This is a genomic window from Nocardia sp. NPDC058480 (assembly GCF_042720495.1).
Classification (GTDB): domain Bacteria; phylum Actinomycetota; class Actinomycetes; order Mycobacteriales; family Mycobacteriaceae; genus Nocardia.
The window spans coordinates 55,093-111,671 of record NZ_JBHXMN010000005.1 but is presented as its reverse complement, the minus strand read 5'-3'; the positions used below and the strand labels follow the sequence as shown (position 1 = coordinate 111,671).

Annotated in this window: 53 protein-coding genes and 3 pseudogenes (2 of these 56 only partly in view); 23 read left to right on the top strand and 33 right to left on the bottom strand. The window is 67.4% G+C overall.

Annotation, left to right across the window (positions count from 1 at the left end; genetic code table 11):
- The 6 genes and pseudogenes from ACFWO8_RS14735 to ACFWO8_RS14710 form a co-directional block, all read left to right on the top strand.
- Window positions 1–550, top strand: the end of a protein-coding gene (locus tag ACFWO8_RS14735) for an acyl-CoA dehydrogenase family protein (RefSeq protein ID WP_378950026.1). It extends 599 nt beyond the left edge of the window; 550 of the gene's 1,149 nt are visible here — the last part of the coding sequence; its start codon lies beyond the left edge, outside the window; the stop codon is at window positions 548–550.
- Window positions 547–2,346, top strand: a complete 1,800-nt coding sequence (locus ACFWO8_RS14730) for an acyclic terpene utilization AtuA family protein (protein WP_378950024.1) — start codon at window positions 547–549, stop codon at window positions 2,344–2,346. The genes ACFWO8_RS14735 and ACFWO8_RS14730 overlap by 4 nt, the downstream gene beginning before the upstream one ends.
- Window positions 2,343–3,494, top strand: coding sequence for an acyl-CoA dehydrogenase family protein (locus ACFWO8_RS14725; protein ID WP_378950022.1), 1,152 nt, complete (start codon window positions 2,343–2,345; stop codon window positions 3,492–3,494). The genes ACFWO8_RS14730 and ACFWO8_RS14725 overlap by 4 nt, the downstream gene beginning before the upstream one ends.
- A 23-nt stretch (window positions 3,495–3,517) precedes the next feature.
- Entirely contained in the window at window positions 3,518–4,357 is an 840-nt protein-coding gene (locus ACFWO8_RS14720) for an SDR family oxidoreductase (protein ID WP_378950020.1), read from the top strand.
- Entirely contained in the window at window positions 4,354–5,538 is a 1,185-nt protein-coding gene (locus ACFWO8_RS14715; RefSeq protein WP_378950018.1) for an acyl-CoA dehydrogenase family protein, read from the top strand. Before ACFWO8_RS14720 ends, ACFWO8_RS14715 begins: the two co-directional genes overlap by 4 nt.
- Window positions 5,539–5,564: 26 nt before the next feature.
- Window positions 5,565–6,608 (top strand): annotated as a pseudogene (locus tag ACFWO8_RS14710) (AMP-binding protein); the annotation flags it as partial.
- Window positions 6,609–6,750: 142 nt separating this feature from the next.
- Here ACFWO8_RS14710 and ACFWO8_RS14705 read toward each other — a convergent pair.
- A complete protein-coding gene (locus ACFWO8_RS14705) occupies window positions 6,751–7,197 on the bottom strand; it encodes an NUDIX domain-containing protein (RefSeq protein WP_378950901.1) in 447 nt (148 codons plus the stop codon).
- Window positions 7,198–7,450: 253 nt separating this feature from the next.
- On the opposite strand from ACFWO8_RS14705, the gene ACFWO8_RS14700 reads away from it, so the two are divergent.
- The 6 genes and pseudogenes from ACFWO8_RS14700 to ACFWO8_RS14675 form a co-directional block, all read left to right on the top strand.
- Window positions 7,451–9,142, top strand: a complete 1,692-nt coding sequence (locus ACFWO8_RS14700) for a HEAT repeat domain-containing protein (RefSeq protein ID WP_378950016.1) — start codon at window positions 7,451–7,453, stop codon at window positions 9,140–9,142.
- A 240-nt stretch (window positions 9,143–9,382) separates the two neighbouring features.
- Complete coding sequence (locus ACFWO8_RS14695) at window positions 9,383–10,597, top strand: amidase (RefSeq protein ID WP_378950014.1); 1,215 nt, start codon at window positions 9,383–9,385, stop codon at window positions 10,595–10,597.
- 69 nt (window positions 10,598–10,666) lie between these two features.
- Window positions 10,667–11,113, top strand: a complete 447-nt coding sequence (locus tag ACFWO8_RS14690) for an RNA-guided endonuclease InsQ/TnpB family protein (protein ID WP_378950012.1) — start codon at window positions 10,667–10,669, stop codon at window positions 11,111–11,113.
- Window positions 11,091–11,837, top strand: a complete 747-nt coding sequence (locus tag ACFWO8_RS14685; protein ID WP_378950010.1) for an RNA-guided endonuclease InsQ/TnpB family protein — start codon at window positions 11,091–11,093, stop codon at window positions 11,835–11,837. The genes ACFWO8_RS14690 and ACFWO8_RS14685 overlap by 23 nt, the downstream gene beginning before the upstream one ends.
- Before the next feature lie 137 nt (window positions 11,838–11,974).
- Window positions 11,975–12,148 (top strand): annotated as a pseudogene (locus ACFWO8_RS14680) (HEAT repeat domain-containing protein); the annotation flags it as partial.
- 5 nt (window positions 12,149–12,153) lie between these two features.
- A pseudogene (locus tag ACFWO8_RS14675) lies at window positions 12,154–12,342 on the top strand (HEAT repeat domain-containing protein); the annotation flags it as partial.
- Between the two features lie 213 nt (window positions 12,343–12,555).
- On the opposite strand, the gene ACFWO8_RS14670 reads toward ACFWO8_RS14675, so the two are convergent.
- Entirely contained in the window at window positions 12,556–13,347 is a 792-nt protein-coding gene (locus ACFWO8_RS14670) for a hypothetical protein (RefSeq protein ID WP_378950008.1), read from the bottom strand.
- A gap of 520 nt (window positions 13,348–13,867) precedes the next feature.
- Here ACFWO8_RS14670 and ACFWO8_RS14665 point away from each other — a divergent pair.
- Window positions 13,868–15,241: an FAD-dependent oxidoreductase gene (locus tag ACFWO8_RS14665; protein WP_378950006.1), complete on the top strand. Its 1,374-nt coding sequence runs from the start codon at window positions 13,868–13,870 to the stop codon at window positions 15,239–15,241.
- A gap of 12 nt (window positions 15,242–15,253) precedes the next feature.
- Here ACFWO8_RS14665 and ACFWO8_RS14660 read toward each other — a convergent pair whose 3' ends face one another.
- From ACFWO8_RS14660 to ACFWO8_RS14640, 5 genes are read right to left on the bottom strand one after another with little or no spacing between them, the layout of a single operon-like run.
- Complete coding sequence (locus ACFWO8_RS14660) at window positions 15,254–16,624, bottom strand: hypothetical protein (RefSeq protein ID WP_378950003.1); 1,371 nt, start codon at window positions 16,622–16,624, stop codon at window positions 15,254–15,256.
- Between the two features lie 9 nt (window positions 16,625–16,633).
- Window positions 16,634–17,470, bottom strand: a complete 837-nt coding sequence (locus ACFWO8_RS14655; protein WP_378950001.1) for an ABC transporter permease — start codon at window positions 17,468–17,470, stop codon at window positions 16,634–16,636.
- Window positions 17,471–17,490: 20 nt separating this feature from the next.
- On the bottom strand, window positions 17,491–18,438 hold the full coding sequence (locus ACFWO8_RS14650) for an ATP-binding cassette domain-containing protein (protein ID WP_378949998.1): 948 nt from the start codon (window positions 18,436–18,438) through the stop codon (window positions 17,491–17,493).
- A complete protein-coding gene (locus ACFWO8_RS14645; protein WP_378949995.1) occupies window positions 18,435–19,796 on the bottom strand; it encodes a glycosyltransferase in 1,362 nt (453 codons plus the stop codon). The genes ACFWO8_RS14650 and ACFWO8_RS14645 overlap by 4 nt, the downstream gene beginning before the upstream one ends.
- 4 nt (window positions 19,797–19,800) lie before the next feature.
- Window positions 19,801–21,297 carry a condensation domain-containing protein gene (locus tag ACFWO8_RS14640; RefSeq protein WP_378949993.1) on the bottom strand — a complete coding sequence of 499 codons (1,497 nt, stop codon included), beginning with the start codon at window positions 21,295–21,297 and terminating at the stop codon, window positions 19,801–19,803.
- Between the two features lie 785 nt (window positions 21,298–22,082).
- Between ACFWO8_RS14640 and ACFWO8_RS14635 the strand changes: the two genes are divergently transcribed.
- Window positions 22,083–22,658 (top strand): hypothetical protein, encoded by a 576-nt coding sequence (locus ACFWO8_RS14635; RefSeq protein WP_378949991.1) that lies wholly within the window; start codon window positions 22,083–22,085, stop codon window positions 22,656–22,658.
- Window positions 22,659–22,735: 77 nt separating this feature from the next.
- Complete coding sequence (locus tag ACFWO8_RS14630) at window positions 22,736–23,137, top strand: YybH family protein (RefSeq protein ID WP_378949989.1); 402 nt, start codon at window positions 22,736–22,738, stop codon at window positions 23,135–23,137.
- On the opposite strand, the gene ACFWO8_RS14625 is transcribed toward ACFWO8_RS14630, so the two are convergent.
- Together ACFWO8_RS14625 and ACFWO8_RS14620 are read right to left on the bottom strand one after the other, a co-directional pair.
- Complete coding sequence (locus tag ACFWO8_RS14625) at window positions 23,138–23,479, bottom strand: hypothetical protein (RefSeq protein WP_378949987.1); 342 nt, start codon at window positions 23,477–23,479, stop codon at window positions 23,138–23,140.
- Between the two features lie 5 nt (window positions 23,480–23,484).
- Window positions 23,485–23,667 carry a hypothetical protein gene (locus ACFWO8_RS14620; protein ID WP_378949985.1) on the bottom strand — a complete coding sequence of 61 codons (183 nt, stop codon included), beginning with the start codon at window positions 23,665–23,667 and terminating at the stop codon, window positions 23,485–23,487.
- Between ACFWO8_RS14620 and ACFWO8_RS14615 the strand changes: the two genes are divergently transcribed.
- The gene (locus ACFWO8_RS14615; protein ID WP_378949983.1) at window positions 23,666–24,385 is read left to right on the top strand and encodes a 2'-5' RNA ligase family protein; all 720 of its coding nucleotides are present in this window, start codon (window positions 23,666–23,668) and stop codon (window positions 24,383–24,385) included. The genes ACFWO8_RS14620 and ACFWO8_RS14615 overlap by 2 nt on opposite strands.
- Here ACFWO8_RS14615 and ACFWO8_RS14610 read toward each other — a convergent pair.
- The 14 genes from ACFWO8_RS14610 to ACFWO8_RS14545 form a co-directional block, all read right to left on the bottom strand.
- On the bottom strand, window positions 24,375–24,782 hold the full coding sequence (locus ACFWO8_RS14610) for a 4Fe-4S ferredoxin (protein ID WP_378950898.1): 408 nt from the start codon (window positions 24,780–24,782) through the stop codon (window positions 24,375–24,377). The two genes, ACFWO8_RS14615 and ACFWO8_RS14610, sit on opposite strands and share 11 nt — an antisense overlap.
- Window positions 24,783–25,004: 222 nt before the next feature.
- On the bottom strand, window positions 25,005–25,940 hold the full coding sequence (locus ACFWO8_RS14605; RefSeq protein WP_378949981.1) for a TauD/TfdA dioxygenase family protein: 936 nt from the start codon (window positions 25,938–25,940) through the stop codon (window positions 25,005–25,007).
- A 108-nt stretch (window positions 25,941–26,048) separates the two neighbouring features.
- Window positions 26,049–27,389: an LLM class flavin-dependent oxidoreductase gene (locus ACFWO8_RS14600; RefSeq protein ID WP_378949979.1), complete on the bottom strand. Its 1,341-nt coding sequence runs from the start codon at window positions 27,387–27,389 to the stop codon at window positions 26,049–26,051.
- A 13-nt stretch (window positions 27,390–27,402) separates the two neighbouring features.
- Complete coding sequence (locus ACFWO8_RS14595; protein WP_378949977.1) at window positions 27,403–28,290, bottom strand: ABC transporter permease; 888 nt, start codon at window positions 28,288–28,290, stop codon at window positions 27,403–27,405.
- Window positions 28,283–29,146 carry an ABC transporter ATP-binding protein gene (locus ACFWO8_RS14590; protein WP_378949975.1) on the bottom strand — a complete coding sequence of 288 codons (864 nt, stop codon included), beginning with the start codon at window positions 29,144–29,146 and terminating at the stop codon, window positions 28,283–28,285. Before ACFWO8_RS14590 ends, ACFWO8_RS14595 begins: the two co-directional genes overlap by 8 nt.
- The gene (locus ACFWO8_RS14585; protein ID WP_378949972.1) at window positions 29,143–30,225 is read right to left on the bottom strand and encodes an ABC transporter substrate-binding protein; all 1,083 of its coding nucleotides are present in this window, start codon (window positions 30,223–30,225) and stop codon (window positions 29,143–29,145) included. The genes ACFWO8_RS14590 and ACFWO8_RS14585 overlap by 4 nt, the downstream gene beginning before the upstream one ends.
- A gap of 319 nt (window positions 30,226–30,544) precedes the next feature.
- Complete coding sequence (locus tag ACFWO8_RS14580; protein WP_378949970.1) at window positions 30,545–31,273, bottom strand: IclR family transcriptional regulator; 729 nt, start codon at window positions 31,271–31,273, stop codon at window positions 30,545–30,547.
- A gap of 100 nt (window positions 31,274–31,373) precedes the next feature.
- Window positions 31,374–31,529, bottom strand: coding sequence for a hypothetical protein (locus ACFWO8_RS14575; protein WP_378950968.1), 156 nt, complete (start codon window positions 31,527–31,529; stop codon window positions 31,374–31,376).
- A 45-nt stretch (window positions 31,530–31,574) separates the two neighbouring features.
- A complete protein-coding gene (locus ACFWO8_RS14570; RefSeq protein ID WP_378949967.1) occupies window positions 31,575–32,750 on the bottom strand; it encodes a peptide synthetase in 1,176 nt (391 codons plus the stop codon).
- 114 nt (window positions 32,751–32,864) lie between these two features.
- Window positions 32,865–33,908, bottom strand: a complete 1,044-nt coding sequence (locus ACFWO8_RS14565) for an NAD-dependent epimerase/dehydratase family protein (RefSeq protein ID WP_378949965.1) — start codon at window positions 33,906–33,908, stop codon at window positions 32,865–32,867.
- Window positions 33,905–35,563 carry a fatty acid CoA ligase family protein gene (locus ACFWO8_RS14560; RefSeq protein WP_378949963.1) on the bottom strand — a complete coding sequence of 553 codons (1,659 nt, stop codon included), beginning with the start codon at window positions 35,561–35,563 and terminating at the stop codon, window positions 33,905–33,907. The genes ACFWO8_RS14565 and ACFWO8_RS14560 overlap by 4 nt, the downstream gene beginning before the upstream one ends.
- On the bottom strand, window positions 35,560–36,459 hold the full coding sequence (locus ACFWO8_RS14555) for a hypothetical protein (protein ID WP_378949961.1): 900 nt from the start codon (window positions 36,457–36,459) through the stop codon (window positions 35,560–35,562). The genes ACFWO8_RS14560 and ACFWO8_RS14555 overlap by 4 nt, the downstream gene beginning before the upstream one ends.
- Before the next feature lie 66 nt (window positions 36,460–36,525).
- Entirely contained in the window at window positions 36,526–37,575 is a 1,050-nt protein-coding gene (locus ACFWO8_RS14550) for a 3-oxoacyl-ACP synthase III family protein (RefSeq protein WP_378949959.1), read from the bottom strand.
- A gap of 379 nt (window positions 37,576–37,954) precedes the next feature.
- Window positions 37,955–38,950 (bottom strand): MsnO8 family LLM class oxidoreductase, encoded by a 996-nt coding sequence (locus tag ACFWO8_RS14545; RefSeq protein WP_378949957.1) that lies wholly within the window; start codon window positions 38,948–38,950, stop codon window positions 37,955–37,957.
- A 149-nt stretch (window positions 38,951–39,099) separates the two neighbouring features.
- On the opposite strand from ACFWO8_RS14545, the gene ACFWO8_RS14540 reads away from it, so the two are divergent.
- Entirely contained in the window at window positions 39,100–39,498 is a 399-nt protein-coding gene (locus tag ACFWO8_RS14540) for a DUF779 domain-containing protein (RefSeq protein WP_378949955.1), read from the top strand.
- A 4-nt stretch (window positions 39,499–39,502) separates the two neighbouring features.
- On the opposite strand, the gene ACFWO8_RS14535 is transcribed toward ACFWO8_RS14540, so the two are convergent.
- From ACFWO8_RS14535 to ACFWO8_RS14505, 7 genes are all read right to left on the bottom strand, one after another.
- The gene (locus tag ACFWO8_RS14535) at window positions 39,503–40,879 is read right to left on the bottom strand and encodes a hypothetical protein (protein WP_378949953.1); all 1,377 of its coding nucleotides are present in this window, start codon (window positions 40,877–40,879) and stop codon (window positions 39,503–39,505) included.
- Window positions 40,880–40,889: 10 nt separating this feature from the next.
- Complete coding sequence (locus ACFWO8_RS14530; protein WP_378949951.1) at window positions 40,890–41,705, bottom strand: ABC transporter permease; 816 nt, start codon at window positions 41,703–41,705, stop codon at window positions 40,890–40,892.
- Window positions 41,706–41,734: 29 nt separating this feature from the next.
- Window positions 41,735–42,688, bottom strand: coding sequence for an ATP-binding cassette domain-containing protein (locus tag ACFWO8_RS14525; protein WP_378949948.1), 954 nt, complete (start codon window positions 42,686–42,688; stop codon window positions 41,735–41,737).
- Window positions 42,685–43,941, bottom strand: coding sequence for a glycosyltransferase (locus ACFWO8_RS14520; protein WP_378949946.1), 1,257 nt, complete (start codon window positions 43,939–43,941; stop codon window positions 42,685–42,687). Before ACFWO8_RS14520 ends, ACFWO8_RS14525 begins: the two co-directional genes overlap by 4 nt.
- A 2-nt stretch (window positions 43,942–43,943) precedes the next feature.
- Complete coding sequence (locus ACFWO8_RS14515) at window positions 43,944–45,362, bottom strand: condensation domain-containing protein (RefSeq protein WP_378949944.1); 1,419 nt, start codon at window positions 45,360–45,362, stop codon at window positions 43,944–43,946.
- Window positions 45,363–45,616: 254 nt separating this feature from the next.
- Window positions 45,617–46,552 carry a hypothetical protein gene (locus ACFWO8_RS14510; RefSeq protein ID WP_378949942.1) on the bottom strand — a complete coding sequence of 312 codons (936 nt, stop codon included), beginning with the start codon at window positions 46,550–46,552 and terminating at the stop codon, window positions 45,617–45,619.
- A 53-nt stretch (window positions 46,553–46,605) separates the two neighbouring features.
- Complete coding sequence (locus ACFWO8_RS14505; RefSeq protein WP_378949940.1) at window positions 46,606–47,280, bottom strand: TVP38/TMEM64 family protein; 675 nt, start codon at window positions 47,278–47,280, stop codon at window positions 46,606–46,608.
- A gap of 173 nt (window positions 47,281–47,453) precedes the next feature.
- Between ACFWO8_RS14505 and ACFWO8_RS14500 the strand changes: the two genes are divergently transcribed.
- The 4 genes from ACFWO8_RS14500 (at window position 47,454) to ACFWO8_RS14485 (ending at window position 53,281) form a co-directional block, all read left to right on the top strand.
- On the top strand, window positions 47,454–49,325 hold the full coding sequence (locus ACFWO8_RS14500) for a methylmalonyl-CoA mutase family protein (RefSeq protein ID WP_378949938.1): 1,872 nt from the start codon (window positions 47,454–47,456) through the stop codon (window positions 49,323–49,325).
- On the top strand, window positions 49,325–51,589 hold the full coding sequence (gene scpA, locus ACFWO8_RS14495) for a methylmalonyl-CoA mutase (RefSeq protein WP_378949936.1): 2,265 nt from the start codon (window positions 49,325–49,327) through the stop codon (window positions 51,587–51,589). The genes ACFWO8_RS14500 and scpA overlap by 1 nt, the downstream gene beginning before the upstream one ends.
- Before the next feature lie 71 nt (window positions 51,590–51,660).
- Window positions 51,661–52,758, top strand: a complete 1,098-nt coding sequence (meaB, locus tag ACFWO8_RS14490; protein WP_378949934.1) for a methylmalonyl Co-A mutase-associated GTPase MeaB — start codon at window positions 51,661–51,663, stop codon at window positions 52,756–52,758.
- Window positions 52,759–52,957: 199 nt separating this feature from the next.
- Entirely contained in the window at window positions 52,958–53,281 is a 324-nt protein-coding gene (locus ACFWO8_RS14485; RefSeq protein WP_378949932.1) for a hypothetical protein, read from the top strand.
- A 13-nt stretch (window positions 53,282–53,294) separates the two neighbouring features.
- Here ACFWO8_RS14485 and ACFWO8_RS14480 read toward each other — a convergent pair whose 3' ends face one another.
- Window positions 53,295–54,422 carry a magnesium and cobalt transport protein CorA gene (locus ACFWO8_RS14480; protein WP_378949930.1) on the bottom strand — a complete coding sequence of 376 codons (1,128 nt, stop codon included), beginning with the start codon at window positions 54,420–54,422 and terminating at the stop codon, window positions 53,295–53,297.
- 110 nt (window positions 54,423–54,532) lie between these two features.
- On the opposite strand from ACFWO8_RS14480, the gene ACFWO8_RS14475 reads away from it, so the two are divergent.
- Window positions 54,533–54,898, top strand: a complete 366-nt coding sequence (locus ACFWO8_RS14475; protein ID WP_378949928.1) for an ArsR/SmtB family transcription factor — start codon at window positions 54,533–54,535, stop codon at window positions 54,896–54,898.
- The gene (locus ACFWO8_RS14470) at window positions 54,895–55,368 is read left to right on the top strand and encodes an SRPBCC domain-containing protein (protein WP_378949926.1); all 474 of its coding nucleotides are present in this window, start codon (window positions 54,895–54,897) and stop codon (window positions 55,366–55,368) included. Before ACFWO8_RS14475 ends, ACFWO8_RS14470 begins: the two co-directional genes overlap by 4 nt.
- Before the next feature lie 38 nt (window positions 55,369–55,406).
- Here ACFWO8_RS14470 and ACFWO8_RS14465 read toward each other — a convergent pair whose 3' ends face one another.
- Both ACFWO8_RS14465 and ACFWO8_RS14460 read right to left on the bottom strand, forming a co-directional pair.
- Complete coding sequence (locus tag ACFWO8_RS14465; protein WP_378949924.1) at window positions 55,407–56,213, bottom strand: FAD-binding domain-containing protein; 807 nt, start codon at window positions 56,211–56,213, stop codon at window positions 55,407–55,409.
- A 31-nt stretch (window positions 56,214–56,244) separates the two neighbouring features.
- Window positions 56,245–56,579 carry the 3' end of a TIGR01777 family oxidoreductase gene (locus tag ACFWO8_RS14460; RefSeq protein WP_378949922.1) on the bottom strand. It continues 1,027 nt past the right edge of the window, so only the last 335 of its 1,362 coding nucleotides appear in the window; the start codon falls outside the window, past its right edge; it ends in the stop codon at window positions 56,245–56,247.

Sequence of the window (56,579 nt, the reverse complement as noted above, 5' to 3'; positions counted from 1 at the left end):
GGACAAGATGGGCTGGCTGTGTTCGGACACCGCCGAGCTCGTCTTCGCCGATTGCCGGGTGCCCGTGGCGAACTTGGTCGGCCGCGAGGGCGACGGTTTCGCTCTGCTGATGCACCAACTCGGCTCCGAGCGGCTGATGCTCGCGATCCAAGCGTGCGCGATCGCGCAGCGCAGCCTGGATCTGACTGTGACGCAGGTACGCAACAGGTCGACCTTCGGCAGGACCCTGATCAGCAGGCAGGTCGTCCAGCACCAGCTGGTCGAGATGCACCAGCGCATCGAGGTGGCCAGAACCTATGCGCGCGCGATCGCCGCCCGGTACGCCGAGGGCGAGCAACTGGTCGCGCAGACCTGTATGGCGAAGATCGCCGCGGCGGAAACGTGCTCGTTCGTCGTCGATCAGGCCGCGCAACTGCACGGAAGCACGGGGTTCATGCGGGAGACCGAGATCGAACGTCATTACCGGGATGCCCGGGTGTTCCGCATCGGTGGTGGCGCGAGCGAGCCACTGACGGATTGGGCAGCGAAGATTTTGGGGTACACCGAATGAAGACTGTGACCATCGGCGGCGCCGCGGGTATGTGGGGCGATTCGTATCTCGCGACGCCACAGCTGCTCGCGGACGGACGCTGCGAATATCTCATCTACGAGTCCCTCGCCGAGATCACGATGGCGGTGCTGACGAAGGCGCGCATGAAGGCCCCCGACCAGGGTTACGCGCGCGACGTCATCCGGATCATCGGCGAGAACGTGACCGCCTTCCTCGACGGCGGAGTCAAGGTGATCACCAACGCGGGCGGCATCAACCCGCACGCCGCCGCCGCGGCGTTGCGCAAGGCGGCCGCTGCTGCCGGACGGACCGTGTCGATCGCGACCGTCACCGGTGACGACGTGTTGCCGCTGCTCGACTCGCTGCGCGAGTCGGGATTGCGCGAGACCACGCGCGGCACCGAGTTGCCTGCGCGGCCGATCAGTATGAACGCCTACCTCGGCGCCCGGCCGATCGCCGCGGCGCTGGCCGCGGGCGCCGACATCGTCGTGACCGGCCGGTGCGCGGACAGTGCGCTGGTCCTCGGTCCGCTGATGCACGAGTTCGGCTGGGCTGCAGACGATTTCGACCAGCTGTCGCAAGGAAGTCTGGCCGGTCATCTGCTGGAATGCGGTCCGCAGTCCACCGGTGGTCTGCTCACCGACTGGCAGGCCACCGACAGTTGGGCACACAGCGGCTACCCGATCGCCGAGGTGCGCGCGGACGGGTCCTTCGTCGTCACCACCGCATCCGGCACCGACGCGCTGGTCGACCGGCGCACCGTCGGCGAGCAACTCGTCTACGAGATCGGTGATCCCGCGGCCTATCTGCTGCCCGACGTCGTCTGCGACTGGACCCAGGTTCGACTGGCCGAGCTCGGCCCGAACCGGGTGGAGGTGAGCGGCGCTCGCGGCATCGCGCCGACGCCGACGCTGAAGGCCTGCGCGCAGGTGCTCGACGGCGCCCGCGCGCAGATCATGTTCTTCCTCGGCGGGCACGACGCGGTGGCCAAAGGCAGACGAGCCGCCGCCGACATGGTGGCGCGCTTCGGAACCCTGTTGACGTACAAGGGATTCCCGGAACTACATGAGGTCCAGGTCGATATCCTCGGCGCCGAGGACACCTACGGTCCGCATGCGCGGGGTGGCGCGGCCCGCGAAGTCTGGGTGCGCATCGCGTTGCGGCACGACGACCCGGCGGCACTGTCGGCCGTGATCCGCGAATTCCCCTCGATGGGACTGTCGGGACCGCCGGGAATCGGCGGTGGTGGTGCGTTGCCGACACCGTCGCCGGTGCTGCGGCTCGACAGCTTCCTCGTGCCGCGCGAGCTCCTGCCCGCCCGGGTGGAGGTCGACGGTCGCGCCGTCGAGTTCTCGGATGTGCCACCGGAACTCTGTGAAACCGTCGACAGCCCACGCGGAGTCGACCCCGTCGTGGATTCGGTACCCGACTCCGAGACCGTAGTGGTGCCGCTGCGTGCGATCGCGCACGGCAGATCCGGTGACAAGGGTGCCGACGTGAACATCGGTGTCATCGCACGCCGTCCCGAGTTCGAGCCGATCCTGCACGCGCAGGTGACGGCGAAGGCGATCGGAGAGTACCTGGCCCACCTCGGCTCGACCTCCGTCCAGCGCTACGGCCTGCCGGGGCTGCACGCGGTGAACTTCCTGCTGCGCGATGGACTCGGCGCGGGCGGCACCGCGTCCCTACGCGTCGACCCGCAAGGCAAAGCCGTCGCCCAACAGCTACTCGAGATGCCCGTCCGGGTCCCCGCAGCACTGCGATCCCTGATTTCCGACGAGGAGTTCCCTTCATGACCGTGTTTTCACCGGAGCACGAGCAGTTCCGCGATTCGGTGCGCCGATTCGTCGACGAGCGCATCAACCCGAATATCGACAAGTGGGAAGCCGCGGGCATGATCCCGCTGCACGACATCGTCACGCAGATGGCCGAACTCGGCTTCGTCGGCCTCGACTACGACCCGGCCTACGGCGGCCAGGGTGCCGACCATCTGTTCACGCTCGTGCTGGCCGAGGAGATGGGCCGGGTCGATCACGGCTCGTTCCCGATGGCGTTCGGCGTGCACAACTCGATGGCGACACCGTCGTTGCACAAGTACGGCACACATGAACTGAAAGAACAGTTCCTCGCGCCCGCCATGCGCGGCGAGATGATCGCCGCGGTCGCGGTCGCGATCACCGAACCGGACGCCGGCTCGGACGTGGCGGGGCTGAAGACCCGGGCTCGCCGTGACGGCGACGACTGGATCATCAACGGCTCGAAGATGTTCATCACCAACGCGCTGCAGGCCGACTGGCTCTGCGTGCTCGCCCGCACCTCCGACGAGGGCGGCTTCAAGGGGATGAGCCAGATCATCGTGCCCACCGACACCCCCGGATTCTCGGTGGCGAAGAAGCTCGACAAACTCGGTATGCGCGCGTCCGACACCGGCATGCTGTCCTTCGACGACGTCCGTGTGCCTGTGTCGAACACGATCGGCACCATCGGCCGCGGTTTCCAGCAGCAGATGGAACAGTTCGTAATGGAACGCATGTGGGGCTGCTATTCGGTGCCGTCCGGGATGGAGGTCGCCCTCGGTCGCACCCGCGATTACGCCAAGCAGCGCAAGGTATTCGGACAGCCGTTGTCGTCGCAGCAGTACCTGGCCTACACCTACGCGGAACTGGCCGCCGAAGTCGACCTGCTGAAGGTCTACAACCGCGATATCGCGCAGGCGTATATGCGCGGGGAAAACGTCACCCGCAGTGCCACCATCGCGAAACTGACGGCGGGCCGGCTGGTTCGCCACGTCGCCGACTGGTGTCTGCAGGTGCACGGCGGTGTCGGATACATGGAGGAGACGTGGACCGCGCGCTTCTTCCGCGACAACCGGTTGCTGGCGATCGGTGGTGGCGCCGATGAGGTGATGATGCGGGTCCTGTCCTCGATGGACGGCTTCGTGTGATGGCCTCGGCAGAGAATTCCCGGGTGTTGGCACCCGATGTGCTGAAGGGCCGGATCTGTGTGGTCTCCGGCGCGGGGACCGGTCTGGGTCGCGCGGCCGCGGTGGAACTCGCGCGCGGCGGCGCGACCGTCATCGGGTGTGCGCGCCGCGCCGAGCCGCTGGCCGAGACCGTGGCGCTGATCGAATCCCTCGGCGGCACAGCCGAATCGCACACCCTCGACATCCGTGACGAGCACGCGGTCGACGAGTTCATCGCGCACGTCGTGGACCGGCACGGCCGGATCGACACTCTGGTCAACAACGCGGGCGGACAGTTCGCCCTGCCCGCGGAGATGATCACACCCAATGGTTTTCGCAAGGTGGTCGAGCTGAACATCCTCGGCACCTGGCTGATGACCCACGCGGCCGCGACGAAGGCGATGATCCCGCAGGGCGACGGCAAGATCCTCAACGTCACGCTCTCCCCGCACGACGGTTTCCCCGGTTTGGTGCATTCCTCGGCCGCCCGCGCCGCGGTGGAGAACATGACGAAGACCCTGTCGATCGAGTGGGCCAGGTTCGGCATCCGGCTCAACGCGTTGGCGGCAGGCCATTTCGACACCGACGCCTTGAACACGCGGTATGTCCCCGGGGTGAAGGAGGACGCGCTCACTCGCGTACCGGCGGGCCGATTCGGCACCGACGAGGAATGGGGTTGGCTCGTCGCGTTCCTCGCCTCGCCGGCGGGGGATTACTTCTCGGGTTCGGTGCTGACCTTGGACGGTGCCCGTGATGTCGTCGGCGCGGGAAGCTATCCGCCGCCGGGGTTTCTGGAAGCCATTGCCGTGGCACGAGCCGCCGCCGCTGGAAAGGACAGCAAATGACGTCTGATGCCATCGCCGCACCTGTTCTTCGGCTCATGCCGAGTGAAGAGGAGTTGGCCATTCGCGACTCCGTCCGCCGAATCTGCGCCAAGTATCCCGAAGACCACATGCGGCAGGCGGCGGAGCGCGGCGAGTCCCTGCATGATGTGTGGTCCGACCTCGCCGCGGGCGGCTTCGTGGGACTCAATATTCCCGAGGAGTGGGGCGGCGGTGGGATGGGGATGAGCGGCCTGATCGCGGTGGCTGAAGAGACCTCCCGCTGCGCCAAGGGCACTGTGATGCTGGTGGTTTCGTCGGCGATCGCGGGTTCGGTCCTGGCTCGCCACGGCACGACCGAGCAGAAGGAGCGCTGGCTGCGCGGCATCGCCGCCGGCACGACCAAGCTGGCGTTCGCCATCACCGAGCCGGACGCGGGCAGCAACGCGCACAACCTGCGCTCCGAACTGCGCCGCGACGGCGACGGCTATGTGTTGAACGGGCAGAAGACGTTCATCTCCGGCGCCGAGTCCGCGGATGCGATCCTCGTAGTCGCGCGGCTGCGCGACGCGAACGGGCAACTGGCGCAGCCGGTTCTGGCCGTCGTCGACGCGACCGCGCCCGGGGTGACCCGGCAGCGCATCGAGATGCCGTTCATCGGTGCCGACGAGCAGTCGCAGCTGTTCTTCGACAAGGTGGCGGTCGACGCCGACCGGCTGATCGGTGGCGAAACCGGCGGAATGACAGCGGTATTCGACGGGCTCAACCCGGAGCGCGTCATCATCGCGGCCCTGATGACCGGAAACGGTCTGCGGGCACTGGACAAGGCATCGGCCTACGCGCGAGAGCGCACGGTGTGGAAGACCCCGATCGGCGCGCATCAAGGTGTCGCGCACCCGCTCGCGGAGGCGAAGATCGAACTCGAACTGGCCCGGTTGATGACCCAGAAGGCGGCCGCGCTGGTCGACGCCGGTCTCGCCGAGGCGGGTGAGGCCGCGAACATGGCGAAGTTCGCCGCGGCCGAAGCCGCGATCAAGTGTGTCGACCGGTCCATCCAGGCGCACGGCGGCAACGGTTTCACCATCGAGTACGGCATCTCGGATCTGTGGTGGTTCGCCCGGCTCATGCGCACTGCCCCGGTGAGCCGGGAAATGATCCTCAACTACGTGGCACAACATTCGCTGAATCTCCCCCGGTCGTATTGAGCAGTAGGCGCGGAAGGCAATTCACCATGGCAACAAAGACATTCGGCACACTTGTCGAGGCTTTTCAGCACTCGGCGTCGATCTCGCCGGACGCGGTCGCGGTGCGAACACCCGGGCACAGCGCGGTCTTGACCTGGCGTGAATACGCCACACAGGTGCGGCAGGTGGCCGCGGGCTTGGCCGCCCTCGGCGTCGGACACGGCGACACTGTCGCGTTGATGATGTCGAACCGGATCGATTTCTACCCGCTCGAGGTAGGAGCCCAGCATCTGGGTGCCACATCGTTCTCGGTGTACAACACACTCTCTCCCGAGCAGATCGCGTACGTCCTGGGCAATGCGGGTGCCCGGGTGATCATCTGCGAATCCCAGCACGTGGAGCGCATCAGAGCCAGCGCGGTGGAACTCGACCACATCGTGTGTGTCGACGACGGCCCGGCGGGCACCCGCTCGGTGCGGGAGTTGATCACGGGCGGCGCGGCGGATTTCGACTTCGACGCGGCGTGGCGGGCGGTGCGGCCCGAAGACGTGGCGACGCTGATCTACACCTCCGGCACGACCGGAAATCCGAAAGGCGTGGAAACCACCCACGCGAACTTGATGTTTCAGGTCTACGGGGTCCGTGAAGTCCTCGGCGTGGAGTTCGGCGACCGGATCACGTCGTATCTTCCGTCAGCTCACATCGCGGACCGGCTCACCTCGCTCTACCTGCAGGAGGCGTTCGGAACCGAGATCATTGTCGTCGGAGATCCCCGGAAGATCGCCGCGGCGCTGCCCGATGCGCGTCCGACGATCTGGGGTGGAGTGCCCCGGGTGTGGGAGAAGCTCAAGGCGGGCATCGAAATGGCGGTCGAGGCCGAGGCGGACGAGGCGCGCAGTCAAGCTCTGCGGTGGGCGCTTTCGGTGGGAGCCGAGCGGGGTTCGTATCAGATCGCCGGGGAACCGGTGCCGGATCGCGTCGCGGCGGAATGGGCCCGAGCGGACGAACTCGTGCTTGCCCCGCTGCGCGCGAAGATCGGATTCGACGAGCTGAAGTGGGCGATCGCCGGTGGGTCTCCGGTGCCCCCGGAAAGACGCTGCGAAAAAGCGCATGTCGCCGCAGCGACTCGAGGAACTGATCGCCTTACTCGGACAGTGGGACCTGATCTGAGCGAGGCAGGGGAACGGTGGGGTCGCCGAGACAGCCGTGAGAGGCGGCGCCCCACCGTGACCACTACCAGCCGTACACCGACATGGTCTCCCCGGAAGCGATGCGATCCAACGCTTCTCGGCAGTAAGGGATCATCTCGGTCGGCAACGAGTCGACGGCGAACCACTCCAACGCGTCGCACTTGTCCGGCCCACGGTTGTTCGGCGCTCCCTGCCAGCGAGCCACGCGGAAGAAGAACGCCACCCGCCCGCCGGACGAGGAGTTGTGCATGACGTGCACGAACTCCACATCGCCCGGTGCGATCTCGATGCCGATCTCCTCGGCCGCTTCACGCACGAGTGCATCAACCACAGACTCATCGGCTTCGAGATGTCCCGAAGGCGGGTGGTAGGCGCCATCGGCGTACCCCGTGTTCGCGCGCCGACCGAATAGGACCCGTCCCTGGTCGTCAGTGAGTAGTAAGTGCACGTCACCGATCAGTTTGTGCCGCTCAACGCTGGCCACAGCCATCACCAACCCCGCCTCTCTCGATACGCCCGACCTGAGCGCCAGCCGACCGTAGGCCAACCGCCCCTCAATGACTATGCGTCCGACGTATATCGCATCCCGGAGGTCTCATGACGACCCAACCCAAGGTCCACCGCCGCGGCAACCAGCTGGACATTTCTCGCCGCTGTTCCCAGGAGAGTCTCCTGGCGGTGATCTCATTCGGTCACGCAGCCAGACTCGGCCGCCTCGCAGCACGTCGACCTCCGCGAACAGTGTGTTCTCCGGACAGGTCTGCGGTGTCGCGGCGCAATGCCTGCGGTCCGGTACCGACGTCGAGCGATACACCGCGAAGGCGCGTGACTATCTGCGCCGCCAGCCCGACAACCTGGCGCTGCAGAAGCTGCGTTCGGGCAAGTCGTTGACACCGGTCGATCTGAAATCACTCGAGGAACTGCTGGCCCGCAGTGGGGCAGGCGAACCCGAGGCTATGGAACGCGCCGTTGCCAATGCCCACGGACTGTTCATCCGCTCCCTCGTCGGCCTCGATCAGCAGGCCGTGCAGGAAGCGTTCGCGGAGTTCCTCGGCGAACGCACCGCCACCGCCAGCCAGATCGACTTCGTCAACCTCGTCATCGGCCACCTCACCCGGCACGGCGAGATGGACCCGAAGCTGCTGTTCGAAGCGCCGTTCACCGACGCGGCGCCGCAGGGCCCGACGCAACTGTTCGACCCCGAGCAGTCGAAACGGCTCGTCGGTGTCATCCGGTCGATCAGCGATTCGGTGGTCGCGACCGCCTGGCCCTGGCCAGTGCCTCAACGCGGTATGGGCCGGGTGGCGAGCACACCAGTTCCAGGAGGCTTGGACGGCAAAGGTCGATGTCAAAGCCGGCATCGGCTTGGCACTCGTTGGAATCGTGCGGGTCGCGATCGTTGCTGGCCAACAAGGACGGAGTGCTCACTACCCTCACCGGGTGGCGCGATGTCGCCGTCGGGCTCCCGCGGGAACGATCGCGGTGTTGGTACAGGCCGCTTGGGCTATTTCGTTTTCGGTCCTCGCCGTAGCGGTGTCCATCTACTTCTATCGGTAACCGACCGGAGCGTGGCGGCCCTCGTGACCTGCGGTGTGTCGAGTATCCCGTGGCGCGCCAGGTACCGTTGGGCGGTGAACCCAGCTGATGCGCGACTCCTGAAAGACGGCGATCTCGAGACCCGCGAAGACAATCTCCGGGTGCTCATCGCGCGGGCTGAGGACGGCGACACGGCCGCGAAGGAAACACTGCGCGCGCTGGTGCGCGACTATCCCGATTACCACCGGTCGCTCTACAGTCGGGCGTTGAACCGGGCCGCGGTCTTCGGTGATGACAGCCTGCGGGAGCCACTGCTCGCGGCACTGGCCGACACCCACTACAACTGCGAGGCGTGGGCTGCGATGGGCTGTGCGGACCTCGGCTTTCGCGATGCGGTCCCCGGCCTGGTCGAGATGCTTGATCACCCACAGGACATCGCCCGAGACCAAGCGGTGGTTGCCTTGGGCATTCTCGGTGACGAATCGGTCGTCCCGGCCCTGGCGCCCTTGCTCCAGGACTCGATCAGCGGCATGCGCGAACGCGCCGCCGAAGCACTGGGCATGATCGGCGGCGACGCGGCCCTGGCCGCACTCTGGGACGAATTCGAGAATCGCCGCTTTTACCGCATCGGCTACATCGCCAGCGCGTTGTCCCAGTTCGTCCCGGACATCATCCCGAGACTGTGCGAGGCGGCGACTGGCGACGACCCGGACCAGCGGTACTGGGCCGCAGTCGCGCTAGGCTCGACCGGCGACGACCGTGCCGTGCCGACCCTGGAACTGTTGATGGCCACCGACCGCGGTTCGACCGTCTTCGACGGCATGGTGAGTGTCGCCGCGAAGAAGGGTCTGCGCACACTACGCCGTATCCAAGCCGCGATTGCCGCCCGCGAATCCTGAAGCGCGGCAGAGACTGTCGGCACCGGCATTGATCAGCTCTGCTTGCGACGATGTCGATCATCGAAAACCTCTGCGCAGGTAGGGCTTCCGGGTAGCGTCGGAGTTCGTGATCGGTTCGACAGCGGTTGAGATCGCGGCGGCGGTCGGGGCGGGCGACGTTTCGCCGGTCGAAGTGGTGGAGGCGGCGCTGGCACGCATCGACGCCGATACGTCGGTCAACGCGTCTGTGCGGTGCGCCGAGTGGAGGTGCGCGCGGAAGCAGCGGCGTTGGCCCGACGAACCGACCTGGCGCTGCTGCCGTTGGCGGGGGTCCCGGTGGGGATCAAGGACCACGTCGATGTCGCAGGGTGCCCGACCCGACACGGGACTGCCGCAACATCCGACGCATCGGCCGGTACGGATGACGAACTCGTCCGCAGGCTGCGCGCGGCAGGTGCGCTGGTGGTCGGCAAGACCACCGTGCCGGAGCTGTGTCAGGGTCCGTTCACCGAGAGCGCGGCGTTCGGGATCACTCGCAATCCGTGGCATCCGGGGTACACGTCCGGCGGGTCGAGCGGCGGTTCCGCGGCCGCCGTTGCGGCCGGGATGGTGCCACTGGCGCTGGCGTCCGGCGGCGGGTCGATCCGTATTCCGGCCTCGTGCTGCGGCGTAGTCGGTCTGAAGCCAGGGCCCGGACTGGTACCGCACAGGGGGCAGGGCTGGCGGGGGATGTCGGAGCTGGGCCCGATCGCGACTACGGTCGCTGACGCAGCTCTGATGCTCGACGTGCTCGCCGCCACCGACTGTTACCGGAATTCTGTGCCCGATCGGGATCGGGCGCTTCGCATCGGTGTGACCGCCGTCCCGCCGATACCCGGAGTGCGAGTCGATCCGCAGGTTCGCGCGGCACTCGACGCCGCGGTGAAGGCTCTGCGGGATGCCGGTCACGTCGTGGACACCGTAGCCCCGCCCTGGCGAGTTCGGGACCACCCGCGATACATCGCTCGCTATTTCGCCGGATCCGCCGACGACGCAGACGGGTTCTCCCTTCGGGCATTGGAGCGGCGCACCGGTGCGATAGTGCGAACCGGACGACTGCTGCGGCGGTTTCCCCTCGGCCGCGACGAGATCCCGGCCGAGACCGCGACACGTTTCGCAGCGTGGTTCGCCGACTACGACGTGCTCATGACGCCGACATTGGCTGCGCTGCCACCGCGTGCGGGTGGCTGGGCGAACGCCGGAATGATTCGTACCCATCTCGCCGCGAGCAGGCTCATTCCATTCCTGCTGCCGTTCAACCTCGCCCGGCTTCCGGTGGTGACGGTGCCCGCTGGGCGGTCCATCGAAGGCCTGCCGATCGGTGTACAGATTGCGGCCGCGTCCGGCGGTGAAGGATTGCTGCTTTCCGCCGCGGCTCAACTCGAGCAGCTGCGTCCGTGGCCGTGGCGAACCTCGGACGCGGATTGGTCAGTGTGAACGTGACATTCGCACGCCTTGTCGGACTCGGACCGTCCTTGGGTCGTGAACTAGCGGTAGTGTCGCGTTGTGCAGCTTCGCTACAACTTCCGGGTGTATCCCACTGTGGGGCAGCAGCGGTCGTTGGCGCAGGCGTTCGGGTGCGCGCGTGTGGTTTACAACGACGCGCTGGCAGCGAGGCGGGAAGCGTTCGAGGCCGGGCGCAAGATCAGCGATAGTGAACTATCGAAACGGCTCACCGAGGCCAAACAGTCCCCGGAACGGGCGTGGCTGGCAGAGGTGTCGGCGGTGGTGTTGCAGCAGGCACTCGCCGACCTGAGCACCGCCTACCGCAACTTCTTTGCCTCTATCACTGGCAAACGCAAGGGCGGCAAAGTCGGACCACCGCGTTTCCGGTCCCGCAAGGACAATCGGCAGTCGATCCGGTTCACGAAAAACGCCCGATTCACGGTCACGGCCGAACGCCCGATTCACGGTCACGGCCGGGCGAAAGTTGCGGTTGCCGAAGATCGGTGACGTCGCGGTCCGCTGGTCGCGGGAGCTGCCGTCGGATCCGTCGAGTGTGACCCTCGTGAAGGACGCCGCGGGCCGGTATTTCGCGTCGTTCGTGGTGCAGTCCGACGACGAGTCGTTGCCTGTGTCGGATTCCGAGGTCGGTATCGACCTGGGTTTGACGACGTTCGCGGTGCTATCCAACGGTAAGACGATCGACAATCCGAGGTTTCTGCGCCGCGCGGAGCGCAAGCTCCGTAAGGCGCAACAAATGTTGTCCCGCAAGGTCAAAGGTGGCAAGAACCGGGCCAAAGCGCGTGTCAAGGTCGCCAGGGCGCACGCCACGGTGGCTGATACGCGCCGGGATTGGGCGCATAAACAGTCCACGATGATCATCCGTGACAACCAAGCGGTGTTCGTCGAGGATTTGTGCGTGAAAGGTCTCGCTCGCACTAGGTTGGCGAAGTCGGTCCATGATGCCGGGTGGGGCATGTTCACGCGCATGTTGGAGGAGAAAGCGGCCCGGTACGGGCGAGCTTTCTTGAAGGTGGACCGGTTTTTCCCGTCGTCTCAGTTGTGTTCGGTGTGTGGGTTGGTGGACGGCAAGAAGGCGTTGGGTGTGCGTGAGTGGACGTGCGTGTGTGGCACTGTCCATGACCGGGATCTCAACGCCGCGATGAATATTCACGCCGCAGGACGTGCGGAGTGGTTAAACGCTTGCGGAGGGACGGTAAGTCCTGCCGCGTAGCGGGAGGAAGTCCCTGTGAAACAGGAACCCACCGAGAGTGCCCGTCAGAGCGCTGGTAGGAATCCTCGGACTTCAGCCGGGGAGGAAGTTAAAACTGTCAGGCGTGGGCTGCGTGTGCGGCCCTCGGCTTGGTCGCGATGCTGGACCACCCGCAGGACATCGCCAGGGACCAAGCGGTGATCGCCCTGGGCATACTCGGCGATGAATCGGTCGTTGCGGCCCTGACGCCCCTGCTGGGGGACTCGAGCAGTGGAATACGCGCACGCGCCGCCGAAGCGCTTGGCATGATCGGTGGCGGCGCGGCGCTGGCCGCACTCTGGGACGAATTCGGAACCGTCGCTACTACCGGATCGGCTGTATCGCCAGCGCTCTGGCCGAATTCGCCCCGGACATCATCCCGAGGCTGTGCGAAGCGGCGGCCGGCGACGATCCGGACAAGCGGTACTGGGCCGCCGTCGCACTGGGTTCGACCGGCGAGGACCGTGCCGTCCCGACACTGGAACGGTTGATGGCCAATGACCGGGGACAGACAAGTCTTCGATGGCATGGTGAGCGTCGCCGCGAAGAAGGGCCTGCGCACTCTCCGCCGAATCCAAGCCGCGATCGCCGCCCGCGAATCCTGACGGTCCAGGCCGAGAGCAGTTGTCGGTGGGTACGGAATCGCAACGATGCGTGCGATTTCCGGCCAACAGATGCACGAAACGACGAGCTTTTACGGTCAGCCCGCGGTGGCCACGACGGTGTCGGTTACTGCTTCGGCTCGGTCGCACACATCCATCGGTAGCGCAGGCCACGCACCGATCGAGCGTATGATCGGGCGCGCCATTACTGTTGTGCTGATCAGTTCGGCGGTCGTTGACCCCGTGGGCTCAGCGGGCAGATAGACCAAGACGTGGCCGCACGAGTTCGGGCTGGACAGTGCCGCATCGGATGTCGTGGTGGCCTCGATTCCAGGCAATCCGGCGTGCCGGATGGCCCGGTCACCGGGCCCAGGTTTGGGTTCGGCGTTGTATCGGAACGATGCTTCCACTGTGATCCCGTAGCGATCGCCCGGTTTTGTCAATGGGATCGTGCATGAATGGGCCGATTTCCAGCCGATTTTTCCGGGGGTCCATCCGGAGAACAATCCACCTAGCGAGGGAGCGCTCTCGCAGGCGTTCTTGCCGAGCAAGGTCTGACGCTCCGAGGTCCCGGTGCGTGGCGGCATCTCGATCAATGTCGCCGCCAATGCGCCCAAATATGCTTTGGTGTCTTCACATCGGGTCGGCCACTCGGTGGGTTGGCCGGGAGAATGTGCGCGTCGGCCGCGCACGCTGTGGGCGAACCCTGTCACCCCGATCGGTAGATAGTAGGTGCAATCGAAGGTGCCGTAACTGTTACGCGACCGGTAGACCTGATGGTCACCGATCTGCTCGGCTTTGTCTTGGGTGGTGTCGAAGGTGAAATAGTGCTCGGCCAGCGATAATTCGAATATGTAGCTGGCACCGGGCTCGACCTCAGAATTGACCATGATGCCGCACTTGGTATAGCCGTTGATCAGCCAACCTCGTGCCGGTGTGCCATGCCGGGTCGCGAACTCTCGATTGTGGAGAGCGCACACTTGCGCTGCCCGGATCCGTGCCATCAACTCGGAGGTTCCTGGGGCGACTGCCGCCTCGTCCACATTCGCTGGGATGGTCGCTGGAGGCTGGGTGGTCGACGGGGCTGCGCCGAAATCCGTTGGCGTCGCTGATCCTGACACCACCTGCCCGCATCCGACGGCTATCAGAGCCACCAAGGCCAGGCACGCTGCTTTGGCCGCGCGCTGTCTTCCCCCAACCACAACAAACCTCCGCACAACCCGTTACGAATACTGCAGCACGGCAGCCTATCGCGTGGACATCCGGCACCTGACAGACGTACGTGCCCGAGCCATCTCGTGGCAGGCCGCCGCCGGGCCGCAATCGCTGTTTCGTAGTTCGCGCACTTCGCCCTCGGTGCCGTGGGAACGGCAGCGGTCGCGGGCGAGCCCTGTCTCGTACGGTGGTGTCATGAGCGCACGGATGGTGGTTGTCGGAGCGGATGCGACGGGGATGGCGGCGGCGTCGCAGGCGCGGAGGTTGCGGGGTGTCGGTGAGCTCGAGATCGTGGTGTTCGAGAAGGGGCAGCATTCCTCGTATTCGGCGTGCGGGATTCCGTACTGGGTGGCGGGGGATGTCGCCGATGCCGACGATCTGATCGCGCGGTCGGTGGCCGAACATCGTGCTCGTGATATCGATCTGCGGATGCGGACCGAGGTGACCGAGATCGATCCCGTGGGGCGGCGGGTGCGTTCTCGCGATCTCGATACCGGTGCGCAGGGGTGGACGGGTTACGACAAGCTCGTGTTGGCCACGGGTGCGACGCCGGTTCGGCCGCCGCTGCCCGGTATCGACGCCGAGGGCGTCTACGGCGTGCAGACCCTCGATGACGGGCAGGAGCTCATCGACGGGCTGGAGTCGGCGACCGGGCGGGAAGCCGTCGTGGTGGGCGCGGGGTATATCGGTGTCGAGATGGCTGAGGCGTTGGTACGTCGGGGATTCGAGGTCACCATGATCACCCGAGGTGCTGAACCCATGTCCACGCTGGACCCGGACATGGGTGCGCTCGTGCGGAAAGCCATGGAAGGTATGGGAATACGGCTCGTCCGCGATACCGAGGTGACCGGAATGCGGACGTCCGCGGATGACAAGGTCTGTGCCGTGACGACCGTCAGCGCCGAGTATCCGGCAGATGTGGTCGTGCTGGGGATCGGCGTGAGCCCGGCAACCGATCTCGCTCGCGACGCCGGGCTACCACTGGGGGAGAGCGGTGGTCTGCTCACTGATCTCGCTCAACGTGTGCGCGGATATGACGACATCTGGGCCGGTGGTGATTGTGTGGAGGTGCTGGATCTGGTCTCGGACACGCTGCGTCACATTCCGCTCGGCACCCACGCCAACAAGCACGGACAAGTGATCGGGTCGGGAGTCGGCGGCGGATACGCCACTTTCCCCGGTGTGGTCGGCACCGCGATGAGCAAGGTGTGCGATCTCGAGGTGGCGCGTACCGGCTTGGGGGAGAAGGACGCTCGCCGTGCCGGGCTGCAGTTCCACTCCGTCACCATCGAATCCACCGGCCGCGCCGGGTATTTCCCCGGCGCTGAACCGATGACGGTGAAGATGCTCGCCGAACGTCGCACCGGTCGGCTGCTCGGTGTGCAGATCGTCGGACGTGATGGTGCCGCCAAGCGAATCGATATCGCGGCGGTGGCGCTCACCGCGAGGATGACGGTGGAGCAGGTGACCGCGCTCGACCTCGGTTACGCGCCACCGTTCTCGCCGGTGTGGGATCCCGTCCTGGTCGCCGCCAGGAGGGCCGTCCGTGCGGTGGCCGACGATCGCTGATCGCCGTCGGGCTCACCAGAAGCTGGGTGTGAGACCCCACGACTCGAACTCTGCCGACAACAACTCGCGCAGGGCAGCACGGGTGGGAAAGCAGTCGGGGTCGGCGCCGGTGACGGCCAAGGTGACCGTGTGGCCGTCGGTGGAGAAGGAGAGATTCACGCCCACTTCCACTCGGCGGAACATGGCGGTGTCGTTGGTGCAGACGACAGGGCGCATGAGCACCGCAGAGGCATGGTGGCCTGCGAAATTGGCTACGCCACTGGCAGTTTCGCCGAGGTTGGTGCACAGGCATTCCGGGGCTTTGGCGGTGCGGGCGAAATGACGCAGTACGAAGCGGGGCAGGATCATCTGCAACGGCTGTAGGTGTTGCAGGGCGGGCGTGGTGGCCGGGTCGCGGTAGGCGGTGGCGGCGCGTTTCACGGCTGAGCGGATGGCGGCGAGGTCGATGCGTTCGCCGGTGCGGTAGGTGACCGAGATCGGCAGGCCGGTGGTGGCGTTGGCGCGGGGGTCGTCGGGCGTGCGCATCGAATGGGGGATGTCTACGCGGATGTCGGCGGTGTCGCCGACGCGCCCGCTGCGACCGAGGATGCCGGCGCCCAGCGCGATCAGAAGGCCGTTCGTTGTGCCGGAATGCCGCGAGGCGGCGGCGTTCCACTCGGCGAGATCGAGCTGGACCGCCAGGTCGGCCGGTGACCACTGGGCCGGCAGGGGGAGCTCGGGGAGCGCGGTACGAAGGTTGCGGTCCGGCTCGGTGACACCGCGGGTGGCGATCGCCGCGCGAATACCTTTCGCGACCGCGCGTAGCTGTCGCCCCGCATCGATGACGTTCGCGCTCACCGAGTTCTGCGGTGCCTTTCCGACCAGCTGGCCCGAACCCGTTGCAGAATCCGGACTCTCATCGAGCCGGGCAAGTGCGTCGCCGACGGCGAACAACACCGCGCCGCCGTCGGATGCCACATGCGAGGTCACCAGTGATACCAGCGTCCCACCCGCCATGGTCGGGGCGGCGGACAGCCGCCACACCTGACCGGTCTCTGGATCGAAGTCGACCTTGCTCTGCGCGAAGTACCAGTCGAGGATCTCGTCATCGGCGACGGGCACCGAATCCCAGCCCAGCGGGAGCGATTCCGTCGCGGGCAGCCAGTAGGGACGGGCGAACGGAACCCGGGTCGGTCGCACGCGGCGGGCCAGGAATCCCTGGGCCAACTGGGCGTGTAAGCGGGCGAGCAGCTCAGGGTCGAGCGGCTCGTCGAAGCGCCAAGCGAGCTGATTGACCAGTGCATTGCCGTAGAGGCTGTGCAGCTTGAGGAACAGGTCGTCGTCGGCGGTGAGCCGGTTGACGGCGACCGGCGCGGTGACGATGGCCGGGGCAGTGAGCGTCATCAGAACTCCTCAGCGAGCACGCAGGGTGCGGACGGTCAGGGGCGCGAAGACGGCGGCGATCACGAGCGAGGCCACCACCGACCACAACGCGTCGGCGCCGACAACGCCGTTCTCGGCGAGCCCACGCACCGCGGACACGAGGTAGGACACCGGGTTGTAGTCGGAGACGTGCCGGAGCCAGGTCGGCATCGCCGACTCGGGCACCAGCGCGTTGGACGCGAAACTCAGGAAGGTGAGCACCAGCATCGACATACCTTGCACCGCAGCGGGTCTCGACACGGTGACACCGATGAACGCGAACAGCCAGCTGATCGCGGTGGTGGCCAGGACGACGAGCACCGCACCGGCGACGAACCCGACCGGATGATCCGGGCGGTAACCCATCGCGAACCCGACGATCACCACCGTGGTCGCGGCGATGACATACCGGGTCGCCCCGGCCAGCAGCGCCCCGGCGACAGGTGCCGACCGGGCGATGGGCATGGCGACGAACCGATCGAAGACCCCGGACCGAATATCTTCGGACAGTTGCACTCCGGTCGCGACCGACGACGTCAGCACGATCTGCACCAGCACGCCGGGAATCAGAATCGGCAGGTACGCCGCCATGCTGCCCGCGATGGCGGTGCCGAAAATGCTGCCGAACAGCAGCGGCCCGACAATGGGCAGCAGCAGCGCGTCGTAGAGCAACTGCGGGCTGTGCCGGAAGGTGAGCAGACCTCGCCACGCCATCATCAGCGACTGGAACAGCGAGGCGCGCAGGCTGACGTGGGTGATCCGGGGGCGGCGGTCGATCGTCGGCGGCGTGGTGTGCTCGGCGGCGATCTCGGTGATGGTGGCAGTCATGGTGGCCTCGGTCTTTCGGATCAGGCGGCGACGCGGTCGGTGCCGGTCAGCGCGAGGAAGACCTCATTGAGATCGGGGCGGTCGACGGCGAAACCCCGTAGCGCGATGCCCGCGGCACGGCAGGCGGCGACGATATCGGCGGCGGTGCCCGCATCGGTCAGTGCGATCGTGAGCATGCCCGCCGACGATCCTTCGGGTACCTCCCCGGTGAGGTCGACGACGATGGCCTCCGCCTGCGCGGACTGGGCGGCATCGGCGAGTTCCAGGCGCAGCACCTGGTCGCCGATGGAGGACTTCAGTTCCGCCGCGGTGCCCTCGGCGACAATCGTCCCGCGGTCGATGACGGCGATCCGGTCGGCCAAGGCGTCGGCTTCTTCGAGATATTGCGTGGTGAGCAGGACGGTCGCGCCACGGGCGACGAGCCGCCGGATCACGCCCCACATCTTGTCGCGGGTGTGCGGGTCGAGGCCGGTGGTCGGCTCGTCGAGGAAGATCAGCGGCGGATCGGTGATCAGCGTCGCCGCCAGATCGAGCCGCCGCCGCATACCGCCGGAGAACTGGTTCACCGGCCGATCGGTGACCTTCGACAGCTCGAACTCATCCAGGAGTTCGACACTGCGGCGCGCGGCAGCACGGCGGGAGAGTCCGAGCAACCGGCCGAACAATCGCAAATTCTCACCGGCGGTGAGGGTTTCGTCGACCGAGGCGTACTGGCCGGTGAGCCCGATCATCGAGCGCACGGCGGTCGCGTCGCGCGCGATGTCGTAGCCGAAGATCTCGGCGGTGCCGCGATCGGGGCGAACCAGCGTCGCGAGCATCCGGACGGTGGTGGTTTTGCCCGCGCCATTGGGACCGAGCAGGGCGAAGACGGTGCCGGCCGCGATGGTGAGGTCGACGTTGCCGACGGCGGTGAAATCTCCGTAGGACTTGCCGAGACCGGATGTGCGGATGGCGATATCGGTACTCACAGTTGCCTCCCGGCGGAATGGAGCAGTTCAGGGGCGTCCGGCGAACCCGCCAGCGCCTCGACGGCATCGGCGGCTCGCTCGACACCGTCGGTGGCGAAACCGGCGGCATAAGACGCCGTTCGCAGGATCACGTCGGGACGCGAGACCTGATCGAGTAGTGCGTCGAGGCGTTCGGCGGTCAGCTTCTTCGCGGGAATCGTGGCCGCGAGGCCGAGTCGCCGCAACGCATGACCCCAGTAGGGCTGGTCGGCTTGGACCGAGCAGATCACTTGCGGCACACCCGCTCTCAGCGCGGCTGCCGTCGTCCCGGCGCCACCGTGGTGCACGGCAGCGACACAACGAGGCAGTACCCGAGCGTGATCGACCTGACCGACGATCGCGACGGCATCCTCGAATCCCGGACCGATCGTCGCCCAGCCCGACGCGAGCAGCAGCCGACGACCTCGCCGGGCACACACCTCGCGCAGGGTCGCGACGAACGAGGTCGGATTGCCGACATCCATGGAGCCGAATCCGACGTAGATCGGTGCAGATCCCTCATCCAGCCACGAATCCAGAGTCGATGACGGCATCCGGGGATCGGAAATGGCTGTGCCATTGGATGATTCGACCGAGAATTCATCGACGGCCTCGCCGAACGGAGGCATGCGCTGATCGTGGGTTCCGATAGTGCAGGGCTCTGAAACCTCTGCACTGGTGAAGAATCCGTTCGAATCGACCGGGAATCCGACGAACGGCCCTGGCAACTGCTCGTCTGCCCCAGGGAACAGCCGCGGGTCGTAGGCCTGAATTCGCACGCTCGCCGCACTCGGCCCAGTGGTGACGGGCAGGACCGCGGCAAGGGCCGCGGCTCGTGCGCGGGCCAGCACCGACCAACCCGCTCGGTGCACGAATCCGGGGAGGTGGCCGGCCCAGCGCACCGGTGCGACTGGGACCGCGCTGTTCGGCTGGATCGGGAAGAAGTGCACGGCCGCGAACGGCAGTCCGACCGCGCGCGCCACCGACTCGGCGGCTTCCTCACCCGCCATTCCCGCGACCACCACGTCGTGTCCAGGTGCCAGGGCACGCAGGTCCTCGATCTGCTCGGGCACTCCGCGCCGCTGCAGGTCGTACAGCGCCCGCAGCCTGGCGCGTGGATCGCGGCTGATGAAGCGTCGGTCGGTGCGCTGCGCGTGTAGGAGATCGGCGGTATCGCGGCCGAACGGCACTGCGGGAACCCCGTGGTCACGGGCGAAGGCGACGAGGTTCGGCGCGAGCGCCAATGTCACGTCGTGACCGCGCTCGCGCAGCGCATGAGCCAGCAGAATGCCGGGTTGGGCGTCTCCCCGGCTGCCGGTGAAAGCCAACAGTGACCGCATCCGCTCATCCCGCCTGCACGGCGACGCGGAGCGCGTTCTCACCCAGGGCTCGGGCATCGGCAGGTCCCGGTGTCTTCCTCGGCGCCGGCGCGGCGGACAGCTGCATCTCGGAACGCCCGGCGACAGCTGGATCCGCATGCACCGCGGCAGCGATCGACGACAGTGCCTGCCCGAACGCGGTGAGGAACTCGTCCATCACCTCGGCGGGCAACCCCGCCGGGTACCGGGCCGACACATACAGACCGTCGGCTGCCCGCACGACCCACAGGAACACCTCGTCGGGCGAGTACGACTCCGCGCGCAAGGTCCGTCCGCGCAGGTCGGCGACCAACTCGTAGCCGGGCAGGACTCGGATATCGAGGAAGGAAATGCCGAACCGCGGTGTCTCGGCGACGTCGAGCAGGTCGAGCACGCGCGACCAGGAGGCGTCGTTGGCGGTGCGCGAACGACGTAACGCGGCTCGCGCCTGATCCATGGCTTCGGCGATGCCGGAGTCGGCCGTCAGGGCGATATCGACCGGGACCACGTTGACGAACCAGCCCATCGACTCCATCCAGCGCAGGTCAGGCCGGGTCGCGATCGGCATCGCGGTACGCATCCGGTCCGCGCCGAACCGCTGCTGATTGGCCACGGCCAAGGCGGCGAACACCGCGACCGACATCCGGTGCCGCACCAGGTCGAGGACCGCTTCGACCTGCTCGAGTTCGGTGAGATCGAGCAGCCGCCGCGACACGCTGGGCTGTGGCCGGTCCGCGGGAGCAGGCCGCTGAGCATGCGGGGCGAAACGCGGCATCGCACCGTCGGCAAGGAATTCACGCCAGGTGGCGACCGCGGGGGAATCCGGATCCAGTTCGGCCGCGCTCGCCCGTTCCAGTACGGCGAAATCCGCCACGCTCCCGAAGGTGACGGACTCGCGCGACTGCTCGCCCGCCGAGACCTCGCGGTAGAGGGTGCGCAGTTCGAGAATCAGAATGGCCTGCGAATAGGCGTCCATCACCGAGTGGTCGGCGGCAACGAGCACCGTGAAATCACCGGTGTCGGCGTGCTCGACCGTGGCCGCGAGGCAATGCGGCCACACCAGCGCAGACAGACGCTCTTCGAGTGTGCCGCTGAGGAATTCGTTGATCCGGGTGCCGTCGGTGAGTCCGGCTACCGGCTGTTCGGCGATGTCGACGGCGGCGGGAGCGGCGACGAGCCTGCGCGCTTCGCCACGGGACGCGGTGGTCACCGTGGTGCGCAGGCCCTCATGTCTGGCGTGCCAGCGCCGCAGCGTCTCGCGCCAGGCGGGGCCGTCGAGCGGGGCATCCATCTCGAAGACGGTGCCGATCCAGCGGCCGCGACCTGGCAGCGGATCGGCGGGATCGACGCTCGCGCAGTATCCGGCGTGCACGCTGGTCAGCGGACGATCGTCGGGTCGCCACGTGTCGGCGGCGAGTTCGGGCGTCCACATCGACAAAGCGCCTGAGCGGATTTCGAATTCGGACAGGTGGGTGTATTCCATGACCGGTTCACCTCGTGACGAATGCATGCCGAAGCGGCGGAAGGGCGGGAGTGAAGGAGAACACCGCACTGTGTCACCTGATGCGTTGAACTTCGGCGGCAATACATTTCCGTCAAGCCTCGGCGCGATTGATCGTATATGTGATTCTGCTGAGAGCATCATCGTGACGGGGGTCACGGTTTAGCTGAACAAAACTCTTCCGCCTGCGGGTTTTCGCGATCGCATCATGGGTTCGCTTGTCCTGCATCGGGGTTCGAGAAGGTGAAATCGGGTACGTGATTGTCTGTCGATATTTTGTTCATTCCGGATGGGATGATCCTTGTAGGCACCATCACACTGGCGGTAGCCGGTCGTCCAAGTGTGTTTCCCTCGTGTTCACCTGAGGCAATTCATCTATGCCATTCGTTTTATGGCGACCGGTGTGTCAGGGATTGTCGGCCGAACATGTCCGGCCAGCGCGCTCCGGAGTCGTTATCGGAGACCAGCGCGATCCCTGTCATCTGGCCGTTATCACAACGTTGCTCACTCGATGCCGGTTGCTATGGTGAAGGCGCGAAGTGTTCGTTCGGATGTGAAGGAAGACAATGGGAAGCACTGCCCTCGACATCATGGCGCTGGTCCTCAACCGCGTCACCGAGTTCTGGAACTGGATGGCGACCGGATCGTCGGGATTCCCGCCGCTGTGATCGGCTGACATCACGATCTGTCTGTGAAACCCCTGGAGGTCGTTGGCCTTCGGGGGTTTCGCCGTTCATCAGGGTGCGAGTCGACCGTAGGGTGGGCTGATGACGACGGTGGGGACGCGCACGACGGATCTGGTGCCACGGCGGTGGTCGATGGCGATGCGGATCACCACCGGGGCGGCGATGGTGGCCATAGTGGTGGTGCTCGTGGTCGACGCGACGCATATCAACCTCCTCGGCTGGGTTGCCGCGGTTCTGACGCTGTTGGCCAGCGGACTGTCCTGGATGATTCTGGCGCCGATCGGGTGCGCACGGTATCGGGAGTATCGGGCCGTCATCGCGGCGCCGGTGGTGGTGATCATCGGGGTAGGGCTGGTGTGGTTCGGAGTGCCGGAGAAAATAGGGTGGTGGATGTCGGCCTCAGCGATGACCGAGGCGGCGCACAGTTGCCGGGAATCCGAGGGGGAATGGTTCGGCGTCATTCGCACCAGTGGGGTCAGGTTCGACGATGGCGGCTGCCAGTTCACTATCGATGACATGGCGATACTCGGCGGTTTGGCCTATTTCCCGCCGGGAACTCAGCCGCCGGATCATGGCGGTCGGGGATATCAGCCCGTCTACACGCCCTACGACGGGAATTGGTACCGGTTCGCGGTGACAATGCACGACCATCCCTGATCCCGGGTCGCGCGCCCGATTCGTGTCGTACCCCGGCGTTACCGTTGTCGCACAACCCGAGTCGAGGGAGGGTGTCGATGGCCGAGAACGTGCGCGAACGTGCACAGCGCCCGGAAGATCTGAGTCGGCTGGTGGTCGAGCGATTGAATGCCGGTGATGTGGACGGCCTCGTCGAGTTGTACGAGTCCGATGCGGTGCTCGCGCTGCCGGACGGGGTCGTCGCGACAGGGGTCGACGAGATCCGGGCGGCGTACGCGCGACTGGTCGCCGATCGACCGGTATTCCAACCCGGCCACCAGGCGCCCGCCTTACTGGCGGGCGATCTGGCGCTGACGTCGTCGCGTCTGCCCGGTGGCACCGGTGCGACCGTGGAGGTGGCGCGCAGGCAGCCGGACGGAAGCTGGCGCTGGATCCTCGATCAACCGAACGCGCCCTGGGTGGTCAGCGAACCGGCGCGCCGGTCGAACGTGCCCGGATGATCAGTTCGGGTTCAGGCCGGTCGCGAAGACGACGACGACCTTGTCGTCGGTCACCTCGCTGACCCGCACATTCGTGCCGTTGCTGGCCTGGGACTGACCGACCGGGACCGTGATCTGCTGGCCACCGATGCTCAGGGTGACCATGTCACCGTTCACGGCGACGAGTTCCGCGTCGATGCCGAGGACCGAGGCCTTCGCGCTCACCCCACGGTCGAAGGTGACGGTGCAGCCGCTCACGGTGCATTCGGAGGTGGTGCCGGGTCCGTTCATGGTGCACGCGGAAACGGCGAAGGGAAGCAGGAGGGCGAACGCGGAAAGCGTGATCAGCCGTCGAACAGGCATGGCAGTCAGTGTAGTGCGTCGAAGGCACAACGGATCGGTCTCGCCAGGTTGCCCGCCGGATCCACCGGGAATACCGTCGCTGTGAGGTAACTGGCATCGCAAGCATCGGTGCCGATCGTGTCGGGCGGACGACCGGCCAGCCGGGAGTTCACCAGCTGGTCGGCCGAGATCGGGAGGTGGCACACCATGATCGCGAGCGAAATGACCGTTGCCAGCCGCTGGTGGTGGCGTCCGGGGTGGACACCGGGTCGTTCGTTCTACAACTGGCAGATCGTGCCGAGCCAGCCCGTGGCCGACAAACTGATCGAGATCTTCGCACCCACCCTGTCGCGCCTGCCCGGGCTCGAGCAGGTCGACGCCGCGCGGCTGCGGATCGGAGTGCAGGGTATCGGCTTCGTCGACGGGGTCAAAGGGGTGCACCTGGCGGCGCTGGTGGCCGGCGCGCAGGAAATGCTCGCCGAGCTCGCGCCGTTCCAGCTCGCGTTCGGGCCGCCGGAGGTCACCGCCGAGTCGATCCGGTTGCCGATCACCGTCTCGGCGGAACTGCTGCGGGTGCGCGCGGATCTGACCGACGCGCTGACCGACGTGTGGATCCGGGAACGGATCCCCGACTTCGGTGAGCCGCTGCGCCCCTACCTGGCGCTGGCCCACGCGACCCACCCGACCCCCGTGCACGATATTCGCACCGCGCTCGACGAGGACGGGTTCGCCGACTTCACCCTCGACGACACGGTCTCCGCGGTCTCGATGGTCGAATTGCAGTGCGAGGAAGGACGATACGACTGGTCCGACGTCAGCACCGCAGGCCTGCTGCGGGTCCCGGACCCGGTCGTCGAACAGAGCGTGTTCGACGACCCGCTGTTCGGTCCGTTGCGGAACCCGACGCCGTCGTTGCTCAGGAGCTGAGCCGCGGCGGCGGTGCGCCGTGCGGCAGCCGCGGCCCCACCGCGACCTGTGCGCCCGCGGTGCGCCCGTGCCCCCAGCCGAGTTTTTCGCGATATCGGCCGATGTGCTCGATGGGTACCGCCGTATCCGGCGGCAGCGGCGTGACCTCCGGCGCGACGTAGAGGGCATCGGTCGGGCAGCACGCCTCGCACATGGAACAGGTCTGGCAATCGGATTGCCGGGCGATAACCGGGAGTCCGCCGTCGACGCGGTCGAACACGTACAGGCCGGGAACCGTTGTCGCACAGTCATCGTCGACCACATCGATGCCGCCGTTGCCGCGCACCGTGCCCTCGGCGAGCAGATCGATCTCGAATCGATCGGTGAACGGATCGATCCCGCGCCGGTCGAACTGCAAGAAGAAGTTCGGCTGACCCACCCGCATCTGCGCCTGCACGGTCTCATCCGCGCGATCCAGCTGAGCGACCACCGTCTCCTGCAACAGGGTTCGGGCGATCACCGAGCGGCCCTTTAGTGGTCGGCGAGATGACCGCCGAGCGCCTCCCTGCGCGCAGGGTCGTGGCCACCGAGGGCCGTTGGCGCGGTGCCCGACACGAATGTGCGGGCACCGCAACGGGTCTCAGGCGCCGGTGAACTTCGCGCCGGCGATCGGGGTGGAAGACCGGCCGTCGACACCGACGGGGATATCGCCCTCGAGGGTGGTGCGGTAGAGGACTCGGGTCACGTCGAGATGGTCGAGGTCGCCGGGGGCGAGGTGCGCGGTGGCGCGGTTGTCCCAGAAGGCGATGCTGCCCTGGGCCCAGCGGAAGCGGACAGTGTAGGCGGGGTGGGAGATCTCGTCGAACAGCAACTGCAACAGGGCATCGCTCTGAGGTGGGGTCAGGCCGAGAATCCTGGTGGTGAAGCCGGGGTTGACGAACAGCACCCGTTCACCGGTGACCGGGTGGACGCGCACCACCGGGTGTTCGGTCACCAGCGGTGCGTCGGCGATCTTGCGGGCATACTCGCTGCCTGCCTCCCACGGCGGGATCCGGCCACCGAAACGGTGTTCGGCGCGCAGTCCGTCGAGGAAGGTGCGCAGCGATTCCGGCAGACCGGCGTAGGCCGCGGCGAGGTTGGTCCACCGGGTGTCGCCGCCGGTCTCCGGTGCGATCTCGGCGCGCAGGATCGAGGCCGCGGGCGGGTTGATCAGCGGCGAGACATCGGTGTGCCAGTGGTTGGTGTAGCTGAACTTCTTGCGGCCGAACTTCTTCTCGTAGAGGCGACTGTCGACAGCCAGGATCTCCGGGTGCTCGGTGGGCGCGTCGTCGTCGTAGGGGTGCGACGGGGTGACGGCGCCGAAGCGGCGGGAGAACGCGATCTGATCGGTGTGCCCGATCCGCTGGTCGCGGAAGAACAGCACCTTGTGCCGGTGCAACGCCGCGGTGAGCTCGGCGACCTGGGTGTCGGTGAGTTCCTCGCGCAGGTCGATGCCGCTCACCTCGGCGCCGATGTGGCCTGCGACCGGGGTGATCTCGACAGTGGTGACGACGCTGGGGTTTTCGATGGTGGTCATGTCGGTGGTCCTTCGTGTGAAGTCTGTTGCCGGGGTGCGGGAGTCCTCATCCCGGACAGGAACTGCTCACCACCCGCATGAACTCGATATCGAGTCGCCGGGCGCGCATCAGGCGCTCACCCGTGAATCCTGTTCGGAGAACTGGTTGTCCACCGGAGCGAGGCCGTAATGACCGCGCAGCGTGGTGGATTCGTAGTCGGTGCGGAACAGGCCGCGCTCCTGCAGGATCGGCACCACGCGGTCCACGAAATCCGCCAGGCCGCCGGGCAGGTAGGGCGCCATGATGTTGAATCCGTCGGCGGCACCCGCGTCGAACCAGCTCTGTAGTTCATCGGCCACCTGTTCGGGTGTGCCGGCGAAGGTGCGGTGACCGCGGCCGCCACCCAGCTTGCCGATGAGCTGGCGCACCGTGAGGTCCTCGGTCTCGGCCAGCTCCTTGACCAGTGTGAACCGGCTCTTGCCGCCCTCGATCTCGCTCTCGGCGGGCAGCGGTGGCAGCGGCGCGTCGAGCGCGTGGGCGGTGAGGTCGACACCGAGGATCGACGAGAGCTGACGCAGCGCGTAGTCGGGCGAGATGAGATCGGTGAACTCCTGCTCGAGCGCCCGTGCCTCCTCGACGGTATCGGCGATGAACGGCACCAGACCCGGCAGCACTTTCAAGTCGTCCTGTGCGCGACCGTATTTCGCCAATCGCGACTTGAGATCGCGGTAGAACCGCACGCCCTCTTCGAGGGTGCGCTGTGCGGTGAACACGGCTTCGGCGCGATGGGCGGCGAACTCCTTGCCCGATTCCGAGGACCCGGCCTGTACCAGTAGCGGCCTGCCCTGCGGCCCGCGCGGGGAGTTCAGCGGGCCGCGCACTCGGAAGCGTTCGCCCGCGTAGTCGAGGGTGTGCACCCGGCTCGGGTCGGCGAAGACGCCGGTCTCGGTGTCGAGCACGATCGCCTCGGCCTCCCAGCTGTCCCACAGTGCCAGGGCCACGTCGACGAACTCCTCGGCGCGTTCGTAGCGGCGGGCGTGCTCGGGAATCGCGTCGAGCCCGAAGTTGTAGGCCTCGTCGACATTGCCGGAGGTGACGATGTTCCAGCCCGCCCGGCCCGCGCTGATGTGGTCGAGCGAGGCGAACTTGCGTGCGAGATTGAACGGTTCGTTGTAGCTGGTCGACGCGGTGGCGATCAGGCCGATCCGCTCGGTGACCGCGGCGATCGCCGACAGCAGCGTGATCGGTTCGAACACGGTGAGGGTGTTGCGTTCGATCCGCGGGCCAACGGCGAGGGTGTCGGCGAAGAAGACCGAGTCGAGCTTGCCGCGCTCGGCGATACGCGCCAGTTCCTGGAAGTGCCGCACATCGAGCACGCGCAGTTCGTCGGTGCGGGGATGACGCCACGCGGCCTCGTGGTGGCCCACGCCCATCAGGAAGGCGTTCAGATGGAAGGTCTTGCCGGACATGGTGATCTCCTGATCAGGCGTTGGTCGGTGCGGTGCGCCAGCGGGAGAGCCGGCGTTCCAGGGCGACGAGGGCGAAATTGAAACCGAGACCGATCAGCGAGATCGCCACGATCCCCGCGTACATCTGCGGAATCTGGAAGTTCTGCTGCGCGGCAGTGATGAGATAGCCCAAACCGGCTCGCGCGCCGATCATCTCGGCGGCGATGAGCACCAGGATCGAGCCCGCCGCGGCCATCCGGATGCCGGTGAAGATGGACGGGACCGCCGCGGGCAGGATCACCTTCTGGAACAACCGCAGTGGTGAGAAGCCCAGTGACACCGCTGATTTCACGAGCAGTGGGTCCACGGTGCGGACACCGGTGATGGTGTTGAGCAGGATCGGGAAGAAGGTGGCGTAGCCGATCAGCGCGATCTTCGAGGTCTCACCGATGCCGAGGATGAGGACGAACACCGGCAGCAGGGCCAGCGCGGCGGTATTGCGGAACAGCTCGAGCACCGGATTCAGAAAGTCCGAGATCGGCTTGTACCAGGCGATGGCGATGCCGACCGGGACGGCGATCACCAGGGCGAACGAGAAGCCGGTGACCGACCGGGTGAGGCTGGCCGAGGTGTGTTCGGCCAGCTGGCCGTTGCCCGCCAGCTCGACGAAGGCCTGTACCACCGTGGAGAACGGTGGGAGGAACACCTCGTCGACCAGGCCGAACCGTGGCGCCAACTCCCACGCGCCGAGCAGCAGCGCGAAGGCGAGCAGTGGTTTGGCGATGCGGAGCACAGTGCTGCTCGCCGAGCCTGCCGCCCGGGTGAGCGTGGAGCGAACAGCGGGCACCGCGGTGGGTGTCCGCGGGGGTGCGTCGGCGGCGGCCTCGACGGGGCGGACGAGCAGGGGGACGGCGCTAGACATGGGCGGGACTCCTGTCGGTGGACGCGACCGCCGCGGCGGCCGTGCTGTCGTCGGCGGCGAGTTCGAGGCGCTGGGCCCGGCTCACCTCACTTTGCAGTTCCGTCCAGATCCGGTGGCGGTACTCGCGGAACTGTTCACTGGAGCGGACGTCGATATCGCCGCCGCGGTCGATGTCGATATCGATCACGGCCTTGACCCGGCCGGGACGCGAGGTGAGCACCGCGACGCGCTGGCCCAGATACACCGCTTCGTCGATGCCGTGGGTGATGAACAGGATGGTCTTGCCGGTCGTGCGCCAGATCCGCAGCAGTTCGTCTTGCAGCGATTCCCTGGTCTGCGCGTCGAGCGCCGCGAACGGTTCGTCCATCAGCAGCACCTCGGGATCGAAGGCCAGGCTGCGGGCGATCGCCACGCGCTGCTTCATCCCGCCGGACAGTTCGTGCGGGTACCGGTCGCCGAAGCCCGCGAGTCCGACCAGTTCCAGGTAGTGCTCGGCGATCGCCTTGCGTTCCTTGCGGGCGATGCCCTTGGCCTCGAGCCCGAACTGGATATTGGTGCGGGCGGTGCGCCACGGCAGCAGTGCGTACTGCTGGAACACCACGCCGCGGTCGAGGCCGGGACCGGTGATCGGGGCGCCATCCAGGAGGATCTGCCCGGAGCTGGGCTTGCTCAGGCCGCCGAGCAGATCGAGCAGGGTGGACTTGCCCGAGCCGCTCGGCCCGACGAGGACGAGGAATTCGCCCGCGCCGACCTCGATCGAGATGTCGTCGATCGCGGTGAACTTCTCGGCGGCGCCGCGCACGGCGAACTGCTTGCCCACCGATCGCAAGGCGAGTTTCGCTGGGGTGACGGTCATTTCGCGGCCACCACCTCTCCGGTCGGGCCGCTCGCGGGCTGATAGGTGCCGTTGGCGTAGGGATTGAACTCGTTGGTGAACAGTTCCCCGGCGGCGACCTTGCCCTTGGGCACTTCACCGTTGCGTTCGAGCCAGTCGATCCAGATCTGGATTTCCTTGTCCGCGATCACGGCACCGGCCACCGGGATGCCGAGGCTGCGCCAGTAGTCGAGCAGCTTCAGGTTCTCGTTGCGGCCCCGCTTGTTGATGATCTCGGTGAACTTCGCCACGACCTCATCGCGTGGTGTGAGCTGCAGCCATCGGGTCGCCCGCGCGGTGCCCTGCACGAAATCCTTGACGGCCTCGGAATTCTGGGCGATGTAGTCTTTGCGGAAAACATAAGTGCCGTAATCGAATTCCCCGAAAATGTCCTTGTCGGTGAACAGCGGGTGCAGGCCACCGCGCGGCACCGCGGTCTCGCGGTACACGCCACCGAGCGCACCGACGTCGATCTGCACGCTGCGCAGCGCTTCCTCGGTATTGACCGGTGGCACCACGATCAGCTGGACCTGCTTGATCTCGGCCTCGCTCAAACCCTGCTGGTGCAGCCATTCACGAGTGACGAATTCATGATGTGCGCCAAGGGTATTGACGCCGACCTTCTTACCGATCAGGTCACGGGCGCCGGTGATACCCGCCTCGTCGCGGACGAAATAGCCGGTGAACGATTTCGCGTCGGAGCCATAGGAACTCAGCACCGATCGCACGGGCGCACCGCCTGCGGCGAGCTTGACCACCGCGCCGTTGAACGCGCTGCCGAATTCGATCTGCTTGGTGGCCGCCGCCTGGATATTGGCGGGGCCGCTGGTGGTATCGCCTTCCCACTGGAGGCTGATCTTGCTGAAGTAGCCCAGGTGATCGGCGAGTTCGTAGGGGGTGACCTGCCCGGTCTGTCCCTGATAGCGCAGCACGGTCTTGCCGTCGGCGGTCGTCGCCGCATCGGAACCGCCGCACGCGGTGACGACCGCGAGGACGGCGGGTGCGACGAGCGCGGCGGCGAGCGCACGCAGCGGGCGTCGCCGGAGATTATGGGAGAACATGTTTCGCGAATTCTTTCGACGGCGCGCGGGACCGCGCGGCGGGCTGTGTGCGCACGCCGCGACGATCCGCACGCAGGGGCGGATCAGCGGGTATCAGAAAGAGGAGTTCGGCGACGGAAGGAATGTCGCCGCTACATCAGCTGCGACAGGATCCGGGGGACAGGCGCATCAAGTCCACCGTTCGACGGCGGACGAGCGCGGGGGATTCGATCATGTCGGGACTTTCGGTGCCGGGTGCGACATCTTTTCGACGTCGCATCGGATTACATAGTGCGCTTGGTGATATCGGCTCGGCAATACTGTTTCCACATCGTGAAAATCATGCTGCGCCGAATCCGTCACCAGCGGCCGCGGTGTGGAAATACGGGCCGATGCGCACCGCTATCCGGTGCATGGCGGGAATGACCGCGCGCACGAGATCGTGATCGAGGCGCACCGCGCGTGCCTGCACACCGAGCGCGCCCCACACCTGTTTGTCCGGGCCGAGCACGGGGACCGCGATCGCGCGGATCGGCTCCTCGCTGTCGATCTCCTCGACGGCGAACCCGCGACGGCGGACCGTGTCGAACAGCGCGCCGTCGGCGGCGGTGGTGTGGGCGAGCAGTGCGTGACCGACGGCACTGGCCCGCAACGGTCGGCGCTCCTGCGGAATCTGGTTGTGGCAGAAGTGGATCGGTGGCCGCGCCTGGAAGAGCGTGAGTGCCTCGTCCGCGTCGGGAACGCTGAGACTGACGGTGATCTTGATGCCCGCCGCCAGCGCGTACAGGTGGGGCGCCGCGGCATCCAGCCCGAGCCGCGACAGCGCGGGTCGCGCCAGGCAGGCCAGACCGTGCCCGATCCGGTAGCGATCCGTCGCCGGATCCTGGTCGAGCAACCGGCCACGCACCAGTGCCTGCGCCAGCCGGAACGTGGTACTCACCGGAAACCCCGCCCGCTGCGCGAGCTCGCTGAGCGACAGTTCCGGATCGCCACCCTGGAAGCAGTTCAACACGAAGACGGCTCGGTCGACGGCCTGCGCGCCGGAACGTGGTGGTTCGGTGGCGGTCATGGTGGCCTCCTGCTCGACGACGTGCCGAGAACTATCGCGACCAGAGCCCGCGGGCACAATGATTGCGCGCAGGGGTGAGCGAAAAGGGGCCCGATTCGGGTCAGTCGAGTTCGGTCGGCCCGACGGGACCGGAGACCCGGATTACACCGGCGTCGAGGTCGACGTCGAGGCGGGGTTCGTGGGATTGGCCGTCGCTGTCGCCGCTGCCCTCGTTCTGCAGCTTCTTGCCCGGAAACAGCTCGCCCATGATGCCCACGGCTCCACGATAGTCGCGGTAGCCGTCAATGCGCTGGTACCGGGGTTACCCGGCTAGCTCGAGCATGGCGACGATGCGGTCGAGAAGGGCTTCGAGGCGGGCTTCGATACCGGCACCGTTGCGTGCCGACACGGTCAGGTCGGTGTGGCCGTCGAATTCGGTCAGCCCGAACAGCAGGGGCATGGCGACGCTGTGCTGCGGGAGGACGAACAGCCCGGTCGGACGGAAGCCGGGGACCGCGAGGTCCTCGGCGGTGAAGCGACCCATGTGGGACACGGTGGCGGAGGCCAGGTTTCGGCCGAGGCGGGCACCGAGCCAGTTCGTGGTGCGCAGCACGCCGCGGTTGACCGGGTCGGGCACCAGCGTGATGCGGGTGCTGGCCAGTTGATTCAGCTCGCGCCGTTCGCGCAGTCCCGCCTTGATCTGGTCCTTGATCGCGGTCCAGTCGCGTCCGGGTTCGATATCGAGGAACAGTGGGAGCGCGAGGTTGGCGGTGGAGCGCAGCGTGGGGTCGTGGCGACGCAGGTCGACGGGCATCATGATGCGCGAGGTGCCCGGGGTTTCGGCGGCCAGCAAGGCACAGACCCGGGCCAGCGCGCCGGGACCGGCGGCCTCGATGCGGCGGTGGCGGAGTAGATGCGGTGCGAGGTCGCGGTGCTGTCGACCTCGGCCGACGGCGCTGCGGTAGCGCGGAATCATCGGGGTCGGCCTGCCGGGAGCGCCCACCTTCGCCACGAGTTCCTGGTCGGCGACCGGATCGGGCTGGGGAACGGGATCCTCGCCACGTAGTGCGCGCAGCACGTTCGTCACCCATGCCACCATGCCGATGCCGTCCATCACGCCGTGGAAAACACGGAAGATCAGCGTCGTCGGCGCGCCGGTGAGCAGGAGCACCTCGACGGTGGCATCGGGTGTCGGCCCGATCCCACTGGTGAGGACGGGATCGGCCTCGAGGGCGGGGTAGCTCAGTCGGTGGCCGTCCACCACGCGCACGGCCGGGGCGATCCCGCTGTCGATCCACTCGGCGCCGTGCCGTCGCAGCCGCGCGCCGGGAGTCGCGTCCGCGGCCATGATTACCGCCTGGCGCAATGCCTCCGGGGCGATGTTGCCCGAACCGGGAACCACCAGTTGCATGAGAAAGGGCGGTGCCAGCTCCCGCATGGGGAAGTACATCCGCTCGGTTGTCGACACAGGGCGACGAAATGCCTTGCTGCCGTTCATCTTGAAGCTCCTAGGGGTGTCGGTCGCGAAGGAGGTGGCGCAGCCCTCGACGCAGGTTCGCGGTCCACCGGTATTCCTCGATGGCGAGCGCGACGGTGATCGCGAGTGCGCGAACTACCGGAGGTTCTCGGCGAGGACCTCGATGCCGCCCTGGTCGTCGAGCCACGACAGGAATCCGTTCAACCCGGCATCGCGGTCGATCACCGGCGCGTAGCCGAGATCGCGGCGGGCCGCGCTGGTGTCATAGGTGGCGGTGCGCGTCATCAAAGCGACGGCGTAGCGCGACAATGGCGGTGACCAGCGATTCGCCACAGCCGGTATGCGCCACACGGTTTCGATCGTCGCGACCACGGCGGCGAGTGCACGGGGATTCGGCCGGCGGGTGGGTGCCTGCAGTCCCAGCCGAGTGGCAACCGCACCGAGGAATCCCCAGACATCGGTCTTTTCGGCATCGGCGATGAAGTAGGCCTTGCCGCCCACCGCGTCCGAGGTCACCGCCAGCAGACAGGCGTGAACGATGTTGTCCACGTGACACAGTGAGGCCTCGACGGTGCGGCCGTAGGACAGGTCGGGCAAGGAGCCCGCGGCGGTCCGGTCGAGCAGCCGCACGATCGGCCCCGATCGGTCACCCGCGCCCCAGATCGCCCTCGGCCGCAGCGCCACCGTCGTGAATTCCGGTGTGTCAGCGGCGAGTACGGCACGTTCGGCGGCGGCCTTGGTTTCGGAGTAGTGATTGAGGTAGCGGCTCGGATACGGCAGCGACTCGTCCACGTCGACCTGATCGCCGCCGTCACGTTCCATCAGGGCGCTCGGACTCGAGATGAAGACGAAGCGGCCCGCGCCGGCTCGTCGTGCCGCGTCGAGGAGCAGTTCGGTGGCGCGGACGTTCTCGGTCCAGAAACGGTCCCTGGTGCCGCGTTCGTCGACCCGCGCGGCGCTGTGGATCACCACGTCGATGCCGCTGGCGGCTCTGCTCAGCGAGGCCGCGTCGGCGAGATCGCCGTAGACGAGCGTGACGAGCTCCGCGGCGGGGCCGAGATCGTCGAGAACGCTGGTGCGCCGCACCAGGATCGAGACGTCGTGGGTGCCCTCGGCGATCAGCGCGCGCACGATGGCGCCGCCGAGGAATCCGGACGCACCGGTGACCAGGATCTTCATCGTCGCGAGTCCAGTTTCTTCGTGGCCCAGCGGGCGAGTTGTTCGCGGCCGATCTTGGCGTTGTGCCGGATATCGACGGGGAAGCGCGGATGCACGAGGAACTCCGCGATCGGGGCGATGGTGTCGAATTCGGCTGCACGCGTGCGCAATCGGGTGAGTGCGGCCACGCCATCGGCGCCGGTCTCGAGCTCCACGCACAGAACCGGTCGCTGGGTGCCGGGGGCGCCGACGCCGACCAGTGCCGTGCGCGAGACTCCGGTCACCGCGTTGAAGACCTGTTCGACCTGCACGGTGAACATCGGGCCCTGCGCGGTGGTGATCCGTTGACTCTTGCGCCCGCAGAACCAGATTCGACCCTGCTCGTCGAGCCATCCCAGATCGCCGGTGCGATGCCAGACCTGCTCACCGTCGGTGATCTTGCCCGCGGTATTGGCGTGCGCGGGCCAGTAGTAGCGCGTACTCACATTCGGGCCCGCGACCACGATCTCGCCGACCTCCCCTGCGCCGAGTGGTTCGGTGTCGTCCCAGGTCGCGACCGGGTCATCGGTGATGGCCAGCAGTCGAACCCGCACTCGATCGGTGGGTCGTCCGATACAGGTGCCCTCGCCGCTCTTGGCTCGTTCGACCAGGCCGGCGAGCAACTCCCGCGATTCGATCGTCGACATGGGCAAGGCCTCGGTCGAGCCGTATCCGGCGTAGATCTCCACGTCGGGTCGTAAGACTTCGCGCAATCCGGCGATACACCAGAGCGGAACGGGAGCACCGCCGGAGAAGATGCTGGCCAGCGACTTCACCTCGACCGGATGCGCGCGCAACCGTGCCAGCAGTGGAATGAGGACCGCGGGCGAGGCGAACATGGTGCGCACGCCGAACCGCTGGATCGCATCGACCACGTGTGCCGGATCAGTGGAGCCGACTTTGCTCGGAATCAGCGGTGGCAACACACAGCGCGACCCGAGGAGCAGGTCGAGGACGCCGACCAGTGGCAGTGTCACGAGGGAGGTGTCGGGTGGGGTGTGCCCTCGGGCAGCGTGCACCTGTTCCACCATGGCGGCGAGATTGCCGTGGGTCAGTTCGACGGCTTTGGCGGGACCGGTACTGCCCGTGGTGAAGCCGATGATCAGCAACTCGTCCGGATCGGCGGGCACTCGCTCGGGCAGCGCCTCGGTGGGGGTGCGGCGCCACGAATCCAGCGTCGGTCCACCCCAGAACCAGCGGCGCCCCACAGTGAGCGTGGTGCGGACCCGCCGGAAGCTGCGCGGAAACAGCACCCGCAGGGCGTGCGCCTGCGGGATGCCGATGAACGCCTCCGCTTCGACGGCGCGCAGGCAGTGCACCATCCGGCGCACGCCCATGCCCGGATCGATCACCACCGGCACGGCGCCGATCTTCAACAGCGCGAACAGGATCGCGTACAGCTGTGCGCTGGGCAGCACGAGCACGATGGTGCGGGTGCCGCTGCCTACCCCGGAGCCGGTGAGGTGTTCGGCGATGGCGTCGGACCAGCGATCGAGATCGCGGTAGGAGATGCTGCGGTAGCCGGGTAGCCCGTCGGCAGTATTGCCGTCGGGATGGATGACCGCCTCGCGGTCGGGCTCCTCGCGCGCGAGTTCCCGGAATCGGTCGATGGTCTGCCAGTAGGTCGCCGTCGTCACGCGGTGGTCTCCGCGGGTAGTCGGTACAGCGTCGCGGCGGCGGACGGGCCCGCCCCCGCCGCGACGAACAGCACGTGGGTGTAGCCGGCGAGAGTGCCCGCAGCGTTCGCGCGGGCATAGGCCAGCGGCAGCGCGGCAGTGTGGGGGTCGCCGTCGGCTAGGTCGGGCACCCGCACCGCGTCCTGGTCGATGCCGAGCGCGTCGGCGAGCCGCTTGGGGAAGTGCGGGCTCGGGGTGGAGGCGATCAACGCGACGGAGGCGCCGTCGAGGTCGGCGAGCGCGGACTGCGCGACTTCGGTGGCGACCGTGAGGATTCGGTCCTCGAAGTCGGCGTCGCGTTCGATCGTCATCAGTGTGCGGCCGACGGTGCCCATGGTGGCGGTGTCGACGTAGGCCTGCGCTGCGGGAGTGCCGGGCGCGGTCGCGGTGTGCACCGGGCCGAAGCCTTCGGGGCCGTCTACCTGCTCGAGCAGCAGCGCGGCACCTGCGGTGGCGTAAGGGAATTCGGCGTCAGCGCTGGAGCGGGTCAACGAGGGATGGGTGTCGCCCGCGACGATCAGGACGTGCTCGGTACTGCCGGTAGCCAACACCGAGCCGGCCACCTGCACGGCATTGACGACGCCGACCGCGCCGTTCATCAGGTCGAACGAGAATGTCCGCGAATCGGTCCTGGTGTAGTCGAGCCCGATGCCCGCTGCCTTCTGGATCAGTGCCGACACCGCCGGTTCGACGGTGTTCGAGTCACGGAAGACCCCGGTGTTGATCAGCACGCCGACCTGGTCGGGGCGGACTCCGGCCTGTTCTAGGCACTGCCGGGCGGCGCGCCCGCTGTGCTCGACGACGCTGTTGGTATCGGTCGACCTGCTGGTTCCGGTGGATCGGATACGGATGCCCATGGCGAACCTCAGAACTTCGGGTAGGAGATGGCGGCGGATCGGAGACGGATGCCCATAGCGAAAACCTCAGACCTTCAGGGAGGAGATGGTGGTGGACAGAAAGCCCGCGACTACGCCGGACGCGGCCGGAACCATGAGCAGTTTCGATCCCGCCGCGATGTTGTCGTCGGCGAGCTGATCGTGCAGCACGATGAAATGTGAAGTGGTCGAGGTGTTTCCGTACTTCTCGATCACATTCAGGTCCGGGGGCATCGCGGCACCGAACTCACGGGCACCCACTGCGTTCATATACGGCACAGCGGCCGCGCCGAACTGATGATGGATGATGTAGTCGAACTGCTCACCGGCGAAGTCGCGGCCCTGCTGTTCGAGGAAGTCTCGCTGGGCATCGGGCCAGAGCAGGAACCGTGCTTCGTTGTGCATCTTGCGGTTGTCGGTGTAGAGCGCGACGCCCGAGGACTTGTCGCTCGGCATGCCGAGGCACAGGTGCGAATGCTCTGCGGCGGTGAGCAATTCGATGTAGTGGATCTTGTCGGCGTCGTCGACTGCGCGGTCGAGCACGACCGCGCACCCGGAGTCGCCCACCGACAGCGAGGCGAACTGCAGGTCGTACTTCTCCGTGATCTCGTTCACCGCGGTTTCGGCGATGGGGGTGATCGCCTCACCGCTGACCACCATGCCGTTGCGCACCACACCGGAGCGGATCATCCGGTCGAGAATGTAGGCGCCGGTGAGCATTCCGGCGCACGCGTTGGAGACGTCGAAGGTGATGGCCTGCTCGGCGCCGAGCTCCTTGGCGATCGTCGACGCGAACGAGGGCTCCATGAACATGCGGGTGCCGTCGTTGCTGCGGGTGATCGAACAGGAGATGATCACCTCCAGCTCGCCCGGCGCGTAGCGCGATCGCGCGAGGCAGTCCTGCGCGGCGTTGAGGGCAAGGGTGAACGAATCCTCGAGCGATTCCGGTCGGGTATCGCGCACACGACGTTCTTTGATGCCGGTGATGGCCTCCAGATCGAATGCCGGTGGCGTTTTCAGCCGAGAGATCAATTCGGTGGTGGACAAGATGTTCGACGGAAGATATGCCCCGATGGATTCGAAACGCGAATGCGACACGTGAGCTCCCGGATGCGGTCGAAGAATGGTGGCCCGGACGATTTCTCATCGCCGGTGAAATCGAACCCTACCGGCCTCGTGCACACACGCTGTGCGCAGTGATCTAGCGCACTCGAGTCGATTTCATTTGTGTGACAAAGGGTTACGGTAACGGTGGCAATCCGGGTAGATCACGCATACTGCCAGGAAAAGCGGCCTTCGTGAGCGCGCTGGAAAGGTCAGGCTATCGGTCGCACGGCCGTCGACGCGGCGGTGCTGTGCTGCGTGATGATGCTCGCGTAGTGAGTGACCTCACGATCATTTACGCCGTCGAATGAATTGGCGGACGAGCGGGTTTGTTTTCGGAGCAGAAGTGCTCGCGCGAAATCTGTCGACGGGGCTAACTGTCCAGGCCGATGATGCGGGCCAGCCGCCGGTGCGAATCCAGCCGCGCCGCACGATCGAATGTGCTGGTGTGGACGAGGATTTCGTCGGCGTCGGTGCGGCTCACCAGGTTCTCCAATGCTTCTGCCACCTGGTCCTCGGTGCCGTGGATCTGGTTGCCGAGCGCCTGTTCGAAGAGGTGGCGCTGCCGGTCGGTCATCGTCGCCGGGTCGATCTCCGAGGGTGGGATCAGCGCGGGAAACTCGCCGTGTGTGCGGGAGTAGGCACTCGCCCACGCCTCGGGGAGGAGGAGTCGATGTGCCTGCTGGGTCGAGTCCGCGATCACCACCGTCGCGGAGACGACGACATAAGGTCGTTGGGCTCGACCTGAGGGCTGGAACAGGGCGCGGTACCGCTCGATCGCCGCCACCATGGCCTGGCTGCCCGCGATCGGGGCGATCACCAGGGGTAGCCCGAATCGTGCGGCGCGCTCGGCGCCGGAACCGGTGGCGAGCAGAAACGCGGGGACGTCGGCGCCTTCCGCGGAGCCGGCGTGCACGCCGGCTCTGCCTGTCTCGAAGTAGTCGAGGACCTCGTCGAGGCGCGCGTCGACATCGTCGGCATCGTCGAGACCGTGGCCGAGCGCGCGGCGGACGCCGTCGGTGAATCCGACCGAACGGCCGAGGCCCATGTCGACGCGTCCGGGGAACAGCGAGGCGAGCACGCCGAACTGCTCGGCGACGACGAGTGGCTGATGATTGGGCAGCATCACCCCACCGGTGCCGACGCGGATTCGTGAGGTGGCCGCCGCTACCGCCGCCGCGAGCACGGTCGGCGCGGTTCCGGCGACACCGGGAACGCTGTGATGCTCGGCGACCCAGAACCGGTGGTAGCCCCACTGTTCGGCGAGCACCGCGAAGGCTACGGTCTCGCGCAGGGCGTCTGCGTGGTCCTGCCCGCGCCGTACGCGCGAGCGGTCCAGGATCGAGAAGCGAACCGATTCGAGTGCCATATCAGTACTCAACGCCGGGGACGCGATCCGATTCCGCGGCTGGGAGTGATCTTCGCAAGGTTGGCTCGATACCAACCCTGGACCAACCTTTCGCAACCATAGTGTGCTCCGAGCATGATCACCGTCGAGAAAACTGCGAGGAGCGCACTATGGTTCGACATCCCCACGGCCGCAAGGAAGGGCATCGTCACCGTGCGGTCGAAGCCAGCGATGATGCCCTGCGCGTGCTGCGGCTGCTGCTCGAGATGCACGGCCCCGTGGTGCTGTATCTGGCGCCCGATACCGATGGGCACACACCGATCTGTGTGCGGCGCGGCGAGTTCCGTCCCGGCGCGGGTGACCTCCTCGCCGGGCAGACGGCATGGCACACCGAACTGTGGATGGCGGATCGGTTCCACGTCGGTTTCGACGACATCGATGTCAGGATCGAGGTGCGCAACCGTCCGCAGCGAGGTTCGGCCTCACTGGAGGCGTCGTGCGGATTCCGGTTCGCCCTGCGCATCGAAAAGGTCGAGGACGCAGCCGAATTCGTCGAGGAAGCCTCCTAGTCGCTTACCAGAACCGCGGCGTCAGCCCCCAGTCGGCGAACTCGGCGGCCAGGAGCTCGCGCAGCGCGGCCCGGGTCGGGAAACGGTCGGGGTCACCGCCGGTGACCACGAGTGTCACGGTGTCGTCGTCGCAGGAGAAGGCGAGATTGACGCCGACCTCTACCTGACGGAACAACTCGACCGGGCCGGGATTGACCACCGGGCGCATGATGACGTCGCGCGCGCGGTGCGAGCCGAGGACCGCGATGTTCTGTGCTGTGCGACCCATGTTGGTGCACAAGCATTCCGGCGCCTTGGCGGTCCGGGCGAACTTGTGCAGCACCACCTTCGGCAACAGCATCTGCACCGGTTGCAGGTGCTGGATCGGTGGGATGGTCTCGGGATTGCCGTAGGCCAGGCCCGCCGCTTTGAGCGCGGCGCGGACCGCGGGCAGATCGGCGCGTTCACCCGCGCGGTAGCCGACGCTGATCGGCAGCCCGGTGGTGGCGTTGGCGCGCGGATCGTCGGCCTCGCGCATCGAATGCGGTATGTCGACGCGCACCTCGGCACCGTCGGTGACGCGGCCACTACGACCGAGCAGCCCGACAGCGACGCCGATCAGCAGGCCGTTGGTGGTTCCACCGTGCGCGGCGGCGACGGCATCCCATTCGGCGAGATCGAGCTGGACGATGGACTCGGCGGCCTGCCAGGTGTCGGCATGCGGCAACCGCGGCGCGGCCGGGCGTGGATTGCGAGCCGGTTCGCTGACCCCGCGGGACCGGCGTGCCGCACGCACGCCACGGGCGACGGCGCCGAGCTGGCCGCGGGCATCGGCGAGGTCGGCGGCGAAGCGTCCCGTGCCGGCCACCGGGCCGACGAGCCTGCCCGCGCTGGCGAGGCGGTCGGGTGTCTCACCGCGGTTGAGCCGGTCGAGGGAATCGACGATCGCGTGCATCATGGCGCCGCCGTCGCACGCCACGTGCGAGGCGACCAGGGTGACCACGGTGCCACCGGACTCGGCAGGCGCGCCCGCGAGTTGCCACACCAGTCCGCGCTCGGGGTCGAATTCGACGGCGGCCTGCTCGAGGAACCAGTCGAGAATCCGGTCCTCGGGAATCGGCGTGTCCGACCAGCGCAGCGGCAGCGATTCGGTGGCGGGCTCCCAGTGCGCGCGGGCGATCGGGAAACGGGTGGTGCGGACCCGCCGCGCGATGAACCCGGTCGCCAGATGCGCGTGCCAGTCCGCGAGCAGGTCTCGGCTCAGCACCGTGTCGAAGCGGTAGGCCAGCTGGTTGACCAGGGCGTTCGGGTAGAGAGTGTGCAGTTTGAAGAACAGGTCGTCGTCGGCGGTGATCCGGTTGAGCTCGGTGGTTACCGCGACTGCGGGGGAGATGACAGTCATCTGAGGACTCCTAGCGGGAACGGAGAGTGCGCACCGTCAGCGGCGCGAAGACGGCGACAACGACGACCGAAGCGACCAGTGACCACCAGGCATCGGCGCCGACGGTGCCGTCCGCGGCGAGGGTGCGCACCGCGGAGACCAGGTAGGACACCGGGTTCAGGTCGGAGACGTGCTGCATCCAGGTGGGCATGGATTCCTCGGGTACCAGGGCATTGGAGGCGAAGCCGAGGAAGGTGAGCACCAGCATGGACATGCCCTGCACGGCGGCGGGGCGGGCGATGGTGGCACCGATGAACGCGAACAGCCAACTGATCGCGGTGGTCGCGAACACGACCAGCACCGCACCGGCCAGGAATCCGGCGGTGTGCTCGGGCCGGTAGCCCATACAGAACCCGACGATCACGACGGTGGTCGCCGCGATCAGGTAGCGCACCGCCCCGGCCAGCAATGCTCCGGCTACCGGGGCGGATCGGGCGATCGGCATGGCGACGAAACGGTCGAAGACCCCCGAGTGGATGTCCTCGGACAGCTGCACGCCGGTGGCGACCGAGGACGTGAGCACGATCTGGACGAGCACGCCGGGGATCATGATCGGCAGGTACGCCGCCATGCTGCCCGCGATGGCGGTGCCGAAGATGCTGCCGAACAGCACCGGGCCGACGATCGGCAGCAGGAGGGCGTCGTAGAGCAGTTGCGGGCTGTGCCGGAAGGTGAGCAGTCCGCGCCACGCCATCATCAGCGAATGACGCAGCGCCGCAAGTGGGCTGACGCGGGTCACGCGTGGCTTGCGCACCACTTGCTTCGGCGTCTCGGTGGTGAGAGTCATGGTCGTACTCGAACTTTCGCGAAAGGTCGTCATGCCGCGTCCACGGTGCGCGCGTGTCCGGTCAGCGACAGGAACACCTCGTTGAGATCGGGCCGGTCCACCGCGAAACCGCGCAGGGTGATGCCCTCGTCGCGGCAGGCGGCGACGATGTCGGCGCCGCGCGCGACATCGTGCAAGGTGACCGTCAACGTCCCCGTCGACGAACCTTCCGGCACTTCGCCGGTGATCTCCTGGATCAGCGCCTCGGCCCGGCGCAGGTCGGCGGTGTCGGGGATGTCCAGGCGCAGCACCTGCTCGCCGATGGAGGACTTGAGTTCGGCAGGTGTGCCGTCGGCGACGAGCGTGCCACGGTCGATGACCGCGATCCGGTCGGCGAGTGCGTCGGCTTCCTCGAGGTACTGGGTGGTGAGCAGTACGGTGGCGCCGCGGGCGACCAGTCCGCGCACGATGCCCCACATGCGGTCGCGGGTATGCGGATCGAGGCCGGTGGTCGGCTCGTCGAGGAAGATCAGCGGCGGCACCGTGATCAGCGTCGCGGCCAGATCGAGGCGACGTCGCATGCCGCCGGAGAACGCGCTGACGCTGCGGCGCGCGACGGCCGAGAGCTCGAACTCCTCCAGGAGTTCATCGGCCCGGCCGGCGGCAGCACGCCGCGACAGACCGAGCAGCCGGCCGAACAGGCGCAAATTCTCACCGGCGGTGAGGGTTTCGTCGACGGAGGCGTACTGACCGGTGAGGCCGATCATCGAGCGCACCGCGGTCGCCTCGCGCACGATGTCGTAACCGAACACCTCGGCGCTGCCCCGATCCGGTCGCATCAGCGTCGCGAGCATGCGGACGGTGGTGGTCTTGCCCGCGCCGTTGGGGCCGAGCATCGCGAACACCGATCCGGCCGCGATACTGAGGTCGACGCTGCCGACGGCGGTGAAATCGCCGTAGGACTTACCGAGTCCGCTGGTGCGGACGGCGATTTCGGTGCTCACCGCAGCCTCCCGGCATGGATGGAAACAGGAGTCGGGAACGACAGGGGGACAAGGGATTCCACCTCGTCGGCCGCACGTGCCACCCCGGTTTCCGCGAACCGGCCCGCATAGTCGGCTGCCCGCGACACCACGTTCGGGTCGGCGACTCGGTCGAGCAGGGTGGTGAGCTCGGTCTCGGTGAGATCGGCGGCGCGCACGGTGCCTGCCAGGCCGAGCCGTGCCAGCGCCCTGCCCCAGTACGGCTGGTCGGCCTGGATCGCGCAGATCACCTGTGGGACACCGGCTCTCAGCGCGGCGGCGGTGGTGCCCGCGCCGCCGTGGTGTACCGCGGCCAGACAACGCGGGAAGACCGACGCATGGTCGACTTGCTCGACGACAGCCATCTCAGGGGACTGGACGGGGTCGATGCCCGCCCACCCCGCGGCCAGCAGCAGCCTGCGCCCGCGGCGTGCGCAGACCGTACGCAACATCGCCACCAGCGCGGCCGGATCGTCGACCGCCATCGAACCGAAGCCGACATAGATCGGTGCCGAACCGGCGCCGAGCCAGGCGGCCAGCGCGGGATCGGGTGGAGCGCTGAGGAATCCGTCGGCATCGACGGCGAATCCGGTCACCGGGTGTCGATCCGGTAGCTCGGCGGCCAGTCCGGGAAACAGGTCGACGTCGTAGGCCTGGATCGAAACCCGGTCGGGCAGCCGATGTTCGACGATCCCGAACTCCGAGAGCGGCTGTTCCAGCGCGGCATCACGTGCCCAGCGCAGGCCCGACCAGATCCGCCGGTTGAGTGCCCCGGGAATCCGGTCGCCCCACGCGGTGGGCACGACCGGCACCGACCGGTTCGGATGGATCGGAAAGAAGTGCACTGCTGCTAGGGGCAATCCGACGCGCCGCGCGGCCTTCTCGGCCGCTTCCTCGCCTGCCATCCCTGTCACGAGCACATCGTGACCAGGTGCGAGAACCAGCAGGTCACGCACCGCCTCGACGACCCCGCGCCGCTGCAGATCCAGCACCGCACGCACCCGCTGACGCGGGTTCGGACTACGGAAACGGTGATCGTCGTGCTGGGTGCGCAGCAGCTCGGCGCTGTCGCGGCCGAAACCGACGGCGGCGATGCCGTGCGCGGTGGCGAAGTCGACGAGATTGGGGGACAGCGCGAGCGTCACCGAGTGCCCGCGAGCCAGCAGCTCGCGGGCCAGGAGAATGCCGGGCTGGGCGTCGCCCCGGCTCCCGGTGAAGGCCAGCAGTGCACGCATTCTCAGCCCGCGCTCAGTGCTGCCGCGGTGTCGGTGACCGGTGTGGTCTCGACGGGGACCAGGGTCACCGCGTACATGGCCCTGGCGAACTCGGTGAGGAAGCGTTCCATCACCTCACCGGGCAGGCCTGCGGGGTGCCGGGTGGAGACGTAGAGGCCGTCGGGGCCGCGCACCACCCAGAAGTACACCTCTTCGGTGGAGTACGACACCGCGCGCAAGGTGCGTCCACGCAGGTCGGCGACCAATTCGTAGTCGGGCAGCATGCGGATGTCGAGGAAGGAGGCACCGTAGGTCGGGCCCTCCACCGCGCCGACCATCGCCAGGGACCGGCCCCAGGATGCGTCGTTGCACAGGTGGGCACGCTTGAGCGAGGCGCGGGTCTCGTGCAGCGCGACGGTCATGTCCGCGCCGGGGGGCAGGGTGACGTCGACCGGGACGACATTGACGAACCAGCCCATCGACTCGAGCCAGGTGAGGTCGGGCCGGGTCGCGATCGGCATGACCGTGCGGAACCGGTCGTCGCCGAAGGTCTCCCGGGAGGCCATCGCCAGCGCGGCGAACACGGTCACCGAAAGCCGGTGCTTGAGCCGATCGAGCGCCGCCTCGATTTCCTCGAGCTGTTCGATGCCGATGAGCGTGCGCGAGACGCTGGGCTGGGCGTGCTCACCGTCGAGGACGGCGACCTGGTCGGCACCGAAGCGGGGCATGGGCGAGCCCGGTGCGCCGAGGAATTCGCGCCAGACCGCGACGGCGGGGGAGTCGAGGTCGAGTTCCTCGGCGGCCGCGCGCTCGATCACGGCGTAGTCGGCCGGGCTGCCGAAGGTGGCCGAGTCGCGGATCTCCCCGCCGGTGGTGACCGCGGTGTAGAGGGTGCGGAGCTCGAGGATGAGCACGGCTTGGGAGTAGGCATCGAGCACCGAGTGGTCGGCGCCGACCAGGACGGTGAAATCGTCGGTGTCGTGGGCTACCGTGGCCACCAGCAGGTGCGGCCACGTCAACCCCGACAGACGCAATTCCAGTGCGTCGCAGAGGTATTCGTTGATGTCGTCGCCGTCGGAGAGATCGGTGACCGCGGCGCCGGTGATACCGACTGTGCCGGGGGCGGTGGTCACGCGGTGGTAGCCGCCGTCACCGGTGGGGGCGACGGTGGTGCGGAAACCCTCGTGGCGGTCGTGCCACAGTCGCAGGGTGGTGGCCCAGGCGTCGGCGTCGAGGGGGGCATCCATCTCGAAGATGGTGCCGATCCAGCGGCCGCGGCCCGGCCGGGCGTCCTCGGGATCGAGGAAGCCGAGGTACTGCTCGTGGACGCTCGCGAGGGGACGCTCGTCGTCGCGCCAGGCGTCGGCGGAGGTGAGTTCGGGGGTCCAGATCACCAGGTCGCCGCAGCGGATCCGGAATTCGGAGAGATGGGTGTATTCCATGGCGGGTCACCTCATGGGAGTGCAAGCCGAGAACGGCGCGAAGGGGATTCGGTGATCGCGGGCGCGTCACCGGGTGTTGCTCTGGATCCCGCACCGGATGTAGCTGGCGAACCCTGGGCTATCCCGAGTCTATAACTCTGAGAGTTTTCTGAAATATTACTTCTTCACAACTGGGAGGTGTGAAGAAGCTCACTTTCAAATTTGTTCCGGATCACAACCTAAACCAGGTGCCCCTGGAGTAATGGGGTTTTAGTTCAGATCAGCGAGCTGAACTCGGTCAGGACCGTGCCGTGCCGGACGACGCCCGACAGACCAGGCAGTTCGGTCCGCGGTGACCACGTGCGGAACCCGTCGTAGCTGTCGCTGAAGTAGTAGCGGCCCTCGGTATAGGCGTCGAGGTAGATGCGATGCCCGCCGTCGGGGAGGCGGACGACCGACTGGCCCTCCCGTGGGCCACCCCAGCCTGCCCAGTCGCCTGTCGCGATGTCGCGGTACGGCCCGACGGGCCGGTCGGCGACGGCGAGTTCGATCAGCTTGGTGTCCTCGTTCTTCACGAAGGCGAACAGGCGGCCGTCCAGGCGGACGAGCGTGGTGTCGATATGGCCGAGCGAGCCGGGCCGGGCGGGACCGAGTCCGAGCATGGGCACCGGCGGCGCCCAGGTGGTGAGCCCGGCATCGAGTGGGATGAGGAGATGCGGGGTGAAACCGTGCCCCCAGGTCAGCGACACGATGATGGCGACCCGCCCCGCCGCGTCGGCGTACCACTCCGGCGCCCACGCGCCTTCGAGCCCGCCCGCCACCAGCATCGGCACATTGCCGAGGAACGTCCAGGTGATCCGATCACGGCTGCGGGCCAGGCCGATCGCGGTGGCGTCACCGGCGATCGTGTAGGTGAGGTAGTAGTGACCGTCGGTGTGCAGCAGCACGCTCGGATCGCGGACCAGGCCGACCGGCGGCGAGTAGGCGTGCTCGCTGACCGGGGTGAAGTCGGTGCCGTCGGTGGATTCGTAGACCGCGAGGGTGGAATCGCTGTCGGTGCGGAAGGCGGTCATCGTGTAGCGGACCGGGGTGCGGTTCGGGTCGACGCCGACTCCCGGACCGAGCGAGGGCTGCGCGCGGGCCGTGCCCGCCGCCAGCGGGAGTCCGGCCAGGAGTGTGAGTGCTGATCGGCGGCTCACCGTGATCGCCATGAGCTGGGATTATCCGGGCGTATCCGCACTGCTCGGAGTAGGCGCGCCGTCGGTCAGGGGGTGGCGGGCTCCGGCTCGGGAACCGCCGTGTCGACCGGGAGCCGAAGGTCGACGATCAGCCCGATCAGCCCGATCGACAGGCAGATGGCCGACACGGTGATCGCGATCGGGTGGCTGTCGCCTGCCAGTGAACCGGCCAACACCACTGTCGAGATCGTGCCGGGGGCCGAACCGGCCAGTGTCGCAACGAGATACGGGGCGACCCGGACCGACGACAACCCGCAGCAGTAGTTGACGATCGAGAAGGGGGCAAAGGCGATCAACCGCAGCGCGGCCACCGCGAGCCAACCGCGCCGGGCCAGCCGATCATCGATCGCCCGCACCGCCGGGTGGGTCAGGTGTTCGGCGACCCGGTCGCGGCCCAGTGCGCGGACCCCGAGCAGCGCTACGGTCGCGCTCACCGCCGTGGCGGCCATGGCGATGATCGAACCGAGGATCGGACCGAACAGCACGCCGCTGGTCACGGTGAGCACGGTGCGCGGAACGGGTGCGACGGCGACCACCGCATAGAAGAGGAAGAACAACAACGGCAACAGCGGCCCAGCGCCACCGGCCCAGTCGCGGATCTGCTGCGGGCCCGGCAACGGAACCATCATCGCCAGCACGAACAGTGCGGCGAGCCCGGCCAGTGCGATGAGCAGGCGCGGGGAACGGATCAATCGGGACACTCGGGTAAGCGTACCGGCCGGTAGGGGATGGCCCGAGTGAGCGGACGTGGTGTCACAGATAGCATCAGGAGGGAACCGGATACATCCTGGTTCGCTGTGTGCCCGTTTGTGGGATTTCACGGACCGGCAGCACACCGGGGTGCGGTCGTCGAACGGAAGAGAGAACAGCAGCTATGCCGATTGGTTCAGAGTCCGGGGCGGGGCTCGCACCGGATCCGGTGCCCGAGTACGCCGCGTGGCGCAAGGGCGTGGCCGGTGTGCTGGCGAAAGCGCGACGGGTCGAGGCTTCCGAGCTCCCCGCCGAACCGGAACATCTGCTCGACGAGACCACCTATGACGGGCTGACGATCGCCCCGCTCTACACCCGTCGCGACGAGCTGCCCGAGCAGCCGCTGCCCGGCGCCTTCCCGTATGTGCGCGGTGGCGACGCCGAGCGTGATCCGCAGCGCGGCTGGTTCGTCGGTGCGTTCGCCGGTGCGGACGACGCCGAGGCCACCAACCAGGTGATCCTGACCGGTCTGGAGAACGGTGTCAGCGCGATCGCGCTCGGAGCGGGCACCTACGGTGTCGCCGTCGACGACATCCCTGTCGCCCTGCGTGGCGTGCTGTTCGAGCTGGCCCCGGTGACGCTGGTGGCCGGTGCGGCCACCAGCGCTGCCGCCGAGCGGGTGTTCGAGCTGCTCGACGGGTACTCGATCGCTGATCGCGCCCAGATCCGGGTCGGCCTCGGCGCCGCCCCGCTGACCAGCGCCTTCACCGGCGCCGAAGACCTCGACCAGGCCGAGGCCGTCGCGCTGGCCGTGCGCGCGATCGCCCGGCCCGAGACGGTCCGCGCGATCACGGTGGACGGCATCGCCTTCCATAACGCCGGTGCCGCCGACGCGCAGGAAGTGGGCGCCGCCGTCGCGGCCGGTCTGGCCTACCTGCGCCTGCTCACCGGCGCCGGGGTCGACATCGCCGACGCGTTCGGTCAGCTCGAGTTCCGCTTCGCGGCCACCGACGACCAGTTCGCGACCATCGTGAAGTTCCGCGCCGCCCGGCGCCTGTGGGCGCGAGTCGCCCAGGTCTCCGGTGCTCCCGCCTTCGGCGCCGCGCCGCAGCATGCTGTCACCTCGGCCGCCATGATGACCCAGCGTGACCCCTGGGTGAACCTGTTGCGCACCACGCTCGCCGCGTTCGGCGCCGGCGTCGGCGGCGCCGATTCGGTGACCGTGCTGCCCTTCGACGCGGCCCTGCCCGCGGGCGAACTCGGCGTGTCGACGACGTTCTCCCAGCGCCTGGCTCGCAATACCCAGCTGCTGCTGCTCGAGGAATCCCGCCTCGGGCACGTGCAGGACCCGGCCGCCGGTTCCTGGTATGTCGACAAATTGACCGACGAACTCGCGGCCAAGGCATGGGAATTCATGCAGGAGCTCGAGTCGGCGGGCGGCTACCTCGCCGCTCTCGACGCCGGTGTGCTCGCGGCCCGGATCGCCGAGACGGCCGCCACCCGCGCCGCCGACGTAGCCCATCGCCGGACCGCTGTCACCGGCGTCAACGAGTTCCCCAACCTCGCCGAGACCCCGCTGTCGGAGCAGGCCCGTGAACCCGGCCCGAACGCGCGCTACGGTGCAGCCTTCGAGGCGCTGCGCAACCGTTCCGATGCCTACCTGGCTGCCAACGGCGCGCGCCCGAAGGCGCTGATCGTCCCGCTCGGCCCGGTCGCCGAACACAACGCGCGCACCATCTTCACCGCGAACGTGCTGGCGTCGGGTGGCATCGAGTCGGTCAACCCCGGTCCGCTCGCGGTCGACGAAATCGGCGCCGCCGCGACAGAGTCCGGTGCGCGCATCGCGGTCCTGTGCGGTTCGGACAAGCGCTACGGCGAACAGGCGGGGGCCGCGACCGACGCCCTGCGCGCCGCCGGAATCGAGACCGTGCTGCTGGCCGGACCGGAGAAGTCGGTGGCGGACTACAGCGGTACGCAGCGTCCCGACGGGTACCTGGCCCTGCGCATCGACGCGGTCGCGGTCCTGTCGCAGCTGCTGGAGAAGGTGGGAGCCTGATGACCACATCCAATGTCGAGCACCTCATCGGCAGCTTCGCCGAGGTGCCGCTGACCGACCGCGCGCCCGCGCCGGCCGCCGTCGACGCCGAGCAGGTGCGCGCCTTCGTGGCCGATGCCGCGACGGCAAACCACACCACTGCCGAGCAGCTGGTCTGGTCGACCCCGGAGGGCATCGACGTTCCGCCGGTGTTCACCAAGGCCGATCGCGATGCTGTTGTCGCGCAGGGCTATCCACTCGACACCGTGCCCGGCGTCGCACCGTTCCTCCGCGGCCCGTACCCGACCATGTACGTGAACCAGCCGTGGACGATCCGCCAGTACGCGGGCTTCTCCACCGCCGCGGACTCCAACGCCTTCTACCGCCGCAATCTGCAAGCGGGCCAGAAGGGGCTTTCGGTCGCCTTCGACCTCGCCACCCACCGTGGCTACGACTCCGACCACCCCCGCGTCCAAGGCGACGTCGGCATGGCCGGTGTCGCGATCGACTCGATCCTGGACATGCGCCAGCTCTTCGACCAGATCCCCCTCGACCAGGTGTCGGTGTCGATGACCATGAACGGTGCGGTGCTGCCGATCCTGGCGCTCTACGTCGTCGCCGCCGAAGAGCAGGGCGTGACGCCCGAGCAGCTGGCCGGAACCATTCAGAACGACATTCTGAAAGAGTTCATGGTCCGCAACACCTACATCTACCCGCCCAAGCCCTCGATGCGGATCATCTCCGACATCTTCGCCTTCGCGAGTGCGAAGATGCCGAAGTTCAACTCGATCTCCATCTCGGGTTACCACATCCAAGAGGCCGGTGCGACAGCCGATCTGGAGCTGGCCTACACCCTCGCCGACGGTGTGGAGTACATCCGCGCCGGTATCGCCGCGGGCATGGACGTCGACAAGTTCGCGCCGCGCCTGTCGTTCTTCTGGGCCATCGGCATGAATTTCTTCATGGAGGTCGCCAAGCTGCGCGCGGGGCGTCTGCTGTGGAGCGAGCTGGTGTCGAAGTTCGAACCCAAGAGCGCGAAATCGCTGTCGCTGCGGACACATTCGCAGACCTCGGGGTGGTCGCTGACCGCGCAGGACGCCTACAACAATGTGGCGCGCACCTGCATCGAGGCGATGGCCGCGACCCAGGGGCACACCCAGTCGCTGCACACCAACGCGCTCGACGAAGCCCTGGCCCTGCCGACGGACTTCTCCGCCCGCATCGCCCGCAACACCCAGCTGCTCATCCAGCAGGAATCCAACACCACCCGCCCGATCGACCCGTGGGGCGGCTCGTACTACGTCGAGTGGCTCACCCACCAGCTCGCCGAGCGGGCCCGCGCCCACATCGCCGAGGTCGAGGCGCACGGCGGGATGGCACAGGCGATTTCGGAAGGCATTCCGAAGCTGCGCATCGAAGAGGCCGCCGCGCGGACCCAGGCCCGCATCGACACCGGGCAGCAGCCGGTGATCGGTGTCAACAAATACCAGGTCGAAGAGGACCACGCGGTCGAGGTCCTCAAGGTCGAGAACTCGCGGGTGCGTGCCGAGCAGATCGAGAAGCTGGAACGGCTTCGCGCCGAACGTGATTCGGTCGCCGTCGAGCAAGCGCTTGCCGCATTGACCCGTGCGGCAGCGTCTTCCGAAGGTGGTATGGCGAACAACCTGCTCGCGCTCGCCATCGACGCGGCGCGCGCCAAGGCGACCGTCGGCGAGATCTCCGATGCGCTGGAGAAGGTATACGGCCGTCATCAGGCCGAAATCCGTACCCTGTCCGGTGTGTACCGTGACGAAGCAGGCAAGGCCACCAACATCGGCGCCGCCATCGCGCTGGTGGAGGAATTCGGCGAGGCCGAGGGTCGGCGTCCCCGCATCCTGGTCGCCAAGATGGGCCAGGACGGACACGACCGCGGCCAGAAGGTGATCGCGACCGCGTTCGCCGACCTCGGCATGGACGTCGACGTGGGCCCGCTGTTCCAGACGCCCGAAGAGGTGGCCCGCCAGGCGGCCGACAACGACGTGCACATCGTCGGTGTGTCCTCGCTGGCGGCCGGTCACCTCACGCTGGTGCCCGCGCTGCGGCAGGCACTGGCCGAGGTGGGTCGCCCCGACATCATGGTCATCGTCGGCGGCGTGATCCCGCCCGGCGACTTCGACGAGCTCTACGAGGCCGGTGCGGCGGCGATCTTCCCGCCCGGCACCGTGATCGCCGACGCGGCCATCGACTTGCTGAAGAAGCTGGGTGCGGCGCTCGGGCACGAGATCGGCGGCGGCGCACAGGCATGAGCGGTCAGCGCCCGGAGGCGGCAGCCGGCGTAACCACGGAGGGCGCGGCGAGCATGCCGCAGCGGAACAGTATGAGCGACGCCGCACAGGTCGCCGGGGGTGCCGACGCGCACCCTCGGCTCGGGACCACGGCGGGCGTCGGCTCGCCACGTAACGAGGGCCGCACCGCCGCGGGTGTCCGCCGCACGATCGATGTCGACGCGCTCGCCGAGGAGGTCAAGGCCGGGCAGCGGTCGGCGTTGGCTCGCGCGATCACGCTCGTCGAATCCACTCGCTCCGATCATCGCGAACTGGCGCAGCAGTTGCTGCTGCGGGTGGCGGCGGAGCCGGGCAGTGTCGTCTCGAATCGGGTCGGCATCACCGGCGTTCCCGGCGTCGGCAAGTCCACGTTCATCGACGCGCTCGGTATGTACTTGTTGGCCAAGGGTCATCGGGTCGCGGTACTCGCGGTCGATCCGTCGTCCACCCGGACCGGCGGCTCGATCCTCGGTGACAAGACGCGCATGGCGCGGTTGTCCCTCGAAGCCGACGCGTTCATCCGGCCGTCCCCGACCGCGGGCACCCTCGGCGGCGTGGCCAAGGCGACCCGCGAGACGATCGTGCTCCTGGAGGCCGCCGGATACGACGTGATCCTCGTGGAGACCGTCGGCGTCGGCCAGTCCGAGGTGACCGTCGCCAATATGGTCGACGTGTTCTGCTTCCTCACCCTGGCCCGCACCGGAGATCAGTTGCAGGGCATCAAGAAGGGCGTGCTGGAACTCGCTGAACTCGTCGCGGTGAACAAGGCCGACGGCAAACACGAGATCGAAGCCAAAGGCGCCGCCCGCGAACTGGCCGGGGCGCTGCGCCTGATCCACCCGCACGACGCGCTGTGGAAACCGCCGGTGCTCACCATGAGCGGCCTGGAAGGCGTTGGCCTGGAGAAGTTCTGGGGCACCGTCCTGGACCACCGCCGGGTGCTCACCGAGGCGGGCGAATTCGCCGAGAAGCGCCGCCGCCAGCAGGTCGACTGGACCTGGACCATGGTCCACGACCAGATCCTGCGTCGGCTCGCCGACAACCCGAACGTGAAAGATGTTCGCGCGCAGGTGGAATCGGCTGTCCGCGCTGGAACGCTCACCCCGGCCCTCGCCGCCGAACAGATCCTTACGGCCTTCGACCGGAGTTGAGGCACCGGCAACGGTGCCCACCGGTAGCTGTCGGCGGCGTTATCGAGTCGTACCTCTGATGATCGCCCGGAATTTTGGCCATCACGTGGGGGTTTGCGGATGATATTCCGATTCCGGCTACTTTGCCAGCTGTTGTCTGCGCCGATTTACGAGGATCCTCGGAAATGGACGTCGAGAGCTGACGGCCGAGGAGGTAGTGATGACGATTTTCCGGACGAATCGGACCATGAGCAGCGACAAAACGCCCGAGCGGGCGATTCTCGGGGGTGACGGTCGTTGGCGGCTCACCTGGCTGCCGGAATTCGGCCTGACGTCTGATCAGGCGATATCTGGACTGAGGCTGGACGAGATCCTCAGTGACCCAGCCCTGGTCTATGACCGGATGGCGCTGGCGGAGGCCACCACCTGCGCCGACCGCATCGGAATCATCCTCGAGCTCGCGATGGTGCGGCTCTGGAAGCGGATGACCACCGCCATCGCGCTCTGCGGGTTCGCGGCGACCCGATGGGGTCGACTCGTCTGACCGGGTCGGACTGTCACAACCAGCGGATACGGCGGAAGGCCACGGCCAGGGCGGTGCAGATCGTCAGCATGACGATCAGGGTGGCGGGGTACCCCCAGGGCTGCCGGAGTTCGGGCATATGGTCGAAGTTCATGCCGTAGATGCCGGCGATCATGGTGGGGACGGCCAGAATGGCGATGTAGGCGGAGATCTTGCGCATGTCGGTGCTCTGCTGGACGGCGATCTTGGCCACGGCGGCGCCGACGAGTGTGGTGAGAGTTTCGTCGAGGTCGTTGATGCGTTCGGCGACACCGCTGTGGTGGTCGGCGACATTGCGCAGGTAGCGGCGCACTTCCTTGGGCAGGGGAGTGCCCGGCGCGGTGAGGGATTGCAGCGGGCCGGCGAGGGGGCGCACGGCCCGACGCAGCTCGACGATCTCGCGTTTGAGCTGGTAGATCGCCTCGATCGGGATCTTGCTCCGCGGGCTGAAGAGCTCTTCCTCCATCGACTCGACATCGAACTCGACCGCCAGGGCGACCTCGACGTAGGAGTCGACGACGTGGTCGGTGATCGCGTGCAGCACAACGCTGGAGCCGAGCGCGAGGCGATCGGGGTCGGACTCGAGCCGATGCCGGACCGCGGTGAGTTCATTGTGTTCGCCGTGGCGGACCGCGACGACGAAATCGGCGCCGAGGAAGACCATGATCTCGCCGGTCTGCACGATCTCGCTGACGGTGTGCATATCGTGCTCGACATAGGCGACGGTCCGCATCACGGTGACCATGGTGTCGTCGTAGCGTTCGAACTTCGGGCGCTGCCTGCCGTTGACGGCGTCCTCGGCGGCGAGTTCGTGTAGTCCGAATGTCTCGGCGATCTCGCCCATCTGCTGCGGATCCGGTTCGAACAGGCCGATCCACACGAAACCTGTACCGCGCCTCCGGATTTCGGCCAGCGCGGTCTCGGGGGTGAATCGTCCCGGCAGGCGCTTGCCGTCGACGTAGGCGGCGCAGTCGATGATGGCGCGCGCGGTCGGGACCGAGGGTTTGGGGACGACTTCCACCCGGCGTCTGCTGCGGGACAGGAACGGGGAACCCGCCACCACGGCCTCGATGCCGCGCCGGGACGCGATCGCGGTCGGTGCGATACGAGGCCTGTCGACCATCGTTCACCTCGCTCTCTTCGATCGTGCCGCAGCATCCCACGCCGGCCGATATCGGCGCAAACCGGGCGAGGGGGTTGCGCAGACGGCGGTAGATGTGAATACTTAGGTATGTGCCTAAGTATTCGAGCGACGAACCGGACGGCGGACTCGACAGTGTCTTCCGGGCATTGGCCGATCCGACTCGTCGCGCGATCGTCGAACGGCTGGCGGGTGGGCCCGCATCGGTGTCGGATCTCGCCGCGCCGTTCGAGGTCGCGCTTCCGACGATCGTGGGGCACCTGAAAGCGCTGGAGGCCGGTCGGCTCGTCAGCTCGGCGAAGATCGGTCGCGTGCGCACCTACCAGCTGGTGCCGGATGCCTTCGGGGCCGCGATCGACTGGCTGCATCGCCAACGTCCACCGGCTCAGCGGCAGGTGGACCGGCTCACGGCATTACTCGTGGAATCAACCAAAACCCCAGAGGGAGAAGAACAATGACCGACACGGTGACCCGCTCCATCAACCATGCCCAGTTCACCATCGAACGCGAGGTGCCCGTCGCGCCCGCCGTCGTCTTCCAGGCCTTCGCCGACCCCACCACCAAGGCGAAGTGGTTCGGCGGCGAGGAAGGCTGGGAGCAGGGCGAGGTCTCGGTCGACTTCGAGGTCGGCGGCCGCGAGATCAACGAAGGCACCTTCGAGAAGAAGATGACCTCCCGCTACGTCGCGACCTACACCGACATCGTCGACAACGAACGCCTCGTCTATACCTACGACATGTGGCTGAACGGCTCCCATATCTCCACGTCGGTAGCCACCTGGGAATTCGAACCGACCACCACCGGCACCAAGCTCACTCTCGTCGAATTCGGCGCCCACCTCGACGGATTCGACACCGGTGCCGACCGTGAGGAAGGCACCCGCGGCCTCGTCGACTCCCTCGTGAACTATCTCGTCGCCCAGGCCTGAGCGGCCTGTTGCTCGTCGAGGCGCGCAGTGGCGGCGCGCTAGCTGCCGACGCAGTCGATGATCGGCGGGGGATACTCCGCCGGATCGACGTTCTCGCGCCACGGACGATGAATGTTCGCGCCGGGCAGGTGTGCCAGCTCGGGTAGCCATCGCCGCACGTAGGCGCCGTCGGGGTCGTAGCGGTCGGCTTGGCGCAGAGGATTGAGGATCCGATTGGGCCGGGTGTCGGTGCCGGTGCCTGCGACCCACTGCCAGTTGAGCTGGTTGTTCGCGAGATCGGCGTCGACGAGCCAGTACAGGAAATGCGCCGCGCCGACCCGCCAGTTCTGGCGTAGCGACTTGGCGAGGAAGCTGGCCGAGATCAAGCGCGCTCGCCCCGGCATCCAGCCCTCGGCGCGGAGTTGGCGCATGCCCGCATCGACGATCGGGTAGCCGGTGCGCCCGTCTCGCCACGCGGCGACGGCCTTTTCGTCGTCGGGGCCCGCGGTCACCCGTGTGCGGTAGTCCGACCAGGCGGCATCGGGGCGAGCGGCGAGCACCTGGTGGTGGAAGTCGCGCCAGGCCAGCTGCCGGACGAAGGCGAGTCCGCCTTCGGTCGCCGTATCGACCCGGCCCACCACCTCGGTGGGGGACACGCACCCGAAGTGGAGGTATGGCGACAGCCGGGAGGTGGCGTCGGCGGCGAGATCATCGTTGTCACGGGCGTAGTCGGCGATGGGGCCGTCGAGCCAGTCACGCAGCAGCGCCCGGCCGGTGGACTCCCCGCCGACCCGCAACTGTGGCGATGGCTGCCCGGAAGCGAGATCCGCGGGCCGGGGTAGCGCCTCGCCCCGGATCGGGGGCACCGACAGCGACCGGGGCGCCGGTAGCGGGGTCTCATCGGGCGCAGCTCGCGGTTCGTCCGAGCAGATGCCGCAGCGTCTCCTCCAAAACCTCGGTTCGGAAGGTGTGCCCGGCCTTCGCCAGCCGGGTCGGCGTCACTCGCTGGCCGGCCTCGGCGAGTTCGCGCGCGCCCTGCCTGCCCAGCAGCACCGCCGGACCGAAGCTCGGGACCGGCAGCAGCGCGGGGCGATGCAGCACTCGTGCCAGTACTCGGGTGTACTCGCTGTTGCGAACCGGCCGTGGCGCAACGGCATTGACCGGACCTACCAGGGTGTCGTCCCACAGTGCGCGGTGGTAGACATCGACGAGATCGTCGATTCCGATCCACG

What these genes read in the sequence shown, in the direction of transcription:
- ACFWO8_RS14730 (WP_378950024.1), top strand. Translation starts at nt 547, where the DNA reads ATGAAGACTGTGACCATCGGCGGCGCCGCGGGTATGTGGGGCGATTCG.
- ACFWO8_RS14725 (WP_378950022.1), top strand. Translation starts at nt 2,343, where the DNA reads ATGACCGTGTTTTCACCGGAGCACGAGCAGTTCCGCGATTCGGTGCGC.
- ACFWO8_RS14715 (WP_378950018.1), top strand. Translation starts at nt 4,354, where the DNA reads ATGACGTCTGATGCCATCGCCGCACCTGTTCTTCGGCTCATGCCGAGT.
- ACFWO8_RS14705 (WP_378950901.1), bottom strand. Translation starts at nt 7,197, where the DNA reads ATGGCTGTGGCCAGCGTTGAGCGGCACAAACTGATCGGTGACGTGCAC.
- ACFWO8_RS14670 (WP_378950008.1), bottom strand. Translation starts at nt 13,347, where the DNA reads ATGGTCAATTCTGAGGTCGAGCCCGGTGCCAGCTACATATTCGAATTA.
- ACFWO8_RS14665 (WP_378950006.1), top strand. Translation starts at nt 13,868, where the DNA reads ATGAGCGCACGGATGGTGGTTGTCGGAGCGGATGCGACGGGGATGGCG.
- ACFWO8_RS14660 (WP_378950003.1), bottom strand. Translation starts at nt 16,624, where the DNA reads ATGACGCTCACTGCCCCGGCCATCGTCACCGCGCCGGTCGCCGTCAAC.
- ACFWO8_RS14655 (WP_378950001.1), bottom strand. Translation starts at nt 17,470, where the DNA reads ATGACTGCCACCATCACCGAGATCGCCGCCGAGCACACCACGCCGCCG.
- ACFWO8_RS14645 (WP_378949995.1), bottom strand. Translation starts at nt 19,796, where the DNA reads ATGCGGTCACTGTTGGCTTTCACCGGCAGCCGGGGAGACGCCCAACCC.
- ACFWO8_RS14640 (WP_378949993.1), bottom strand. Translation starts at nt 21,297, where the DNA reads ATGGAATACACCCACCTGTCCGAATTCGAAATCCGCTCAGGCGCTTTG.
- ACFWO8_RS14635 (WP_378949991.1), top strand. Translation starts at nt 22,083, where the DNA reads ATGACGACGGTGGGGACGCGCACGACGGATCTGGTGCCACGGCGGTGG.
- ACFWO8_RS14630 (WP_378949989.1), top strand. Translation starts at nt 22,736, where the DNA reads ATGGCCGAGAACGTGCGCGAACGTGCACAGCGCCCGGAAGATCTGAGT.
- ACFWO8_RS14625 (WP_378949987.1), bottom strand. Translation starts at nt 23,479, where the DNA reads ATGCCTGTTCGACGGCTGATCACGCTTTCCGCGTTCGCCCTCCTGCTT.
- ACFWO8_RS14615 (WP_378949983.1), top strand. Translation starts at nt 23,666, where the DNA reads ATGATCGCGAGCGAAATGACCGTTGCCAGCCGCTGGTGGTGGCGTCCG.
- ACFWO8_RS14620 (WP_378949985.1), bottom strand. Translation starts at nt 23,667, where the DNA reads ATGGTGTGCCACCTCCCGATCTCGGCCGACCAGCTGGTGAACTCCCGG.
- ACFWO8_RS14605 (WP_378949981.1), bottom strand. Translation starts at nt 25,940, where the DNA reads ATGACCACCATCGAAAACCCCAGCGTCGTCACCACTGTCGAGATCACC.
- ACFWO8_RS14600 (WP_378949979.1), bottom strand. Translation starts at nt 27,389, where the DNA reads ATGTCCGGCAAGACCTTCCATCTGAACGCCTTCCTGATGGGCGTGGGC.
- ACFWO8_RS14595 (WP_378949977.1), bottom strand. Translation starts at nt 28,290, where the DNA reads ATGTCTAGCGCCGTCCCCCTGCTCGTCCGCCCCGTCGAGGCCGCCGCC.
- ACFWO8_RS14590 (WP_378949975.1), bottom strand. Translation starts at nt 29,146, where the DNA reads ATGACCGTCACCCCAGCGAAACTCGCCTTGCGATCGGTGGGCAAGCAG.
- ACFWO8_RS14585 (WP_378949972.1), bottom strand. Translation starts at nt 30,225, where the DNA reads ATGTTCTCCCATAATCTCCGGCGACGCCCGCTGCGTGCGCTCGCCGCC.
- ACFWO8_RS14580 (WP_378949970.1), bottom strand. Translation starts at nt 31,273, where the DNA reads ATGACCGCCACCGAACCACCACGTTCCGGCGCGCAGGCCGTCGACCGA.
- ACFWO8_RS14570 (WP_378949967.1), bottom strand. Translation starts at nt 32,750, where the DNA reads ATGAACGGCAGCAAGGCATTTCGTCGCCCTGTGTCGACAACCGAGCGG.
- ACFWO8_RS14565 (WP_378949965.1), bottom strand. Translation starts at nt 33,908, where the DNA reads ATGAAGATCCTGGTCACCGGTGCGTCCGGATTCCTCGGCGGCGCCATC.
- ACFWO8_RS14555 (WP_378949961.1), bottom strand. Translation starts at nt 36,459, where the DNA reads ATGGGCATCCGTATCCGATCCACCGGAACCAGCAGGTCGACCGATACC.
- ACFWO8_RS14545 (WP_378949957.1), bottom strand. Translation starts at nt 38,950, where the DNA reads ATGGCACTCGAATCGGTTCGCTTCTCGATCCTGGACCGCTCGCGCGTA.
- ACFWO8_RS14540 (WP_378949955.1), top strand. Translation starts at nt 39,100, where the DNA reads ATGGTTCGACATCCCCACGGCCGCAAGGAAGGGCATCGTCACCGTGCG.
- ACFWO8_RS14535 (WP_378949953.1), bottom strand. Translation starts at nt 40,879, where the DNA reads ATGACTGTCATCTCCCCCGCAGTCGCGGTAACCACCGAGCTCAACCGG.
- ACFWO8_RS14530 (WP_378949951.1), bottom strand. Translation starts at nt 41,705, where the DNA reads ATGACTCTCACCACCGAGACGCCGAAGCAAGTGGTGCGCAAGCCACGC.
- ACFWO8_RS14520 (WP_378949946.1), bottom strand. Translation starts at nt 43,941, where the DNA reads ATGCGTGCACTGCTGGCCTTCACCGGGAGCCGGGGCGACGCCCAGCCC.
- ACFWO8_RS14515 (WP_378949944.1), bottom strand. Translation starts at nt 45,362, where the DNA reads ATGGAATACACCCATCTCTCCGAATTCCGGATCCGCTGCGGCGACCTG.
- ACFWO8_RS14510 (WP_378949942.1), bottom strand. Translation starts at nt 46,552, where the DNA reads ATGGCGATCACGGTGAGCCGCCGATCAGCACTCACACTCCTGGCCGGA.
- ACFWO8_RS14500 (WP_378949938.1), top strand. Translation starts at nt 47,454, where the DNA reads ATGCCGATTGGTTCAGAGTCCGGGGCGGGGCTCGCACCGGATCCGGTG.
- scpA (WP_378949936.1), top strand. Translation starts at nt 49,325, where the DNA reads ATGACCACATCCAATGTCGAGCACCTCATCGGCAGCTTCGCCGAGGTG.
- meaB (WP_378949934.1), top strand. Translation starts at nt 51,661, where the DNA reads ATGAGCGACGCCGCACAGGTCGCCGGGGGTGCCGACGCGCACCCTCGG.
- ACFWO8_RS14485 (WP_378949932.1), top strand. Translation starts at nt 52,958, where the DNA reads ATGACGATTTTCCGGACGAATCGGACCATGAGCAGCGACAAAACGCCC.
- ACFWO8_RS14480 (WP_378949930.1), bottom strand. Translation starts at nt 54,422, where the DNA reads ATGGTCGACAGGCCTCGTATCGCACCGACCGCGATCGCGTCCCGGCGC.
- ACFWO8_RS14470 (WP_378949926.1), top strand. Translation starts at nt 54,895, where the DNA reads ATGACCGACACGGTGACCCGCTCCATCAACCATGCCCAGTTCACCATC.